This is a genomic window from Bradyrhizobium ivorense (genome assembly GCF_900696085.1).
GTDB lineage: Bacteria > Pseudomonadota > Alphaproteobacteria > Rhizobiales > Xanthobacteraceae > Bradyrhizobium > Bradyrhizobium ivorense.
In genome coordinates this window covers 170,833-225,943 of record NZ_CAADFC020000005.1, presented here as the reverse complement: position 1 = coordinate 225,943, position 55,111 = coordinate 170,833, and the positions used below count along the sequence as shown (strand labels likewise).

At 65.4% G+C, this 55,111-nt stretch carries 54 protein-coding genes, 1 other RNA gene and 1 riboswitch (1 of these 56 cut by a window edge); of the genes, 21 read left to right on the top strand and 34 right to left on the bottom strand.

Going from position 1 to position 55,111, the window contains the following annotated elements:
* Nucleotides 1-310, bottom strand: partial view of a TonB-dependent receptor gene (locus tag CI41S_RS09895; protein ID WP_244626458.1) — the beginning only. Its footprint begins 1,904 nt before the window's first position; the window shows 310 of its 2,214 coding nt (coding positions 1-310); its start codon is at nt 308-310; the stop codon falls past the left edge of the window.
* Between the two features lie 165 nt (nt 311-475).
* Nucleotides 476-674, bottom strand: a riboswitch (cobalamin riboswitch).
* Nucleotides 675-787: 113 nt separating this feature from the next.
* On the opposite strand from CI41S_RS09895, the gene CI41S_RS09890 reads away from it, so the two are divergent.
* The 3 genes from CI41S_RS09890 to CI41S_RS09880 all read left to right on the top strand — a co-directional run bounded on the left by CI41S_RS09890 (nt 788) and on the right by CI41S_RS09880 (nt 3,617).
* Nucleotides 788-1,831 (top strand): FecCD family ABC transporter permease, encoded by a 1,044-nt coding sequence (locus CI41S_RS09890; RefSeq protein ID WP_139858807.1) that lies wholly within the window; start codon nt 788-790, stop codon nt 1,829-1,831.
* The gene (locus CI41S_RS09885) at nt 1,828-2,601 is read left to right on the top strand and encodes an ABC transporter ATP-binding protein (protein WP_139858771.1); all 774 of its coding nucleotides are present in this window, start codon (nt 1,828-1,830) and stop codon (nt 2,599-2,601) included. Before CI41S_RS09890 ends, CI41S_RS09885 begins: the two co-directional genes overlap by 4 nt.
* 224 nt (nt 2,602-2,825) lie before the next feature.
* Nucleotides 2,826-3,617, top strand: coding sequence for an ABC transporter substrate-binding protein (locus tag CI41S_RS09880; protein WP_139858806.1), 792 nt, complete (start codon nt 2,826-2,828; stop codon nt 3,615-3,617).
* Between the two features lie 102 nt (nt 3,618-3,719).
* Here the strand turns inward: CI41S_RS09880 and CI41S_RS09875 are convergent, their stop codons facing one another.
* The 7 genes from CI41S_RS09875 to soxX all read right to left on the bottom strand — a co-directional run bounded on the left by CI41S_RS09875 (nt 3,720) and on the right by soxX (nt 9,456).
* Entirely contained in the window at nt 3,720-4,760 is a 1,041-nt protein-coding gene (locus tag CI41S_RS09875; RefSeq protein WP_139858770.1) for an MBL fold metallo-hydrolase, read from the bottom strand.
* A gap of 437 nt (nt 4,761-5,197) precedes the next feature.
* Nucleotides 5,198-6,946 carry a thiosulfohydrolase SoxB gene (gene soxB, locus CI41S_RS09870; protein ID WP_139858769.1) on the bottom strand — a complete coding sequence of 583 codons (1,749 nt, stop codon included), beginning with the start codon at nt 6,944-6,946 and terminating at the stop codon, nt 5,198-5,200.
* Nucleotides 6,947-7,133: 187 nt separating this feature from the next.
* Nucleotides 7,134-7,442 carry a hypothetical protein gene (locus tag CI41S_RS09865; protein WP_430650011.1) on the bottom strand — a complete coding sequence of 103 codons (309 nt, stop codon included), beginning with the start codon at nt 7,440-7,442 and terminating at the stop codon, nt 7,134-7,136.
* An 8-nt stretch (nt 7,443-7,450) separates the two neighbouring features.
* Entirely contained in the window at nt 7,451-8,308 is an 858-nt protein-coding gene (gene soxA / locus CI41S_RS09860; RefSeq protein WP_139858767.1) for a sulfur oxidation c-type cytochrome SoxA, read from the bottom strand.
* On the bottom strand, nt 8,305-8,616 hold the full coding sequence (soxZ, locus tag CI41S_RS09855; RefSeq protein ID WP_139858766.1) for a thiosulfate oxidation carrier complex protein SoxZ: 312 nt from the start codon (nt 8,614-8,616) through the stop codon (nt 8,305-8,307). Before soxZ ends, soxA begins: the two co-directional genes overlap by 4 nt.
* 22 nt (nt 8,617-8,638) lie before the next feature.
* A complete protein-coding gene (soxY, locus tag CI41S_RS09850) occupies nt 8,639-9,133 on the bottom strand; it encodes a thiosulfate oxidation carrier protein SoxY (RefSeq protein WP_139858765.1) in 495 nt (164 codons plus the stop codon).
* Nucleotides 9,134-9,165: 32 nt separating this feature from the next.
* The gene (gene soxX, locus CI41S_RS09845; RefSeq protein ID WP_139480147.1) at nt 9,166-9,456 is read right to left on the bottom strand and encodes a sulfur oxidation c-type cytochrome SoxX; all 291 of its coding nucleotides are present in this window, start codon (nt 9,454-9,456) and stop codon (nt 9,166-9,168) included.
* 404 nt (nt 9,457-9,860) lie between these two features.
* On the opposite strand from soxX, the gene CI41S_RS09840 reads away from it, so the two are divergent.
* Nucleotides 9,861-10,550 carry a DUF938 domain-containing protein gene (locus tag CI41S_RS09840; protein ID WP_139858764.1) on the top strand — a complete coding sequence of 230 codons (690 nt, stop codon included), beginning with the start codon at nt 9,861-9,863 and terminating at the stop codon, nt 10,548-10,550.
* On the opposite strand, the gene CI41S_RS09835 is transcribed toward CI41S_RS09840, so the two are convergent.
* Nucleotides 10,541-11,413: a protein-L-isoaspartate O-methyltransferase family protein gene (locus CI41S_RS09835; protein WP_139858763.1), complete on the bottom strand. Its 873-nt coding sequence runs from the start codon at nt 11,411-11,413 to the stop codon at nt 10,541-10,543. The genes CI41S_RS09840 and CI41S_RS09835 overlap by 10 nt on opposite strands.
* A gap of 81 nt (nt 11,414-11,494) precedes the next feature.
* On the opposite strand from CI41S_RS09835, the gene CI41S_RS09830 reads away from it, so the two are divergent.
* The 3 genes from CI41S_RS09830 (at nt 11,495) to CI41S_RS09820 (ending at nt 14,917) form a co-directional block, all read left to right on the top strand.
* Nucleotides 11,495-11,986, top strand: a complete 492-nt coding sequence (locus tag CI41S_RS09830) for a type II toxin-antitoxin system HicB family antitoxin (RefSeq protein WP_139858762.1) — start codon at nt 11,495-11,497, stop codon at nt 11,984-11,986.
* A 336-nt stretch (nt 11,987-12,322) separates the two neighbouring features.
* Complete coding sequence (locus CI41S_RS09825; protein ID WP_139858761.1) at nt 12,323-13,567, top strand: MFS transporter; 1,245 nt, start codon at nt 12,323-12,325, stop codon at nt 13,565-13,567.
* Between the two features lie 132 nt (nt 13,568-13,699).
* Nucleotides 13,700-14,917, top strand: a complete 1,218-nt coding sequence (locus CI41S_RS09820; RefSeq protein ID WP_139858760.1) for an MFS transporter — start codon at nt 13,700-13,702, stop codon at nt 14,915-14,917.
* Between the two features lie 98 nt (nt 14,918-15,015).
* Here the strand turns inward: CI41S_RS09820 and CI41S_RS09815 are convergent, their stop codons facing one another.
* Both CI41S_RS09815 and CI41S_RS09810 read right to left on the bottom strand, forming a co-directional pair.
* Nucleotides 15,016-15,510 (bottom strand): VOC family protein, encoded by a 495-nt coding sequence (locus tag CI41S_RS09815; protein WP_139858759.1) that lies wholly within the window; start codon nt 15,508-15,510, stop codon nt 15,016-15,018.
* 276 nt (nt 15,511-15,786) lie between these two features.
* Nucleotides 15,787-16,332: a carboxymuconolactone decarboxylase family protein gene (locus CI41S_RS09810; protein ID WP_139858758.1), complete on the bottom strand. Its 546-nt coding sequence runs from the start codon at nt 16,330-16,332 to the stop codon at nt 15,787-15,789.
* Between the two features lie 164 nt (nt 16,333-16,496).
* Between CI41S_RS09810 and CI41S_RS09805 the strand changes: the two genes are divergently transcribed.
* Together CI41S_RS09805 and CI41S_RS09795 are read left to right on the top strand one after the other, a co-directional pair.
* A complete protein-coding gene (locus CI41S_RS09805; protein ID WP_139858757.1) occupies nt 16,497-17,681 on the top strand; it encodes an acyl-CoA dehydrogenase family protein in 1,185 nt (394 codons plus the stop codon).
* 145 nt (nt 17,682-17,826) lie between these two features.
* Nucleotides 17,827-18,966, top strand: coding sequence for an acyl-CoA dehydrogenase family protein (locus CI41S_RS09795; RefSeq protein ID WP_139858756.1), 1,140 nt, complete (start codon nt 17,827-17,829; stop codon nt 18,964-18,966).
* Between the two features lie 351 nt (nt 18,967-19,317).
* Here CI41S_RS09795 and CI41S_RS09790 read toward each other — a convergent pair whose 3' ends face one another.
* From CI41S_RS09790 to CI41S_RS09745, 10 genes are all read right to left on the bottom strand, one after another.
* Nucleotides 19,318-20,355, bottom strand: a complete 1,038-nt coding sequence (locus CI41S_RS09790) for an amino acid ABC transporter substrate-binding protein (protein WP_139858755.1) — start codon at nt 20,353-20,355, stop codon at nt 19,318-19,320.
* 61 nt (nt 20,356-20,416) lie between these two features.
* Entirely contained in the window at nt 20,417-21,010 is a 594-nt protein-coding gene (locus tag CI41S_RS09785; protein ID WP_139858754.1) for a L,D-transpeptidase, read from the bottom strand.
* A gap of 273 nt (nt 21,011-21,283) precedes the next feature.
* Nucleotides 21,284-21,412: a DUF2474 domain-containing protein gene (locus CI41S_RS09780; protein WP_139858753.1), complete on the bottom strand. Its 129-nt coding sequence runs from the start codon at nt 21,410-21,412 to the stop codon at nt 21,284-21,286.
* Nucleotides 21,412-22,422, bottom strand: coding sequence for a cytochrome d ubiquinol oxidase subunit II (gene cydB, locus CI41S_RS09775; RefSeq protein ID WP_139858752.1), 1,011 nt, complete (start codon nt 22,420-22,422; stop codon nt 21,412-21,414). Before cydB ends, CI41S_RS09780 begins: the two co-directional genes overlap by 1 nt.
* On the bottom strand, nt 22,419-23,825 hold the full coding sequence (locus CI41S_RS09770) for a cytochrome ubiquinol oxidase subunit I (protein ID WP_139858751.1): 1,407 nt from the start codon (nt 23,823-23,825) through the stop codon (nt 22,419-22,421). The genes cydB and CI41S_RS09770 overlap by 4 nt, the downstream gene beginning before the upstream one ends.
* Nucleotides 23,826-24,017: 192 nt before the next feature.
* A complete protein-coding gene (locus CI41S_RS09765; RefSeq protein WP_139480221.1) occupies nt 24,018-24,596 on the bottom strand; it encodes a thioredoxin family protein in 579 nt (192 codons plus the stop codon).
* 16 nt (nt 24,597-24,612) lie between these two features.
* Nucleotides 24,613-25,308: a cytochrome c biogenesis CcdA family protein gene (locus tag CI41S_RS09760; RefSeq protein ID WP_139858750.1), complete on the bottom strand. Its 696-nt coding sequence runs from the start codon at nt 25,306-25,308 to the stop codon at nt 24,613-24,615.
* 201 nt (nt 25,309-25,509) lie between these two features.
* A complete protein-coding gene (locus tag CI41S_RS09755) occupies nt 25,510-26,352 on the bottom strand; it encodes an alpha/beta fold hydrolase (protein ID WP_172626634.1) in 843 nt (280 codons plus the stop codon).
* The gene (locus CI41S_RS09750) at nt 26,342-26,740 is read right to left on the bottom strand and encodes a carboxymuconolactone decarboxylase family protein (protein ID WP_139480218.1); all 399 of its coding nucleotides are present in this window, start codon (nt 26,738-26,740) and stop codon (nt 26,342-26,344) included. Before CI41S_RS09750 ends, CI41S_RS09755 begins: the two co-directional genes overlap by 11 nt.
* A gap of 23 nt (nt 26,741-26,763) precedes the next feature.
* Nucleotides 26,764-27,906, bottom strand: a complete 1,143-nt coding sequence (locus CI41S_RS09745) for an FAD-dependent monooxygenase (protein WP_139858749.1) — start codon at nt 27,904-27,906, stop codon at nt 26,764-26,766.
* Between the two features lie 508 nt (nt 27,907-28,414).
* Here CI41S_RS09745 and dctA point away from each other — a divergent pair.
* On the top strand, nt 28,415-29,731 hold the full coding sequence (gene dctA, locus CI41S_RS09740; protein ID WP_139858748.1) for a C4-dicarboxylate transporter DctA: 1,317 nt from the start codon (nt 28,415-28,417) through the stop codon (nt 29,729-29,731).
* A gap of 24 nt (nt 29,732-29,755) precedes the next feature.
* Nucleotides 29,756-30,685 carry a LysR substrate-binding domain-containing protein gene (locus CI41S_RS09735; protein ID WP_139858747.1) on the top strand — a complete coding sequence of 310 codons (930 nt, stop codon included), beginning with the start codon at nt 29,756-29,758 and terminating at the stop codon, nt 30,683-30,685.
* 119 nt (nt 30,686-30,804) lie between these two features.
* On the opposite strand, the gene CI41S_RS09730 is transcribed toward CI41S_RS09735, so the two are convergent.
* The 3 genes from CI41S_RS09730 to CI41S_RS09720 form a co-directional block, all read right to left on the bottom strand.
* Nucleotides 30,805-30,999, bottom strand: a complete 195-nt coding sequence (locus CI41S_RS09730; protein ID WP_139487112.1) for a hypothetical protein — start codon at nt 30,997-30,999, stop codon at nt 30,805-30,807.
* Between the two features lie 173 nt (nt 31,000-31,172).
* Nucleotides 31,173-31,784 carry a sigma-70 family RNA polymerase sigma factor gene (locus CI41S_RS09725; RefSeq protein ID WP_139487113.1) on the bottom strand — a complete coding sequence of 204 codons (612 nt, stop codon included), beginning with the start codon at nt 31,782-31,784 and terminating at the stop codon, nt 31,173-31,175.
* Between the two features lie 244 nt (nt 31,785-32,028).
* Nucleotides 32,029-33,090: an acyltransferase family protein gene (locus CI41S_RS09720; RefSeq protein ID WP_139858746.1), complete on the bottom strand. Its 1,062-nt coding sequence runs from the start codon at nt 33,088-33,090 to the stop codon at nt 32,029-32,031.
* A 188-nt stretch (nt 33,091-33,278) separates the two neighbouring features.
* On the opposite strand from CI41S_RS09720, the gene CI41S_RS09715 reads away from it, so the two are divergent.
* The 3 genes from CI41S_RS09715 to CI41S_RS09705 all read left to right on the top strand — a co-directional run bounded on the left by CI41S_RS09715 (nt 33,279) and on the right by CI41S_RS09705 (nt 38,006).
* Nucleotides 33,279-34,598 carry a UDP-glucose dehydrogenase family protein gene (locus CI41S_RS09715; protein ID WP_139858745.1) on the top strand — a complete coding sequence of 440 codons (1,320 nt, stop codon included), beginning with the start codon at nt 33,279-33,281 and terminating at the stop codon, nt 34,596-34,598.
* Nucleotides 34,599-34,660: 62 nt separating this feature from the next.
* Nucleotides 34,661-37,129 (top strand): ATP-dependent helicase HrpB, encoded by a 2,469-nt coding sequence (gene hrpB, locus CI41S_RS09710; protein ID WP_172627975.1) that lies wholly within the window; start codon nt 34,661-34,663, stop codon nt 37,127-37,129.
* Between the two features lie 358 nt (nt 37,130-37,487).
* Entirely contained in the window at nt 37,488-38,006 is a 519-nt protein-coding gene (locus tag CI41S_RS09705; RefSeq protein ID WP_139858743.1) for a retropepsin-like aspartic protease family protein, read from the top strand.
* Between the two features lie 90 nt (nt 38,007-38,096).
* On the opposite strand, the gene CI41S_RS09700 is transcribed toward CI41S_RS09705, so the two are convergent.
* A complete protein-coding gene (locus CI41S_RS09700; protein WP_139858742.1) occupies nt 38,097-38,363 on the bottom strand; it encodes a hypothetical protein in 267 nt (88 codons plus the stop codon).
* 479 nt (nt 38,364-38,842) lie between these two features.
* Nucleotides 38,843-39,190, bottom strand: coding sequence for a hypothetical protein (locus CI41S_RS09695; protein ID WP_139858741.1), 348 nt, complete (start codon nt 39,188-39,190; stop codon nt 38,843-38,845).
* A 915-nt stretch (nt 39,191-40,105) separates the two neighbouring features.
* Between CI41S_RS09695 and CI41S_RS09685 the strand changes: the two genes are divergently transcribed.
* Nucleotides 40,106-41,605, top strand: a complete 1,500-nt coding sequence (locus CI41S_RS09685) for a phosphomannomutase/phosphoglucomutase (RefSeq protein ID WP_139858739.1) — start codon at nt 40,106-40,108, stop codon at nt 41,603-41,605.
* Nucleotides 41,606-41,837: 232 nt separating this feature from the next.
* On the opposite strand, the gene CI41S_RS09680 is transcribed toward CI41S_RS09685, so the two are convergent.
* Entirely contained in the window at nt 41,838-42,815 is a 978-nt protein-coding gene (locus tag CI41S_RS09680) for a GDP-L-fucose synthase family protein (protein WP_347339245.1), read from the bottom strand.
* Between the two features lie 123 nt (nt 42,816-42,938).
* Here CI41S_RS09680 and CI41S_RS09675 point away from each other — a divergent pair, with 123 nt between their 5' ends.
* Together CI41S_RS09675 and CI41S_RS09670 are read left to right on the top strand one after the other, a co-directional pair.
* Nucleotides 42,939-44,129, top strand: coding sequence for an aminotransferase class I/II-fold pyridoxal phosphate-dependent enzyme (locus CI41S_RS09675; protein WP_139858738.1), 1,191 nt, complete (start codon nt 42,939-42,941; stop codon nt 44,127-44,129).
* Nucleotides 44,126-45,574 carry a hypothetical protein gene (locus CI41S_RS09670; RefSeq protein WP_139858737.1) on the top strand — a complete coding sequence of 483 codons (1,449 nt, stop codon included), beginning with the start codon at nt 44,126-44,128 and terminating at the stop codon, nt 45,572-45,574. Before CI41S_RS09675 ends, CI41S_RS09670 begins: the two co-directional genes overlap by 4 nt.
* A gap of 92 nt (nt 45,575-45,666) precedes the next feature.
* Here CI41S_RS09670 and CI41S_RS09665 read toward each other — a convergent pair whose 3' ends face one another.
* From CI41S_RS09665 to CI41S_RS09635, 7 genes are all read right to left on the bottom strand, one after another.
* Entirely contained in the window at nt 45,667-46,764 is a 1,098-nt protein-coding gene (locus CI41S_RS09665; RefSeq protein ID WP_139858736.1) for a phytanoyl-CoA dioxygenase family protein, read from the bottom strand.
* A gap of 113 nt (nt 46,765-46,877) precedes the next feature.
* On the bottom strand, nt 46,878-48,344 hold the full coding sequence (locus CI41S_RS09660; protein WP_139858735.1) for a methyl-accepting chemotaxis protein: 1,467 nt from the start codon (nt 48,342-48,344) through the stop codon (nt 46,878-46,880).
* On the bottom strand, nt 48,325-48,696 hold the full coding sequence (locus tag CI41S_RS09655; protein WP_139858734.1) for a hypothetical protein: 372 nt from the start codon (nt 48,694-48,696) through the stop codon (nt 48,325-48,327). The genes CI41S_RS09660 and CI41S_RS09655 overlap by 20 nt, the downstream gene beginning before the upstream one ends.
* Before the next feature lie 92 nt (nt 48,697-48,788).
* Complete coding sequence (locus CI41S_RS09650; RefSeq protein WP_139858733.1) at nt 48,789-49,289, bottom strand: Lrp/AsnC family transcriptional regulator; 501 nt, start codon at nt 49,287-49,289, stop codon at nt 48,789-48,791.
* A 76-nt stretch (nt 49,290-49,365) separates the two neighbouring features.
* On the bottom strand, nt 49,366-50,313 hold the full coding sequence (locus CI41S_RS09645; RefSeq protein WP_139487127.1) for a sugar kinase: 948 nt from the start codon (nt 50,311-50,313) through the stop codon (nt 49,366-49,368).
* Nucleotides 50,314-50,392: 79 nt separating this feature from the next.
* The gene (gene nudC, locus CI41S_RS09640; RefSeq protein ID WP_139858732.1) at nt 50,393-51,343 is read right to left on the bottom strand and encodes an NAD(+) diphosphatase; all 951 of its coding nucleotides are present in this window, start codon (nt 51,341-51,343) and stop codon (nt 50,393-50,395) included.
* Nucleotides 51,344-51,348: 5 nt separating this feature from the next.
* Nucleotides 51,349-51,768: an HIT domain-containing protein gene (locus CI41S_RS09635; protein WP_139487218.1), complete on the bottom strand. Its 420-nt coding sequence runs from the start codon at nt 51,766-51,768 to the stop codon at nt 51,349-51,351.
* 110 nt (nt 51,769-51,878) lie between these two features.
* On the opposite strand from CI41S_RS09635, the gene ffs reads away from it, so the two are divergent.
* The 4 genes from ffs (at nt 51,879) to recR (ending at nt 54,965) form a co-directional block, all read left to right on the top strand.
* An RNA gene (gene ffs, locus CI41S_RS09630) (signal recognition particle sRNA small type) lies at nt 51,879-51,975 on the top strand.
* A gap of 112 nt (nt 51,976-52,087) precedes the next feature.
* Nucleotides 52,088-53,920 carry a DNA polymerase III subunit gamma/tau gene (locus CI41S_RS09625; protein WP_172627974.1) on the top strand — a complete coding sequence of 611 codons (1,833 nt, stop codon included), beginning with the start codon at nt 52,088-52,090 and terminating at the stop codon, nt 53,918-53,920.
* 21 nt (nt 53,921-53,941) lie between these two features.
* A complete protein-coding gene (locus CI41S_RS09620) occupies nt 53,942-54,262 on the top strand; it encodes a YbaB/EbfC family nucleoid-associated protein (protein ID WP_139858731.1) in 321 nt (106 codons plus the stop codon).
* Nucleotides 54,263-54,359: 97 nt separating this feature from the next.
* On the top strand, nt 54,360-54,965 hold the full coding sequence (gene recR, locus CI41S_RS09615) for a recombination mediator RecR (protein ID WP_139858730.1): 606 nt from the start codon (nt 54,360-54,362) through the stop codon (nt 54,963-54,965).
* Nucleotides 54,966-55,111 lie beyond the last annotated feature (146 nt).

The following is a 55,111-nucleotide window of genomic DNA, read 5'->3' as shown; positions in this document are numbered from 1 at the left end:
CGATGTCGTTTGCGGTGATCACGGTTGAGGAGGCGCCGACGATGCCGGAGAACTGGCGGCCGCCGCTGCCACCGCCGGTCCCCGATGCCGTGCCCGTTGCTGCCGTGTTCGATCCCGTTCCGCTGCCGGTGTCGCCGGTCTGCGTATTGCCCGGCGCGCGGCGGCGCGGCGCAGGCGTCTCATCGGTGGCCGGCTTGGCGCGGGTGACGTTCTGCTCGCCCGGCTTGGTGACCTCGATCGGAGGGAGCTCTCCGGCGACAGCGACCTGCTGCGCCCGCGCCGCGGTGGCGAACAGCGCCGGCGCAAGCATCGTCGTCGCGAGCAGAAGCGCGCGACGCGGCCGGATTGAGGGGAAGGACAACATAGGCGAGGCCTCGGAATGACGGCAGTGGCACGTCACCGCGACCCAGTCTCACCATCGTGCTAACAGCCTCAGGTGAAGCTAATGCCTGTACTCCCCGACCGACATCGTCGCGTGTGACCACGGTTGACGGCAGGTCTCCTGGCTCGCGGGTCGTTACCCTTCGTCGCCTTCCCAGGACCGAGATTCCCAGTGGCCTGTGACGAAGGATTCACCGCCTACAGTTGCGGGGGCAGCCGCGGCCTGGAGGAAGTTTCCTCGTACCGCATTCCCTTTTGATCCCACTAAAGGAACCGTCCCGGTCATCTAGGGTTCGGCAGGGCGCTAGAGTCAATCCCGGCGGAAACCGGGCCGGCGCCCGGCGGCCACGGTTTTTGCCGAGTGTCGCTTGTCTGCCACGGCGATCGCTGTAAGAGCATGGATACGATGAGCGTGCAGGATTTTGCTTTTGCAGCCGAGGTTGCGGCGCGGCGCCGGTGGGGCGCGACCGCGGCGTTGGCCGCGCTCGTGGTGCTGTTGACGCTGCTCTCGCTCGGCACCGGGCCGGTGCGGCTGTCGCCGCTTGCGGTGACCGAGGTGCTGTTCGGCGGCGGCAGCGACGTCGCGCAGGTGATCGTGCGCGAGATTCGTCTGCCGCGCACTATCCTGGCGGTTGCGATCGGCAGCATTTTGGGGCTATCGGGCGCGGCGCTGCAGGGGCTGCTACGCAATCCGCTGGCCTCGCCGTCGCTGTTCGGCGCGCCGCAATCGGCGGCGTTCGGCGCGGTGCTGGTGATCGCGTTCGGGCTTGCCGACGTGCGCTCCTATGCGCTGCCGGTGGTGGCGATCATCGCCGCGTTCGGCTCGGTGTTCGCGCTGCTTGCGATCGCCGGTCGCAATGCCGGGCTGTTGATCCTGATCCTCGCCGGGCTCGCAATCTCGAGCTTCGCGGGCGCCGCAACCGCGCTGGTAATGAACCTCTCCAGCAATCCCTTCGTGGTGCTCGAGATTGCGTTCTGGCTGCTCGGCTCGCTGGAGGACCGCAGCTTCGTCCATGTCGCGCTGGCGCTGCCCTTCATCGCCGCCGGTGCCGCCATCCTGCTCAGCCAGGCCAGCGCCTTCCGCGCGCTGACGCTGGGCGAGGAGGCGGCGCAGAGTCTTGGCGTCGATGTCGGGCGGCTGCGGCTCTTGGTGATCACGGGCGTCGCGCTCGGTGTCGGCGGCGCGGTCGCGGTCACCGGGACGATCGGCTTCATCGGCCTGGTGGCGCCGCATCTGATGCGTCCGGTGATCGGTCACGATCCGGCGCGGCTTCTGGTGCCGAGCGCGCTCGCCGGCGCGGCGCTGCTGCTCGTTGCCGACATCGCGGTGCGCATCATCCCGTCGACCTCGGACATCAAGGTCGGCGTCTTGACCTCGATCATCGGCGTGCCGTTCTTCCTCTATCTGATCATGCGCGAACGTCGCGCGCTCGGCGGAGGCGTGGCATGACGCTGCTCGCCGCGACCCATCTCGATGCCTCGCTCGGCAGCCGCAAGGTGCTGCACGATATCTCGCTGTCGCTCGCGGCCGGCCATCTGGTCGCGCTGGTCGGCCCGAACGGCGCCGGCAAGACCACGCTGCTGCGTGTGCTCGCCGGATTGATCCCGTCCAGCGGCGACATCCAGATCGGCGGCGATGCATTGTCGACACTGTCGCTGCGCGAGCGGGCAAAACGCTTCGCCTATCTGCCGCAGGGCCACATGGTGCACTGGCCGCTGCCGGCGCGCGATATCGTCGCCCTCGGCCGCTATCCGCATGGCGCAACCGATCCGGCGCGGCTGTCGCAGACGGACATCGAGGCGGTGCTGCGGGCGATGCAGGCGGTCGACGTCACCGAATTCGCCGACCGCCGCGTCACCGAGCTCTCCGGCGGCGAGCGCAGCCGCGTCGCGCTGGCGCGCGTGCTCGCGGTCGAGGCGCCGGTGATTTTGGCCGATGAGCCGACCGCCTCGCTCGATCCGCGCCACCAGATCGATGTGATGCAAAAACTGCGCAACGTCGCCGATACCGGCGTACTGGTCGTCGTTGTGACCCATGATCTCGGACTTGCCGCGCGCTTCGCCGATCACGTGCTGGTGCTATCGGAGGGCCGGCTGGCCGCACAGGGCGCGCCTGGAGAAGCGCTGTCGGAGAATGTGCTGGCGGAAGTGTTCCGGGTCCGCGCCTATCGCGCCGAGTATCAGCGCGAGGCCGTCATCGTGCCGTGGGCGGACGTGTGATGCGGCGGCGGCGGCTCCACGAAGTCGCGTCACCTCTCCCGCTTGCGGGGGAGGTCGCTGTGCTCGAAGAGCGCAGCGGGTGGGGGCTCTTTCCACAATATGACTTGCGGCGATACCCCCACCCCAACCCTCCCCCGCAAGCGGGAGAGGGGGCGCAGCGCCGTCGGAGCCGCCATTTCGCTTCACGTTGCATTGTGTTCGCGCTCTCAATCCTGCTGTCGGCGATGTTGCCCAGCATCGCGTCGGCTGCCGGCCCGCGCATCGTCTCGATGAACGTCTGCAGCGACCAGCTCGTGCTGTCGCTGGCCGATTCGGACCAGATCCTCGGCCTCAGCCGCTTCGCGCGCGATGCCTGGCAGTCCTGGGCGGCCGACAAGGCGCAGCGCTACCCGACGCTGTCGGGCGGGGCCGAGGACGTGCTGGTGCTCAAGCCGGACATTGTTGTCGTCAGCCTGTTCGACAAGCGCGCGACGCGCGATCTGTTGAAGGCGCAGGGGCTGAATCTCGTCGAGTTCACGGTGCCGCGCACGCTGGAGGAGGTGCGAGAGCAGATCCACGCCATGGGCGACGTGCTGCAGCATCTGGATCGCGCGCAAGCCGAGATCGCGCGGCTCGATGCCGCGATCGCCCGCGCGCGGGCGGCGGCGAGCGATCGTCACTATCGCGTGCTGCCGCTGGAGCGGCGCGGTTTTGTGGCGGGCGATGACAGCCTGATCAACTCGCTGTTGCGAGAAGTCGGTCTCACCAATGCCGCCGGCGAGCTCGGTTTCCATGCCGGCGGCTTTGCCTCGCTGGAGGCGATCATCAAACTGCGGCCGGATTTCATCCTGGTGGCGGAAGCCGGCGATCGTGCCGAGGATGACGGCCGCGCCTTCCTGCTGCATCCCGCGCTGCAACGCTTCTACCCGCCGGACAAGCGCATCGTGCTGCCCGAGCGGCTCACCGTCTGTGGCGGCGTGATGCTGGCCGATGCGCTGGATCGGCTGACGGAGGAGCTGCAGCGCGTGACGCGCTGATGGTGTAGCTGGGTAGCCCGGATGCAGCGCAGCGAAATCCGGGATCAGTCTCCGCGGAGGGATTGGCCCCGGATTGCGCTGCGCTTCATCCGGGCTACGGGATCACCCCATCACCACCGGCCCGCCGGCCTTCTTCCAGGCGTCGATGCCGCCCTCGATGTGCGCGGTATTCGCCAGTCCCGCCTTCTTCGCGGCGGCCACCGCCATCGCCGAGCGCTCGCCGAAGGCGCAGAAGAACACGACGCGGCGGCCGGTCGCAGCCGCGACTTCGCGCAGCATGCCGCCGGGCTGGAGCGTGGCGCAGATTCCGGGGTAGGGCGCGTGCAGCGCACCCGCCAGCGTGCCGTGCTTGGCGCGTTCGGCGACCTCGCGCAGATCGACCAGCAGGATGTCCGGCCGGCCGAGGCTCATGATCGCATCGCGCGCCGACAGCGCGAGACCTTCCTTGGCGAGCTCGTCCTGGTGCAGGCCGACATGCATGTTGGCGGGCAGCACGACGTCCATCAGCTTCGGGTTCGGCAGATTGAGGTTGTTCATCAGCTCGACATAGGCGTCGATCGATTTCACCTGCAGCCGTGGATTGTAGCGCTTCTCCTCGCCGATGGTGGAGACGGTGTCGCCCTTGTAGTCATGCGCGGGGAACACCATCGTCTCGTCGGGCAGCTTCAGCAGGCGGTTGAAGATCGAATCGTACTGCGCCCGCGCGCTGCCGTTCTGGAAATCGGTGCGGCCGGTGCCGCGGATCAACAGCGTGTCGCCGGTGAAGACGCGGTCGCCCATCAAATAGCTGTATGAATCGTCGGTGTGGCCCGGCGTGTACATCGCATCGAGGCAGAGGCCCTCGATCATCACCCGGTCGCCGTCGGAGACGCGCATCGAGACCACGTCGGCCTTGCTCTGCTCGCCCATGATGGTGATGCACTGGGTGCGGTCGCGCAGTTCGGCGAGGCCCGTGACGTGGTCGGCGTGCAGATGGGTGTCGACGGCCTTGACCAGGCGCAGATCGAGTTCCTGCAGCAGCTTGCAGTAGCGCTCGACCTTCTCCAGCACGGGATCGAGGATCAGCGCCTCACCGCCGGCGCGGCTCGCGAGTAGATAGCTGTAGGTGCCGGACACGCTGTCGAACAGTTGGCGAAAGATCATGACGGCTTACCTGTTCTCTGGGTTGAGACGCCGGGAGGATATTATTCCATAGATAGGGGCGATTCAAAGCAAATCCATCCCCCGTACAAACACCATCCCGTCACCTTGAGAAGGTGTGAAGCTTTGTCCTCACCCACCGCTGTCATCGCCCGGCTTGACCGGGCGATCCAGTACGCTGCGGCCTCTCGATTCATTCACCACTGCCTCTGGAATACCGGATTCACCCGCCTGCGCGGGTGATGACAGGTGTGGGTGAGGACAAAGCTTCACACCCTCTCAGGATGACGTCCAAGTGTCGGGTGAGAGGCCTAGATGGCCCCGAACGTTACGACCAGATGTAGCTGATGGCACGATGGTGACGTCACCCCGTCATTGCGAGGAGCGAAGCGACGCGGCAATCCATTCGGTCCGCGCGGCAACACTCATCCGCCGCCGCGTCATCCAAGCTTTGTGATGCCCGGATTGTCGTCGACGCCCTTCAGCGTCACGCCGGGCGCGTCGCGGTTCGGCGGCCGGCCGGCGCGCAGATGCTTTGCCACCACGTCCCAAACCGGCGCGCCGCTCTGCTGATTGACCGAGGCCCAGCCCGCGACTTTGTAGCTCTTGCCGGCCTCGAGATGTTTTCCGTTGGCGAGCTTCAGCTCGGAGATGCGCTTGCCGACGGTCTCGGCCGGCGTGCAGGTGTAGGCGAGGCCGCCGACGCGGACCATGTCGCCGCCCTGCTGATAATAGGGATCGACGTTGAACAGATTGTCGCAGACGTCCTCCAGCACATCCTTGATCTGGTGGCCGGTCATGGTGGCGACGTAAGTCTCCGGATAAGTGATTGCGGTTTCCGACAGCACGTCTTCCATGGTCAACGGCTGGCCCGCGAGCGTGGTGAGGCCCCAGCGAAAACCAGGCGACAGCGTGATCTCGGCCTCGAGCTCATTGAGCAGCGCGTCGCAGATCAGCTGGTCCACGGTGCCGGAGAAATTGCCGCGGCGGTAGAGCAGGCGGTCGGCGGCGGCGAGCTTGTCGTCCCAGTCGTCGACATAGGGCTGGCGCATCTTGTCGATCAGCGCCTGCATCGCCGGGTCGGGCTTCAGCAACTCGGCGAACACCGGCAGCAGGCGATAGCGGACGTTGGCGACCTTGCCCTTGGCGAGGTCGAGATCGAGCACACCGATGAACTTGCCGTTGGAGCCGGCATTGGTGACCAGCGTGACGCCGCCGGCATTGGTCACCGTGATCGGCAGCGGGATCGCGTCATGGGTGTGGCCGCCGAGGATGACGTCGATGCCGGTGACGCGGCCGGCGAGCTTGAGGTCGACATCCATGCCGTTGTGCGACAGCAGGATCACCGCCTCGACCTTGTCGTTGTTGCGGTGGCCGTCGACCAGCTTTTGCAGCTCCTCGTCGCGGATGCCGAACTTCCAGTCCGGCGTGAAGCGCTTTGGGTGCGCGATCGGCACATAGGGGAAGGCTTGGCCGATGATCGCGACCCGGTGGCCGCCGATCTCCTTGATGATTGATGGCTTGAACACCCGCCCTGACGCCGGGTCGAACGCCTTGGCGTCGTTGAACGCGGCCTCCTCGGTCAGGAACACGTTCTGCGCCAGAAACTCGCCCTTGAAGCGGGCGAGATTGTCGCGCAGCACCTGCTCGCCATAGGTGAATTCCCAATGCCCGGTCATCGCCTCGATGCCGAGCAGGTTGGCGGCCTCCACCATGTCGGCGCCCTTCATGGCGTTGGCGAACCCGGTGCCCTGCCAGAGGTCGCCGCCGTCGAGCAGCAGCGTGCGCCGCTCGCCGACATCGGCGCGCAGCTTCTCGACCAGCGTCTTCAGATGGGCAAAGCCGCCGAGCCGGCCGAAGCGGGCGGCGGCCTTCTCGAACTCGACGCAGCTGAAGGCATAGGCGTCGGCGCTGTCGGGGCGGATGCCGAAGCGGTCGAGGAACGCCTTGCCGACTAGATGCGGTGGCTGGCCAGCCATCGACCCGACGCCGATGTTGACGCTGGGTTCGCGGAAGAACACCGGCTTCAACTGGGCATGCGTGTCCGTGATGTGCAGGATCCGCGCATTGCCGAAGCGTTCCAGATCGTAGACGCTGGCGGTGTCGACGCCGCGGGCAAGCCGCGGCAGGCCGGCCGTCAAGGTCGCGGCGGCCGATGCTTTCAGGAAATCCCGGCGGCGGATAATCATCACTCTCTCCGCGCGGCCTCTTCCACCTCTCCCCGCCGGGGAGAGGTCGGCGCGCAGCGCCGGGGGAGGGGCCGCAGCTCCGACGAGAGACCGTCATCCCTCACCCGCGCCTCCGGCGCGACCTCTCCCAATGGGAGAGGTGGGGCACCGCCGGTGCGGGGTGTACTCGTTGTCATCTCACCATACGCTAACGAACTTCCATGTCCTTCCAGCGTTCCTTTTCGCTGGTGGCCTGGAAGATCGATGCCTTTGCCAGGGCTTCGGCCTCCTTGGCCTGCGCCACCGCGGTGTCGAAATCACCAGCATCACCGGCCTTTTTTGCGGCAGCGAGCGTCGCGGCGGTCGTGGTCCACTGGTTGCGCAGGGCGCCGGCCTCCTTGTTGGCGGCTTCGGCTGCGGCATAGGCCGCCTTGTAGTCGGCCTCGGAGGCGGCGAGCGCAGCGGTCGCGCCCGCGAGCAGCAGGGCCGAGGCAGCGAAGATCGTGGTCGCTCTCATGGCGGGTCTCATGGCCTGGCTCCCGGCCCCGAGATCGGCAACCCGTTGCTGACATAGGACAGATAGTATTCGAGGTTGCGATACTCGTCGTCCTGCGGATTGAGCGGCACGCCGCGGATCTGGCTGTTGCAGGTGGTGAAGCGGCGGCTGGTGGTGCCCATGCCCGACCATTCCGACCGGTAGATCGGCATCGCATTCAGAATCCCCAGCGCCGGCGCCAGCACCTCGGCGCGGATCCGCTCGCCCGGGCTCTGGATGTGGCAGGTGGCGCAGGAGAAATTGAGTTGGCCGCGGCGGGTGTAGAAATACTCCTTGCCCTTCTGGTAGGCCTCGAGCGCCCGCGGGTCGTTCGGGATCTTGATGTCCATCAGCTTGCCGCGCGAGGTAAAAGCCATGTAGGCGGTGAGCGCCGCCATGTCGTCCCTGACATAGGAGAAGGGCGCCTCGCCATTGGCCTCGCGGCAGCGGTTGAGCGCAAGCTCCAGCGTGATGACCTTGCCTTCCGTCTCGTCGAAATAGGGATAGTTCTGGCGGATGCCGATGCCCTGGTTCGGAAAGCAGTCGGCGTAGGTCTTGCCGTTCTTGAACGGCTTTGAAAACATCTCCTTGCCGGCCTCGAGCGAGAACTCGTAGGGCGGAAACTGCTCCTTCTCTTCCCACTGCCGGTGCAGGTCCTCATTCATCGAATAGGGCCCGTTGACGAAATCCTCGAGCTTCAGCTTGGGGAATTTGTCGGTGAAGAATTTTTGGAAGGCGGCCTTGTCGGCTGCGGGATCGACGGTGTCGGCCGCGCGCGCCGCCGGCGCGAGCGCCAGAACGCCGAGCGCAAGCGCGACGGCAGTGCGGATTGCAAGACGCAGCATCATTGAATCTTTGCCGTGGTGCTGTCGGTCGCGCCCTTGTTGTCGACCCAGCTGACCTTCAACTCGTCACCCTTCTTGCCGCCCTTGAAGGCGAACTTCACATAGGGGTCCTTGGAGACGCCGCCACCCCAGTCGGCGAGGAACACAGCCTTGCCGTCATATTCGAAGGTGAGCTGCTGGATGAAATGCGGCGGAATGATCTCGCCCTTGGCGTCCTTGACGAAGCCGGAATCCATCGGATGCTGGATCAGCGCCTGCACCTCGGTGGTGTCGCCGTTTGACGTGGCGCGCACGCGAATGCTCGATGCCATCTGATTTGTCCCTTGGTTGGGCTCAGCCGCCGCAGCCGCCGACGGTGACCTTGATTTCCTTGACCGCGCTGTAGAGCTTGCCGCCGGCTTCGACCAGCACGGTGACGTTGCTGGTCTTGGCCATCTTGATCCGGTTGGCGACGCTCGGCAGCGTGCCGGCCGGGATCTTGTATGAGGCTACCAGCGAGATCGGGTTTTCGCTGACCAGGAACGAGATCGAACTGACGTCGGCAAGCGTCGTGGTGGCGGAGATTGGCACCACGGCGCCGTTCTCGGCGATTTCGGGTGCGTCCAACTTGATCTTGTCCGAGGGCTCTGCGGTCTTGCCGTAGAGCGCCTTGATCGCTTCGGCCTCGGTCTTCTGCTTGAACGCCTCTTCCGGATATTTGTCGTTGGCGGCGGCAAGCGCCTGCGGCACCTCGAACGGAACGACGCCGAGGCCGATCAGCGCGGCGACGCCGGCGCCCTTCAGCACCAGGCGGCGCGTTTTGAAAAATTCGTTGCTTGTGATCTCCATCGCAAAATCTCCCAAAAGCGAACGCTGCGGCATCACAACGTCTGCAGAAAATCCACCACCGCGCTGATTTCCTTCTCGGTCAGGATCCGGTTGCGTCCGAACGGCGGCATCACGGTCTGCGGGTTGCGCTTGGTCTCGTCAGATACGATCGCGATCAGCTCGTCGCGGCTGTATTTTGCCTTCAGCCCGCTCAGTTCGGGACCGATCGTGCCGGGCAGATCGCCGCCCTTGATGACGTGACAGGTCAGGCAATTGCCCTTGCTGCGCTCGAAGGCAAGCTTCTGGCCTTCGGCGACGGATTGGGCCTGCGCAGGGCCCGCCATTGCCGCGCCTGCCAGCAGTGCCAGAACCAAAGCTGGCTTGGAAAAGGTGACGATCAAGGACGCTTCCCGGGCTTCAATCTCGATGTTCCCATCGCAATATAAAGAGTGGAAAGCACAAAGGCCATCGGCTGGCAATGTGGAGAATCGGCGAGGCGGAGCGGGCGGTTAATAGTGCCGGGGGCACACGTGCTGTATGTCCCGTCATCCTGAGGTGCGAGCCTTGCGGCGCAGCTGCGCCGCAAGGGCGAGCCTCGAAGGATGAATCGGCCCGGCTGGTGGCCGTGCATCCTTCGAGGCTCGCAAGGGCTCGCGCCTCAGGATGACGGGTTAGATAGTGTGGCCATCGGTTCCGCCTTTGCGGGTTGCGGACACACAGTCTACAAACAGGCTGACAGGAGAATGCGGTGGCAGAATTCGTCGTGGAGTTCGGCAAGGACGGCAGCCCGGTGGAGGCCGACGGGCGGCTCGACGCGGCGGCGTTCCACCGCAACCACGCGCCGATCTGGGCGGTGCTGAAGAACTTCCTGGCCGGGCAATCCGGCGACGTGCTCGAGGCCGGCAGCGGCACCGGCCAGCACGTCGTGTCGTTCGCCGGTCATACGCCTGACATCGTCTGGTGGCCGAGCGATCTGAATGACGCGCATCTGCGCAGCATCGAGGCCTGGCGCGTGCATGCCGGCCTCGGCAACATCCGGCCGCCGCAGCGCATCGATCTGTCCGATCCGGCCTGGTCGGTCGCGCCGTCGGACGGCAAAGGTCCGGACAAACTGCGCGCGATCTTCTGCGCCAATGTGATCCACATCGCGCCCTGGCTCGTCGCCGAAGGCCTGTTCGCCGGTGCTAACAGGCATCTGCGCGCCGACGGACGCCTGTTCCTCTACGGCCCGTTCAAGCGCGACGGCAAGCATACCGCGCTCAGCAACGCGGTGTTCGACACCTCGCTGCGCGAACGCGACGCCGAATGGGGCGTGCGCGACATCGCCGATCTCGAGAAGCTGGCTGACAGCGTCGGCCTGCGATTGGCCGAGACGTTCGAGCTGCCGGCCAACAACATGATCCTGATGTTCGTGCGCAAGGATGCGATTCAATCGTAAGCCAGGCACCAGCCATCACCGCGCAGCCAGCAGCGCTCGTCGGGAATATCGGCATCACGATAGAGCCGCGTCACCTTCTGCCAGCCGCCGCGGGCGAAGGCTTCGGCCAGCGCCCGTTCGGAAGCCTCGTTGCGGCCGCCGTCGCAGGGAATGATCGCGACCGGTGAGATCCATGCCGCCTGATAGCCCGCGCCCTCGCGCCGGATCCGGAACACGGCGCCGGACCGCGCTATCTGGTCCAGCGCGCCGCCCCTGAATCCTTCGTCCGATGTCAGCGGCAGGATCAGCCGGCCGCCATCGGCAAGTCTGTCGAGCCAGCGTGCGGCCGGCTGGGTGCAGCCGGCGTTGACATAGATGACGTCGGCCGTGTCGAACGCCAGCTGCGTGCCGTCGCCCGGGATGATCTCGACATTCGCATAGGACGCGAGATTGTCGCGGGCGCGCGCGGCGAGCTCGCCATCATATTCGATGCCGGTGACGCGGCCGGACGGTCCGGCAAGATGCGCCAGCAGCGCCGTGTAGTAGCCGGTGCCGGTGCCGATATGCACCACGTGCTCGCCGGCGGCGGGCGACGCCTGGTGCATGAGATAGGCGTGCAGCGAGGGCTGCCCGTTGTTGAGCCGGCGTTCGGGGACCAGCGCGACCAGATCGTCGGTGTAGAGATAGACCGGGTCGGCATCGGGCGTCGGCACATAGTCGCGGCTCCACCAGCGCAGCATCAGCCATGGCCCGGGGCCGACGAAATCCTCGCGCGGCACGGCGGCGAAGGCGGCCGCAACGCTGGGATTGACGACATTGGCGGCGGCCATGATCTGCTTGGCATAGGCGGCGCGGATGATGCGGAGCTCGGCTTGCGGGTCCATGGCGGTGCTGTCCCTCGCGCGATGTGTCATTTGACACACGGCAGGTGTGTGAAATAGCATACTCCGATGACGGAGGCCAGAATGAAGAGGCGGCTTTATCCGGCCGTGCTGGAGCGCGGTCCGCGCGGCACATTCGGCGCATGGTTTCCGGACTTTCCGGGCTGTGTCGCCGCTGGCAAGTCGCAGGAGGACGCGATCGGGCGCGCCGAAGAGGCGTTGGCGCAGACCGTCGACGGCTGGGCCGAGCAGGGCCGGCCGCTGCCGGAGCCGACGCCGATCGAGCAGATCGTGCCGCCGAAGGGCTCGGACGTTGCCGCCTACTTCATCGTCGGTGTCGACCCGCCGGATCCGTCCGAGCGGGTGAATGTCTATCTGCCGAAGAGCCTGATTGCGCGGATCGATAAGCACGCGGCATCGATCGGCATGAGCCGCTCCAGCTTCTTCGGCTTTGCTGCGTCGATCGCGCTCGAGTGGCGGCTTCCAACAATGCGCCTCACGCCGCCACGCTCCAAGGTGCACAAGACCGGCGCGCTGCGTGCGGAGAAGAAGCCGGGCAAGAAGGGCGTGCGGTAGCGCGCCTGCCTCTAACCCGCGCCCAAGCTCCATCTCCGTTACCGTCACCCTGAGGTGGCCGCTTCTTCAGCGGCCCTCGAAGGGTCGACGGCCCGGCTGGTGGCCGATTCATCCTTCGAGGCTCGCAAGAGCTCGCACCTCCAGCGACAAAGGCGAAGCCTTTGTGCGGGGATGACGGGACTGAAGGAAGCGCAAGCTTCACATGAGAGCCCCGCAATGCACCGTGCACTCCTCGCATGGCCTGCGCCCGTTTGCGTCGGTTGATCGGCACATCCGGCGTCTCCATAGTGCCCGCGACACGGGGCTCCCGCAGGGGCTTCAGGCGCGGGACTGCCGATGATCGACGTGACAGCTTTGGATGAGACCGCCGACGACGCGCGGGCGCGCAGCAATGTGTGGCGGCTCGCGGCGGCGCAGGCGCTGACCGGCGCCAATTCGGCGGTGATCTTCGCCACCGGCTCGATCGTCGGCGCGACGCTGGCGCCGGACGTCTCGCTCGCGACCGTGCCGCTCTCGATGTATGTGCTCGGGATGGCCGCCGGCACGCTGCCGACCGGCGCGATCTCGCGTGCCTATGGCCGGCGCACCGCCTTCATTATCGGCACCTTCTGCGGCACGCTGACCGGCGCGCTCGGCGCCTGGGCGATCCTGCATTCGGCGTTCTGGCTGTTTTGCGGCGCGACCTTCCTCGGCGGGCTCTACGGCTCGGTGGCGCAATCCTATCGCTTCGCGGCGGCCGACGGCGCCAGCGTCGCGTTCCGGCCCAAGGCGGTGTCGTGGGTGATGGCCGGCGGCGTGTTCGCCGGCGTGCTCGGGCCGCAGCTCGTGCAATGGACCATGGATTTCTGGCCGCCTTATCTGTTCGCATTCTCCTTCGTGGTGCAGGCAATCGTCGCGCTGGTGGCGATGGCGGTGCTGTCGGGCGTCGATGCGCCAAAGCCGGCGGCGGCGGATCTGCATGGCGGCCGTCCGCTGCTCGAGATCGCCAGGCAGCCGCGCTTCATCGCCGCGGCGCTGTGCGGCGTGATCGCCTATCCGATGATGAATTTGGTGATGACCTCGGCGCCGCTCGCCATGAAGATGTGCGGGCTGTCGGTCAGCGATTCCAATTTCGGCATTCTGTGGCACATCGTCGCGATGTACGGCCCGAGCTTCTTCACGGGTTCGCTGATCGCGCGGTTCGGCGCCCCCGCAATCGTCGCGCTCGGGCTCGCGCTCGAAGCGGTGGCCGCGATGATCGGTCTGTCCGGGATCACCGCGCCGCACTTCTGGGCGACACTGATCGTGCTCGGCGTCGGCTGGAATTTTGCCTTTGTCGGCGCCTCCGCGCTGGTGCTGGAAACCCACCGGCCGCAGGAGCGCAACAAGGTGCAGGCGTTCAACGATTTCCTGGTGTTCGGCATGATGGCGATCGGCTCGTTCTCCTCCGGCCAGCTGCTCGCGCATTACGGCTGGAGCGCGGTCAATCTCGTCGTGTTCCCGCCGGTGCTGCTTGGCCTCGCCGTGTTATCATTCGCCTCGTTCGCGAAGCTCCGGGCGAAATTGCGCGCAATGGACGAGATTCCCGATCCGAGCATCTAATTCTTGCTGCCATCTGCTGACAGTTCGATCCAGATCGAAATGATCGGCTTGCAAGGCTTCTTACATCAAGGCTTCCTGCATCGTGACAACGGATCAATCCGGCCGTGACGATGTGAGAAGCAAGAGCAAGAAATGGACGCATCCTCATACTCCCCGCAAGATGAAGCCTCGCTGCGCTATGAGGGCTGGCGCATCGTCGTCGTCTGCTTCCTGCTGGCGACGTTCGGCTGGGGGCTCGGCTTCTACGGGCAGAGCGTCTACGTCGCCGAGCTGCAGCGGCTGCGCGGCTGGCCGGCGTCGCTGATCTCGTCGGGTACGACGTTCTTCTATCTGTTCGGCGCGGCGCTGGTTGCCTTCGTCGCCGAGGCGATCAAGGCGTTCGGCGCGCGCAGCTGCCTGATCGCCGGCACCTTCGCGATGGCGATCGCGGCGGTTGCGATCGGCGAGGTGCGCGAGCCCTGGCAGCTCTATCTCGCCAATGCGCTGCTGGCATTCGGCTGGGCCGGCACCAGCCTCGGCATCATCACCAACACGCTCGGCCTGTGGTTCGACAAGAAGCGCGGCATGGCGATCAGCCTGGCGCTGAACGGCGCGAGCTTTGGCGGCATCGTCGGCGTGCCGCTCTTGGTGACCGGCATCGGCTATTTCGGCTTCTCCGGCGCGATGATCGCCGCCGCGGTGCTGCTGATCGTGGTGATGGTGCCGGTGATCCTGCTGTTCGTCGGCCGGCCGCCGGCGCATCTGCATGCGGTGACGGCGGCCGCCGCCGACGCGCCGTCGGCAACTCAGGTGCGCGCGCGGGCGCTGCGCGACATCAGCTTCCTCTCGGTCTCGGTCGCCTTTGCGCTGGTGCTGTTCGCCCAGGTCGGCTTCATCGTTCATCTGATCGCCTATCTCGACCAGGTGATCGGCCGCGAACGCGCCACGGTGGCGATGGCGCTGCTGACCGCGATGGCAGTGGTCGGCCGCGTCTCGTTCTCTTTCGTGATCGACCGGCTCAACCAGCGCCTGGCCTCGGCGCTGTCCTTCACCAGCCAGGCGATCGCACTCGCCGTCATCATCAACGTGCACAATGATATCGCGCAGATCGCGGCCTGCGCGCTGTTCGGCTTTTCGGTCGGCAATCTGATCACGCTGCCGGCGCTGATCGTGCAGCGCGAGTTCGATCCGCGCGCTTTCGGCGTGCTGGTCAGCCTGATCACGGCGATCAACCAGATCACCTATGCGTTCGGTCCCGGCGTGGTCGGGCTGCTGCGCGATCTCTCCGGCAGCTATGCGCTGCCGTTCTACGGCTGCATCGGCCTCGAACTGATCGCCGCGGTGACGATCATGGTTCGCAGACGGGCGTAACTCGTAGCCGGATGGAGCGCAGCGTAATCCGGGAGCAGTCTCGCCCGATGGAGAGACCCCGGATTTCGCTGCGCTGCATCCGGCTACGGACTACAATGTCAGGTCACCCGCTGCTTCAGCAGATCGTCAAGATCGAGCCGCCGCGTGAACATCGCGATCTTGCCGTCGGCGTCGCGCGGCCATTCGGCCTCGGGGCGGTCCCAGTACAGCTCAACGCCGTTCTCGTCGGGATCGCGCAGGTACAGCGCCTGGCTGACGCCGTGGTCGCTGGCGCCGTCGAGCGGGATGCCGGCGGACAGCACCCGGTGCAGCGCATCGGCCAGCGCCGGGCGGGTCGGATAGAGGATGGCGGTGTGGAACAGGCCGGTGGTGCCCGGCGGCGGCGGATGGCCGCCCTTGCTCTCCCAGGTGTTGAGCCCGATGTGGTGGTGATAGCCGCCGGCCGAGATGAACGCCGCGCCGGAGCTCATCCGCTGCTGCAGCTCGAAGCCGAGCACGCCGCAATAGAAGCCGAGCGCACGTTCGAGATCGGCGACCTTGAGATGGACATGCCCGATCCGCGTGCCCGCGATGATGGGAGGATTTTGCGGCATGGCCTGGCTCCGTTGTTTCTCTAAACCGCAATCTAAGCCTTGGCCTGGAGATCGGACACTGATCAGTTCCGAAACCCATCGTTTCCGGAAGCGGCGCTCCGCCTCGCCCCGCTTGCGGGGAGAGGCCGGATCGCATTGTAGATGCGATCCGGGTGAGGGGGATTCACCGCGAGTACAACTTTCAGTTTGTTTGCGGAGCGAGCCCCTCACCCGAACCCTCTAAGAGCGAGCTTCGCTCGTCTCGGCCCCGCGAAGAGCGGGGAGAGGGAGAGGATATCAGCCGAGCTCCGACAATTCGCCGCCGGGCAGCTGGAACTCGAACGTGTTCAGCGTCATCGACACCATCGTGTAGTAGCCGCAGAGGCCGATCACCTCGACGAGGCCGCGCAGGCTCAGCACCTCGACCGCCTCGTCATAGAGTCCCTTGGGCAGGCCGTGGCCTTCATGCAGCGCCTTGGCGACGTCGTAGATCATCTTCGCCTTGGGATCGTCGAAAACAGGCGTGCGGCGGACGCGGATGTCCTCGATCAGCTTCGGATCCGTGCCGCCCTTCAGCGCGAGCCGCTTGTGGGCGTACCATTCGTAATGCGCGGTCCAGTGCCGCGCGGTGACGAGGATCGCGATCTCCGACAGCTTTGGGGGAAAAATGGTGTCGAAGCGCAGCACCTCGCCGAGCCGCGTGGCATGCCGCGCCATCTCCGGGCTGTTGAGCCAGGCCATCATCGGCGCCGGCGGCGCGCCGCGCTTGCCGGCGATCGACTCGTCGTAGACCTCTTTTTGCGCTGGGTTCATTTCGCCAGGCGGAAGGAGCTTGATCCGCATGTCCGTTTCCTCTTGTTTTTCAATTGCCGCCCACTTCGCCGATACACCCGATCGCGCGAGGTGACCAGCGGCGCCACGGCATGGCGCGTCCGCAAGACATATTGAATTCCACGACGCGGTGGCTAAGGTCGTTTGCAATTCGTCATATTTGACCGGAAACGCACATGGCTGACCTCGAGACATTCCGCAGCGAGACCCGCGCCTGGCTGGGGCAGAACTGCCCGGCGGAGATGCGCAAGCCGATGACCTCCGACGGCGACACGTTCTGGGGCGGCCGCAACGCCAAGTTCTCCTCGGAGGCGCAGCGCGTCTGGTTCGAGCGGATGCGCGACAAGGGCTGGACCGTGCCGCACTGGCCGAAGGAATATGGCGGCGGCGGCCTCGACGGCGAGGAGGCCAAGATCGTGCGCCAGGAGATGGCGGCGATCGGCGCGCGGGCGCCGCTGACCTCGTTCGGCATCTCCATGCTCGGGCCGGCGCTGCTGAAATACGGCACCGAGGAGCAGAAGAAGGAGCACCTCCCGAAGATCACCGCCGGCCTGATCCGCTGGTGCCAGGGCTATTCCGAGCCGAACGCCGGCTCCGACCTCGCCTCGCTGCAGACCCGCGCCGAGAGCGACGGCAACGACTACATCATCAACGGCCAGAAGATCTGGACCTCCTATGCCAACTACGCCGACTGGATCTTCTGCCTGGTGCGCACCGATCCGGCGGCCAAGAAGCACGACGGCATCAGTTTTATTCTGTTCGACATGACGTCGAAGGGCGTCACCACCAAGCCGATCCTGCTGATCTCGGGCTACTCGCCGTTCTGCGAAACCTTCTTCGACAATGTGCGGGTGCCGAAGTCGCATGTCGTCGGCACCGTCAATCGCGGCTGGGACGTCGCAAAATATCTGCTGCAGCATGAGCGTGCGATGATCTCTGGCATGGGCGAGCGCGGCGTCGGCCGTCCGCTCGGCCAGATCGCGGCCGATTCGATCGGCGCCGATGCGCAGGGCAAGCTCGACGACGCGCAGCTGCGCAGCCAGATCGCAAGCTTCGAGGTCGACGAGGCGGCGCTCGCCGCGGCGGCGGAGCGCGCGGTCGATCTCGCCAAGGCGGGGCAGTCGCACCCGGCGTTCTCGTCGGCGATGAAATATTACGGGACCGAGCTCAACAAGCGCCGCTACGAGATCCTGATGTCGGCCGGCGGCATCGACGCGCTGGAATGGGAAAGCGAGCGCTCCAAGGGTGGCGCCCGGCCGCGCGCCTGGCTGCGCACCAAGGCCAACTCGATCGAGGGCGGCACCAGTGAGGTGATGCTTGGTATCGTGGCCAAGCGCATCCTGGATTTGCCGGGAGCCTAACCGTCGTTCCGGGGCAATGCGCAGCATTGAACCCGGAACCTCGAGATTCTCAGGTGCGCAATTGCGCACCGTAGTTCGCGTCTGCGACGCGTCACGGAATGACGTACTCAGAGATACTTGCATAGAACGTTAGATCGGATTCCCAATGGCCCTCGTCCTCACCGAAGAACAATCCATGCTGCGCGACAGTGCGCGCGGCCTCATCAGCGACAAGGCGCCGGTGGCGCATCTGCGCGGTCTGCGCGACGGCAAGGATGCCACCGGCTTCTCGCGCGAGCTCTGGACAACCTTCGCCGAGATGGGATTTTCCGGCCTCTTGGTGCCGGAGCAATTCGGCGGCAGCGGGCTCGGCTGCGTCGAGGCCGGCATCGTGATGGAGGAGATCGGCCGCACCTTGATGCCGTCGCCGTTCCTCGCGACCTCGGTGCTCGCGGTCTCGGCGCTGGCGCGCGGCGGCACCGTGGCGCAGAAGGCGCAGCATCTGCCGAAGATCTCCGACGGCTCGCTGCTTGCGGCACTCGCGATCGACGAGGGCGCCAAGCATCGCCCGCTGCAGACCAAGCTGCAGGCCGCGCGCTCCGGCAACGGCTTTAAGCTGTCGGGCGACAAGGCGTTCGTGGTCGACGGCCACACCGCCGATCTGCTGATCGTCGCCGCGCGCAGCGCGGGCAGCGTCGGCGACAAGGACGGGCTGACGCTGTTCCTGGTCGATCCGAAGGCAAAGGGGCTTGCGGTCGAGCGCACCGCGATGGTCGATTCCCACAACGCGGCGCGCATCGTGTTCGACAATGTCGAGGTCAACGCCGACAGCGTGCTCGGCGAGGTCGATCAGGGTTTTGCGCTGCTTGAGGGCGTGCTCAATATCGGCCGCGGCGCGGTCGCGTCGGAGATGGTGGGCCTCAGCGAAGAGGTGTTCGGCCGCACCGTGACCTACCTGAAGGAGCGCAAGCAGTTCGGCAAGGCGATCGGCGAATTCCAGGCGCTGCAACACCGCGCCGCCCAGCTCTACATCGATATCGAGATCACCCGCGCCGCAGTCCTGAAGGCGCTGCAGGCGCTCGATGCCGGCGTCGACAAGGCGGGCACCGCCGTCGCGGTGGCCAAGGCGCGCGCCGGCACCACGGCCACGCTGGCCGTGCAGGAAGGCGTGCAGATGCACGGCGGCATGGGCATGACCGACCAGTTCGACATCGGCTTCTTCATGAAGCGCGCCCGCGTCTGCCAGGAACTGTTCGGCGACAGCAATTTCCACGCCGACCAACTCGCCCGCGGCAAGGGCTACTGAGCACGCGCCGTCGCCACGCAACGCACTGTCATCGCCGGGGGGCGCCGCCGCACACTCGCCGTCATCGCCCGGCTCGACGCCACACAACGCACTGTCATCGCCCGGCTTGACCGGGCGATCCAGTACTCCAGAGACGGTGGTGCTTGAACCGAGAAGCCGCGGCGTACTGGATCGCCCGGTCAAGCCGGGCGATGACAGCGGAGGATGCTGATATAGCCCCCGCGTCATTGCGAGCGAAGCGAAGCAATCCATCTCACCGCATATGCGGAAAGGTGGATTGCTTCGTCGCGGAGCCTGTCATCGGGCGCGCGTTCGCGCGACCCGTTGGCTCCTCGCAATGACGGTGAGAGATCACCGGATCGGCGGCGCGTACTGGACGCCGCCGGCGTTCCAGAGCTGGTTCATGCCGCGCGGGATCTTCAGCTTGGATCCGCTGCCGACGTTGCGGTCGTAGATCTCGCCGTAATTGCCGACATGGCGGATGATGCGCGCAGCCCAGTCCTTGGTCAGGCCGAGGTCCTCGCCATAGCTGCCCTCGGTGCCGACCAGCCGCATCACCTCGGGCTTCTTCGACTTCAGCGCCTCGTCGATGTTCTTCGAGGTGATGCCGAGTTCTTCGGCGTTGATCATGGCGTAGAGCGTCCACTTCACGATCATCATCCAGTCGTCGTCGCGCTGCCGCACCACCGGCGCCAGCGGCTCCTTGGAGATGATGTCGGCCAGGATGACGTGGTCGCCCGGCTTGGCGAGGTTGAGGCGGAGCGCATAGAGCTGCGAGGCGTCCGAGGTCAGCGTGTCGCACTGGCCGGAATTGTAGGCCTTCACGACGTCGTCGAGCTTCTCGAACTTCATCTCCGTGTACTTCATATTGTTGGCACGGAAATAGTCGGCGAGGTTGAGCCGCGTCGTGGTATTGGCCTGCACGCAAACCTTGCTGTCATTCAAGTCCAGCGCGGAATCGATGTTGCGCGCGCGCGGGATCATGAAGCCCTGGCCGTCATAATAGGCGACCGCCGGGAAGTAGAGGTCGTAATTGGTCTCGCGCGACATGCTCCAGGTGGAGTTGCGCGAGAGGATGTCGACCTTGCGGCTCTGCAGCTCCTTGAAGCGCTCGCTGGCGTCGAGCGGAACGAACTTCGCCTTGGTCGGATCGTTGAAGATCGCGGAAGCCACCGCGCGGCAGAAATCGACGTCGAAGCCGGTCCAGTTGCCCTTGTCGTCGGGGTTCGAGAAGCCGGGCAGGCCTTTGTTGACGCCGCACAGCACCTCGCCGCGGCGAACGGTGCGCTTCAGCGTGCGGGTGTCGTAATATTCATAGACGATGGCGGCCGCCGCAACCAGCACGGCGATCGCGAGCCCGATGATCAGGCCGCCTCGAAATGTACGCATGGGTTATCTCTCGCGATGATCGGGACAATGGACGGAGGTCGAGGCGGGCTAGCGGGTGCGGTTACAGTTCAGGCTTCTGGCGGATGATCACCTTGGTGCCGACCGGGACGCGGTTGTAGAGGTCGGCGACGTCGTTGTTGACCAGGCGGAAGCAGCCCGACGACACGGCGGTGCCGATGGTGTCGGGCCGGTTGGTGCCGTGGATGCGGTAGACAGTGGTGCCCAAATACATCGCGCGGGCGCCGAGCGGGTTGCCGGGGCCGCCGGCCATGAAGCGCGGCAGATAGGGCTGGCGCGCGATCATCTCGGGCGGCGGCACCCAGTCCGGCCACTCGGCCTTGCGGGTGATGGTCACCAGGCCCTGCCACTGAAAGCCTTCGCGGCCGACACCGATGCCGTAGCGCAGCGCGCGGCCGTTGCCCTGCACGAGATAGAGGTGGCGCTCGGCGGTGGCGACAATGATGGTGCCCGGCGCCTCATTGGAGCGGTAGTACACCACCTGCTTCTGCCATTCCGGATCGAGCTCGTAGCTGTCGTCGGCGACCAGACCGGGCTCGTCGGCGTCCGGGCGGCCCTGGGCAAAGCCCTGCGATGTCGACAGCACGAGAGTGCCCGCGGCGATCAACATCCAGACCAGGTGACGAAGTCTCGTCATGCAAAGCTCTCCTTGTTGGCGCGCGGCCAAGCAGTTGCTCCACCCAAATGCGCATGATCCGCCAAAGTGTACGCGGTTTGGCGATCAGATCATGCGCCACTTTCTAATCGAGCGCGATCGGACGCAAAACCGGTATCCACTTTTGCTGATCGCGCTCAGAGCATCAAATCTCAGGGACGGCTTGATGGCAAGTTTAGGGCGAGCACAGCCGGTATACCGCTGTAATGCTTCCGTTTTTTGTCGAGGGCGCGGGTGCGCACGGCGCCGGCCGACTCATTTCGGCGCGATCCAGAGTCGCAGCGCAAACGAGATCAGGGCCACGGTGCCGACGCCGCCGAGCCACAGCGTCACGAACCACAGCAGGCGCTGGCCGAGCGGCCGCAGCTTGGGCTCGGAGCGCATCAATGGTACCCGTGTCCGGGCCGCACCTTGCCGCGAAACACCCAATAGGCCCAGGCGGTGTAGCCGAGGATCAGCGGAATCAGGATCGAGACCCCGACCAGCATGAACACCTGGCTGTTGTGCGGCGCCGCCGCCTCCCAGATCGTGATGCTCTGTGGCACGATGTACGGATACATGCTGATGCCGAGCCCGGCATAGGACAGCGCAAACAGCACCAGCACCAGGAAGAACGGCTGCAGGTCGAATCTGTTGGCGAGCGCGCGCAGCAGCAGCGCGGTGACCGCGGCGACCGCGATCGGCACCGGCGCGGTCAGGATGATGTTCGGCCAGCTGAACCAGCGCTGGGTGTATTGCACGGCAAGGAACGGCGTCGCGATGCTGACGGCGCCGATCGCGCCGAGCATCGCGATCAGCAGCACCCAGCTCAGCTGGTAGGCGCGGTCGCGCAGTTCGCCCTCGGTCTTCATCACCAGCCAGGTCGCCCCGAGCAGGGCGTAGCCGATCACCAGCGCGATGCCGGTCAGGATGCTGAACGGCGTCAGCCAGTCCCACCAGCCGCCGGCATAGTGGCGTCCGTCGACATGGATGCCCTGCAGGATAGCGCCGAGCGCGATGCCCTGCGCCAGCGTCGCAACCAGCGAGCCGCCGGCAAAGGCGAGGTCCCATTTGTTGCGCGCCTTCTGGGTGCGCCAGCGGAATTCGAAGGCGACGCCGCGGAACACGAGGCCGAGCAGCATCGCCATCATCGGGGTGTAGAGCGCCGGCATCAGCACCGCATAGGCCAGCGGAAACGCCGCCATCATGCCGCCGCCGCCGAGCACCAGCCAGGTTTCGTTGCCGTCCCACACCGGCGCCACCGTGTTCATGATGACGTCGCGGTCGGCCTTCTGCGGAAATAGCGGAAACAGGATGCCGAGGCCGAGGTCGAAGCCGTCCATCACGACATAGACGAACACGGCAAAGGCGATGATGAACGCCCAGATCATGGCGAGGTCGATACCGATGCTCATCGCGCACCCTCCGGAGCTGCGCCTGCGGCCGGCGTAATGCCGGCGGCGCGCGCCGGCAAATCGGACGTCGGGCCCCGCTCACCCTGATGCGGCGGCTGCGCCATCAGCCGCAGCAGGTAGATCACGCCCGCGGTGAACACGGCGAAATAGACGATGATGAAGGCGATCAGCGAGGAGCCGACCGCAGGCGCGGCCAGCGGCGAGGCGGAATCGACCGTCCGCAACAGCCCATACACGGTGAAGGGCTGGCGCCCGGTCTCGGTGGTGATCCAGCCGGCGAGCACCGCCATGAAGCCGGCCGGCCCCATCGTCACCGCGCACATGTGCAGCAGCCGCGACTCATACAGTTTTCCGCGCACGCGCATCAGCAAGCTGAACAGGCCGAGGCCCAATATCAGAAAGCCGAGCCCGACCATGACGCGGAACGCCCAGAAGGTGATCGGCACCGGCGGCCAGTTTTCACGCGGCACCGAGTCGAGGCCGCCGAGCGGCGCGTCAAGCGAATGCTTCAGGATCAGCGACGAGAGTTTCGGGATCTCGATCGCGTATTTCACCTTGGCGTCTTTTTCGTCGGGCCAGCCGAACAGGATCAGCGGCGCACCGTCCTTGTGGCTCTGAAAGTGGCCTTCCATCGCCATCACCTTGACCGGCTGATGCTCCAGCGTGTTGAGGCCGTGCTGGTCGCCGGCGAGGATCTGGATCGGCGCCACCAGGGTCGCCATCCACATCGCCATCGAGAACATCACGCGGGGACCTGCGAGATGCGGGTCGCGCAGCAGATGCCAGGCGCCGACCGCGCCGACCACCAGCGACGTCGTGAGATACGCCGCCAGCACCATGTGCACGAGGCGGAACGGGAACGACGGATTGAAGATCAATTTCAGCCAGTCTGCGGCGACGAACTGGCCGTGCTCGTTGACGGCATGGCCGGTCGGCGTCTGCATCCAGGAATTGGCCGACAGGATCCAGAACGCCGAGATCAGCGTGCCGATCGCGACCATCAACGTCGCGAAGAAGTGCAGCCTTGGGCCGACGCGCTCGAGCCCGAACAGCATCACCCCGAGGAAGCCCGCCTCGAGGAAGAATGCGGTCAGCACCTCATAGGCCATCAACGGGCCGATCACCGGGCCGGTCTTGTCGGCGAAAGCCGACCAGTTGGTGCCGAACTGGTAGGACATCACGATGCCCGACACCACGCCCATGCCGAACGCGACCGCGAAGATCTTCAGCCAGTAATTGAACAGGTTGATGAAGACCTCGCGCTTTGTGATCAGCCACAGCGCTTCCAGCACCGCGAGATAGCTCGCAAGCCCGATCGAGAATGCGGGAAACACGATGTGGAACGACATCGTGAAAGCAAATTGCGCTCGGGCGAGTACGACCGCATCCCAGCCTTCGAACATCACGCACCATCCATCACTGCTCTGGCGTGGACCCTACCACGCCAGATGTGATGGCAATACGGGGCGGATTGTCTAGGGCTGCCGTCCTTTGCCCGCGGCTGCTGTTCTGATCAAGTCAGAAGCAACCCTAGTGCCTTGTTTTGACGCGTCTTCTCCGCGCGAGCCGATGTTCGCCTCGCGCCGGGAATGAGCCTAGCTGTTGGCGCTGAGCAGCCTGGCGACGGTGCGGTCGATCTCGTCGTACTGGCCTTCGCCGGCATGCTGGAAGACGATCTTGCCGTTCTGGTCGATGATGTACTGCGCCGGCCAATACTGGTTGCGATAGGCGTTCCAGGTCTGCGAGTTGTTGTCCTGCGCCACCGGATAGAGGATGCCGTGCCGCTTCAGCGCCGCCTGCACGTTGGAGGCGGAATGCTCGAACGGGAATTCCGGGGTGTGGACGCCGACCACGACCAGGCCGCGATCGCGGTACTTTGAATAAAGCTTGGTCACATGCGGCAGCGTGTTGACGCAGTTGACGCAGCCATAGGTCCAGAAGTCCACCAGCACGACCTTGCCGCGGAGATCGGCGAGCTTCAGCGGCGGCGAATTGAACCAGTTGTTGATGCCGACGAACTCGGGCGCGGTCTGGGCCTGCTCGGCCACCATGGTCGCCGCGACAGGCACCGGCTGTGCCGGCGCATCGGACTCCGCGCAGAGGCCGGGAATGACGGCGCCGCCGACGCCAAGGGCGGCAACGAGGGCGGATACAGCAACCAGGCGCAGGGGCATCGATATCTCCTCTTGGTCACAGGCCGATCTGGCCATTGGGATAGAACTGGGTGAGCCACGCCACGATCAGCGTGTCGTATTGCAGGTAGGACAGCGCCGCGAAGGCGATGATCACGACGCCAAAGCCTTGCTGCAGGCGCGGTGCGATCTGCGCGATGCTGCGCACGCGGGTGGTGACGGCCTGGCCGCCATAGGCGATCGCCAGCATCGGGATCGCTGCGCCGACCGCGTAGGTGACGAGCTGCAGGCTGGCCCAGGCGGTATCCTTCGAGGTCGCGACGATGGCCAGGATCGAGCCGAGCACCGGACCCGCGCAGGGCGTCCACACCAGGCCGAGCGTTGAGCCGAGCACGAAGCCGCCGAACAGGCTTTGCGACGGCACGGCGTTGCCGACGCCGCCGGCGGCGCCGGAGAGCCGGACCGACAGCCATTCGAACGGCGCCGGCCAGATCATCAAAAGGCCGAAGCCGGCGAGCAGCACGGCCGCGCCGGTCCGCAGCACGTTCGGATCGAAATCGAAGGCGCGCGTGATCGCGCTCAGCAGCAATGCCACGATGGAGAATGACATCACGAAGCCGAGCGCGATCATCGCGGGCCGCGCCTTGCGGGTCTGTCCTATCGATACCCCGAGCAGAATCGGCAGCATCGGCAGGGTGCAAGGAGCGGCGACGGTGGCGACGCCGGCAAGCAGGGCAAGGGCAAGGCTCAGCATCGTCCATCCATCAGAGGTCCCGCCGCGCCAAACGGCCGCGTCGGGATGCATGATGTTCTTCGCGGGGATGGATGGGGCGTTACCGCAAGCGGATCGCGCGCGGCGTCACGTCTGTGTGAAACGAGCCGCGGCCGACTTCACGCGAACCGGAGCTGTCGGGGCAGCGGCCCGTCCGGCCGCGTCCCTGGACCGGGGTGCAGATCAGGCCACCTCGCGCAGGTGCCGTTCGATCTCGGCGTCGACCTCCGCCGGTCGGTGCAGCTGCGGCAAATGGCCGGCGTCCGGAATGACCGTCAGGCGGCAGCCAAGTACCGCCGCGAGCTCCGTCGTCGGCGCCACCAGCAGCTGGTCGAGCGCGCCCACGATCATCGTCACCGGCAGCGTCAGCCGTTTCACGCCATCGAGATAGGCGAGGCCCTGGATCGCGCGGGCACAGCCGATGAAGCCTTCGGGATCGGTCTCGCCGATACAGCCGAGCAGTGCGGTGGCGATCTCCGGATGCGCCTCGAGGAAGGCGCGTCCGCACCAGCGGTCGGCGGTGGGCGCCGCCAGCGGCACAATCCCCCGCTCGCGCACCAGTGCGATGCGGTCGTCCCATGCGGCGGCGAAGGGCGGCGGCGCATCGGCCCGCGCGGCGATCACGCAAAGGCTGAGGATCCGGTCAGGATGGCGCACGCCGAGGCCGAACGCCGTCATGCCGCCCTGGGAGACGCCGATCACGTGAGCTCGCGCGATGCCGAGATGATCGAGCGCCGCGACCGCATCCGCCACCAGATCGTCCATTGTGTAGGGGCCACGCGGCGCCTCGGATTGTCCGTGGCCGCGGCTGTCGAGTGCGAGCACGCGAAAACCGCGGGCGGCGAGCGCGATCGCCTGGCGATGCCAGATCGCGCTGCTGGTCAGGATCGAATGGCAGAGCAGCACCGGCGCGCCGCCTTCCGGTCCGCCGATGCGCAGGCTGAGCCGCCCGTCCTTGCCCGGCACGTCGTGCCGGACAAAGCCCTGCCATGCCGCGGTTACGATCGGGGCCGGTTCAGTCGACAAGGCCCATCTCCGCGAACACGTCCTTGGCGATCCGAAAACTGTCGAGCCCGGCGGGCATGCCGCAATAGACCGCGACCTGCAGGAACACCTCGCGCAGCTCGGCCTTGCTCAGCCCATTGTTGAGCGCGCCGCGGATATGGACCTTGAGCTCGTGCGGCCGGTTGAGCGCCGCGATCATGCCGAGGTTGAGCAGGCTGCGGCTGCGCTTGTCGAGGTCCGGACGATTCCAGATCTCGTCCCAGCAATATTCCGTCGCGAGCTTCTGGATCGGCCAGTTGAAGCTGTCGGCGGCCTTCAGCGATCGCTCGACATAGGCCTCGCCGAGCACGGTGCGGCGGGTCTGCAGGCCGCGCTCGAATTTCTCGCCGCGGGAGTTTGCGTCGGTCATTTTCTTCTCCTGTTGAATTGCGTTCACGCCAGCGCAGGCTCAGCCAGCGGCGTGGTCCAGGCGTCGTAGCCGTAGACCCAGTCCGGATCGGTCGGGTTCTTGAGCCAGGTGTTGGTCCGCGAGCTCGCCTGCACGCGCGAGGTCCGCGGCTTGCGCGTGGCCTCGAAGCGTTTGAAGGCGTCGGAGACGCCGTCGCGATCGACGCCGGTCAGGCAGCGCGACAGCACCGCCGCATCCTCGATCGCCATCGCCGCGCCCTGCGCCATGTAGGGCGTCATCGGATGGCAGGCGTCGCCGAGCAGCGTGATGTTGCCCTCGCCCCAGCGCGGCAGCGGATCGCGGTCGACCAGCGCCCATTTGTGCACCGAGGGGCAGGCTTCGAGCACCTTGCGGACCTGCGGGTGGAAGCCTTCGAACGCCTTGCGCAATTCGCTGATGTCGCCGGTCGCCGACCAGGATTCCACGGTGAAGCCCGGCTCCGGCTGGCTAGTGACGAAATAGACTTCGCTACGGTCAGGCTTGACGTAATAGATCACGATGTGGCGATCCGGCCCCCACCATTTGGTGCAGTCGTCGATCGGATAGCCGTTGAGCAACGACGCCGGAAACACCGTGCGGTAGGCGATGCGGCCGGTGAAGTTCGGCTCGTCGCGGCCGAACAGCCGCTCCTTGACGAAGGAATGCACGCCGTCGGCGGCGACCACCGCGTCCACAGTCGCGGTGTGGCCGTTGGCGAATATCAGCGCCACCGAACGGTCGGCGCGCTGTTCGATCGAAATCAGCTTGTGATCGAGCCGGATGTGATTTTGCGGCACGGCGCTGGCGAGCGCCGCATGCAGATCGCCGCGATGCCCCAGCAGATACGGCGCGCCATAGCGCTCCTCGGCGGCGGGCCCGAACACCATGTCGAAGCGCACCTCGCCGCTGTCGTACTCCTTGTTGTTCCAGGAGCGCGGGTAGAACGCCTCGCGGCGCAGTACCGGCTCGAGATCCCACGCCCGCATCACCTTCATGGCGTTGCAGCCGATCTGGATCCCGGCGCCGAGCCGGGTGAAGCGCTGGGCCTGTTCGTACACCGTCACATCGATTCCTGCGCGGCTCAGCGCCGCGGCGGAGGCCAGTCCGCCCATGCCGGCGCCGATCACCGCCACCGAAAGTCTGCTCATTGTCGTTCCTCGTCGTTTGTGCCGCCTCACCGCCGGCTCCTGCACCTTTGTCGGTCAAAGCCCGCAGCGGCCGCAAACGAGTAATGCTGACGGAGCGTGACGTAGGCTCACGCCGCCGGCCGGAGCGGGCGGATCCCGCGTGCGGGCGCTGGGCTAGCGCTAGATGAACCTAGGTTGAATCGGTTTGACCGCGGGCTCGGTCCACCTCTCCCCGACGGGGAGAGGTCGATTTGCGCAAGCAAATCGGGTGAGGGGCCGCAGCTCCAACGAGAGACCGTCACCCCTCACCCGGCGCTGCGCGCCGACCTCTCCCAAGGGAGAGGTGAACCTCCGATGTCGCGCCAGCTCAATCTGCCCTTGCCGGCCTGTGAGCTGAGGTCACGCTGCCTGAGCATAACTCGTTTGCGCCTGGCGCGATCGCCCGCCAACGTTCCGGCGCTGCCGCATCGGCGTCTGCCGATGATGTCTAACGCGCGGCCAACATCAAGACATCCGAGGATCGACGCCCATGTCCACCATTACCAATGACGGCGCCACCCGTCTCGACGCGGTCGCAGCGCCATGGCACGCGCGGCTTTACGTCCAGGTGCTGATCGGCATCGCGCTGGGGGCGCTGGTCGGCTACCTCTGGCCGGATGTCGGCGCGGCGCTGAAGCCGCTCGGCGACGCGCTGATCAAGATGATCAAGATGGCGATCGCGCCGATCGTCTTCCTCACCGTGGTGCATGGCATTGCCAGCCTCGGTGACATGCGCAAGGCCGGCCGCATCGGCCTCAAAACCGTGATCTACTTCGAGGTCGCGACCACGGCGGCGCTGATCCTCGGGCTTGTCGTGATCAATCTGACGCGTCCCGGCGTCGGCATGCACGTCTCGCCGGCTTCGCTCGATTCACGTCTCGTCGCCTCCTACGTGACCCAGTCGCACGACCAGTCCGTGGTCGGCTTCCTGATGAACGTGATTCCGTCGACGGTGGGCGGCGCGTTCACCAGCGGCGACACGCTGCAGGTGCTGTTCTTCGCGGTGCTGTTCGGCATCGCCCTGCAACGCTTCGGCGAGAACGGCAAGCCGGTGCTGCAGGCGATCGAGAGGCTGTCGAAGATCCTGTTCATCCTGATCGGCATGATCATGCGGATCGCGCCGATCGGCGCATTCGGTGCCATGGCCTTCACCATCGGCAAGTACGGCGCCGGCTCGATCCTCGTGCTGTCGCACTTCATGCTGGTGTTCTATCTCACCTGCCTGCTGTTCATCATCGTCGGGCTCGGCATCGTATCGCGCCTCGCCGGCTTCAGCATCTTCAAGCTGATCCGCTATCTCAGGGAAGAACTGCTGCTGGTGCTCGGCCTGTCCGGCTCGGAATCGGTGATGCCGCGCTTCATCGACAAGATGAAGGCCGCCGGCTGCGCGGAATCGACCGTCGGCCTGGTGATCCCGACCGGCTACACCTTCAATCTCGACGGCACCTGCATCTATCTGACCATGGCCGCCGTGTTTCTCGCCCAGGCCACCGACACGCCGATGTCGCTGGTGCAGCAGATCGGTCTCGTCGTGGTCTGCCTGCTGACGTCGAAGGGCGCCGCCGCCATCCCCGGCAGCGGCTTCATCGTGCTTGCCGCGACATTGGGCTCGATCGGCCATGTTCCGGTGGCGAGCATCGCGCTGCTGCTCGGCATCGACCGCTTCATGTCGGAAGCGCGTGCGTTGACCAATTTCATCGGCACGGCGGTCGCGACCGTGGTGGTGTCGCGCTGGGAAGGCGACCTCGACCGCGCGCAGTTCGTTCGCGCCCTCGACAATCCGGACGCCGCCACGCTATCCTCGTGATCCCTCCGGAGACGCGACACGACCATGAGAAAGTTGCCACCGCTCAACGCGGTGCGGACATTCGAGGCGGCGGCGCGGCATGTGAGCTTCACCAAGGCCGCTGAAGAGCTGCTCGTCACCCACGGCGCGGTCAGCCGCCAGGTCGCGCTTCTGGAGGATTGGTTCGGCGTCAAGCTGTTCCGCCGCGCGCCCTCGCAGCTGACGCTGACCGCCGCCGGGCAGATCTACTATCGCGAGGTCACGGCGATTCTCGATCGCCTGGCGCTGGCCTCGATGGACATGAAGCAATACGGCTCGCCGTCGGTGCTGCGCGTCAGTGCGCCGCCGACCTTCGCGATGCGCTGGCTGATCCGCCGCATCTCCTCGTTCCAGCGCATGCGTCCCGATGTCGAACTGCGGCTGCTGACCTCGATCGGGCCGCTGAATGTCAACGACCGCTCGTTCGACGTTGCGATCCGCGGCAATGTCGGCGAGCCGGTCGGCTGGATGTCGCAGCACTTCATGACCGAGCTGATCGCGCCGGTGTGCCATGTCGACCTGCTGACGCGCGGGCAGCTCGCAAGCCCGGCGGACCTGCGGCATCACACGCTGATCACCTACCTGACGGAGCCCTACGATTGGCCGCGCTGGCTCGCCCAAGCCGGCGGCGAGATGAGTGCCGAGCAGGAGACGCTGCGGTTCGAGCAGATGTTCTTCGCGCTGCAGGCGACGCTGGAGCGCATCGGCATCGGGCTGTTTCCGCTGTTCCTGGTGATCGACGAACTGATGGCGGGTCAGCTTTGCCTGCCGTTCGGCGACCTCGGCCTGCGCAAGCGCGAATACCGCTCGTTCTATCTCGCAGACAATGAGAGCGCGCTGGCGATCGCCGATTTCACGGCGTGGCTGGCCGACGCCGGGCGCGAGACCGAGCAGTTCATGCTGGATTGGGCCGCCACCAAGGGCTGGAGCTTCTGAGGCTAGGCCGGGATCGCTTCGGCTTTGGAGTCCAAACAGAGAACGACCCGGCTGGGGGGCATCCCGGCCGGGTCGTTGGAGGGTACTTGGGAGGTTGGAACTAGGCAGGTGGAAACTGGTTAGTGGCCGCTTGATCCTGATGAGATCACACAGACCTCGGTTGACGGCTTGACGCTGCAATCCACCACCTGTTCACGGACCGGCACGATGCCGTCGCGCTGGGCGCGGGGGGCGATGTGCTGGCTCGACAGCGTGGCCAGGGTTGCAACCGCGCCGATCGGGACGATGAGGAAGCGAAGGGAAGGCTTCAGCATGTCTCTCTCCTGTTCGGCGGTTGGCGTTGCGTCGTTGGTGTTGGTTCTAGAGGTCGCGTTTTTCCGGGTGATGTCGTCGATTGTTTCAATTGTTTCGTCGCCGGACCTATTTGGCTTCGCGGACAAATGCCTGGATTGCCTTTATTCGTCTAATCTATTGAATTTGTTTGTATTTATGCCGCGACGCTATCCACGCCGGCGCCCTTCAGGAGGTCGGCGAGCTGCTTGCGGGCATAGAACATGCGGGTCTTCACCGTGCTCTGCGGGATACCGATGATCAGCCCGGCCTCCTCGACCGACTTCTCATGGTAGTAGACCAGGTTGATGATCTCGCGGTGGGCCGGCGACAGTTTGGCGACGCAGGCGCGCAGGATCTCGCTGGTGGTGGCGCGGTCGAGCGAAGCCTCCGGCGTGTCGGCGCCATCGGCGATCTCCAGCACGTCTTCCTGGTCGATATCCTCGTGCTTGCGCTGGCGCAGGGCGGTCAGCGCCTTGAAACGGGCGATCGACAGCAGCCAGGTCGAGACCTGTGAGCGGCCCTCGAACTGGGTCGCGGTCCGCCACACGTCCAGGAACACCTGGCTCACCAGGTCCTCGGCCATCGTGGTGTCGCGCACCATGCGCAGCACGAAACGGTAGACCCGGACGTTATGGCGGGCATAGAGCGTGTGCATCGCCGTGCGGTCACTCTTGCCGATACTCTCGAGCAGCATTTCATCCGAGGTCGCGCGGGCAGCGACAATGTGCTTCTTGGCTGCGTCGGTGATGGCGATGACGTTCGGCATGACAGGCTCCCAGTTCGCCGTTGGGCGGCGGTTCGTTGGGAGAATTGTTAGTTACGGCTGGTTTCTGGATGTCTGCGCGAAAAGTGGAAAATGGTTTCGTGAGCGGGATATTTGTTTCGTCGGTCGCCTTGCGACGAAACATTCGGGGGCAAAAGGCCAATTATTTCAATACGTGGAAAATCCGATCGACCGGAATCGGCCCGGTCGGAACGAATCCGCCTCGAACGTCTTGGAGGGTTTGACCTTACTCCGCCGCCTGCAGTGAGGGCGCCGCTTTCTTCGGGGCAATCCAGAACGCAGCGGGCCGCTCGAACAGGAAATTGGCCCGTGCCGCCAGCGCCAGCCGCCAGATCACGAGCGAGCCGGCGACCCCGACCGCGGTCACGATCAGTGCGACCAGGCCGATATCGTGGATCACGCCGAATCGCAGCAGCAGCGTCCGGGACGCGGCCATCGGCAGGAAAAAGGCTAGGTAGATCACAATCGAATGCTCGCCGCAGAAACGGAGGAAGGTCAGCCATTGCGCCCGCGCCAATAGCGTGCCGGTCACGATGATCGCGCAGGCGCCGGCAAGCCCGAGCGCCAGCGAGACGATCGGCCATTCGCTGACGTCGAGCCCGACCAGGCCGCCATTGACCAGCGCCCAGGCCGCCAGCCCGGCGAGTGCGAGACCAGGCCGCGCGCGGGCGCAGTCCGACAGCGCGAACACGTAAGCGGCGACGATGTAGCCGGTGAAGAAATAGACGAAGCGGGAGCAGAATTCGTCGATCACGGTCCAGCCGGTCACAATATGCGACATTTCGAGCACCGCGCCGATCAGCCAGATGATGAGCGGATGAACGTTGCGTGTCAGTTTCGTGACGACGAAGAAGATCGGCAGCAGATAGATGAACCACAGCGTGCCGAACGGCTCGATGAAGGATTCGAGATACATCAGCCCGACCTTGTCCCAGCCCGCCTCAGCGGCGAGCGACGGCGCCTTGAAGCCGAACTGGATCGTCACCCACAGCACGTAGAAATAGGCGAAGTGCATCACCTTGCGGTCGAGATAGGTGCGCCAGTCGCGGCCGATCACGACCGAGAGGAAAAGCCCTGAAATCAGGAAGAAATCCGGCATCCGAAACGGCTTTGCGAACATCACGACATAATGCATGAAGCCGGTCTGCTCGGCGGCCTTCTCGACCCCCAGCACCGAATGCATCATCACCACCATGATGATGCAAATGCCCTTGGCGTAGTCGACCCAGTCGACGCGCCCGGCCCCCAGGGAACCAGATGTCGCAGCGGATGTGCCGTTCATGGTCATGTTCGTCTCGTTTCGGCGGGATCGGGCGCATCATCGGCCCGACCGGTTTCTTTCTCCTTTATTCATACAAATGACATGCCGCCCAATCCGGGTTTTTCCGCTGCTTTCGGCGTTTCCCTTGGGCCGGCAAATGTTCTAAGAGGCGACGCAATCCACGGAATCATTAACCATAGGAAGCGGGTCGTCTTATGCGCATTGCCATGATTGGCACGGGTTATGTGGGGCTGGTGTCGGGCGCCTGTTTTGCGGATTTCGGTCACCATGTGACCTGCGTCGACAAGGATGCCGGCAAGATTGCCGCGTTGCATCGGGGCGAGATCCCGATCTTCGAGCCTGGCCTCGATGCGCTGGTCGCCAACAATGTGAAGGCGAAGCGGCTCGAATTCACCACCGAGCTGGCGCCGGCCGTGGCCGACGCCGATGCGGTGTTCATCGCGGTCGGCACGCCGTCGCGGCGCGGCGACGGCCATGCCGACCTCACCTATGTCTACGGCGCCGCGCGCGAGATTGCTGCCGCGCTCAAGGGCTTCACCGTCGTGGTCACCAAGTCGACCGTGCCGGTCGGCACCGGCGACGAGGTCGAGCGGTTGATCCACGAGGCCAATCCGCAAGCCGACGTCGTCGTCGCCTCCAATCCGGAATTTTTGCGCGAGGGCGCTGCGATCCGCGACTTCAAATTCCCCGACCGCATCGTGGTCGGCACCTCGGACGAGCGCGGCCGCAAGGTGCTCGGCGACATCTACCGGCCGCTGTCGCTCAACCAGGCGCCGCTGATGTACACGGCGCGGCGCACCGCGGAGCTGATCAAATACGCCGCCAACGCCTTCCTCGCCACCAAGATCACGTTCATCAACGAGATCGCCGATTTGTCGGAAAAGGTGGGCGCCGATGTGCAGGAGGTCGCGCGCGGCATCGGTCTCGACAACCGCATCGGCTCGAAATTTTTGCATGCCGGCCCCGGCTTCGGCGGCTCCTGCTTCCCGAAGGACACCCGCGCTTTGGTCAAGATCGCGCAGGACCACGACGTGCAACTGCGCATCGTCGAGGCGGTGCTCGGCGTCAACGACAACCGCAAGCGCGCGATGGCGCGCAAGGTCGCGAGCCTCTCCGGCGGCAACCTGCGCGGCAAGACCGTCGCGGTGCTCGGCCTCACCTTCAAGCCGGATACCGACGACATGCGCGAGGCGCCGTCGATTCCGATCGTCACCGGCCTGCTCGACATGGGCGCCAGGGTCCGCGCGCATGATCCGGTCGGCATGGAGCAGGCCCGCAAGGAACTGCCCGAGATCGAGTATTGCGACGATCCCTATGATTGCGTGCGCGGCGCCGACGCCATGGTCGTCGTCACCGAATGGGTGCAGTACCGCACCCTCGACCTCGAGCGGCTGAAGGCCGAACTGAAGCAGCCGGTCGTGATCGACCTGCGCAACATCTACCGTCCCGAGGACATGGCCGCCCACGGCTTTGCCTATGACAGCGTCGGCCGCGCGCCGCTGCCGCGGGCGTGATATCTGTTTCTCCCTCGCTCGCGCGACGGGCGAGGGAGACTGCAGAGCACACCGGATCCATATTGCCTCGCCAGTTCGATAGTCCGCTCCCGATCGATGCCGTGCTCGATGATCTTGATCGCACGCTCGACCGCCACAACGCCGCCGTCCTGGTGGCGCCGCCCGGCGCCGGCAAGACCACGCGCGTGCCGCTGGCGCTGCTCGATGCGCCATGGGCCAGGGATAAGAAGATCATCGTGCTGGAGCCGCGCCGCATTGCCGCGCGCGCCAGCGCCGAGCGGATGGCCAAGACGCTCGGCGAGCGCGCCGGGGAGACCGTTGGTTATCGCGTGCGGTTCGGCTCAAAAGTGTCGCGCGCGACCCGGATCGAGGTGGTCACCGAGGGCATCTTCTCGCGGCAGATCCTCGACGATCCCGAGCTGAACGGCGTCGCCGCGGTGCTGTTCGACGAATTCCACGAGCGCTCGCTCGACGCCGATCTCGGGCTGGCGCTGGCGCGCGACGCCCAGACCGGGCTGCGCGAGGATCTGCGCATCCTGGTGATGTCGGCAACGCTCGACGGCGCGCGCGTCGCAAGACTGCTCGGCGATGCGCCGGTGGTTCAGAGCGAGGGCCGCGCCTTCCCGGTCGAGACCCGCTATGTCGGCCGCAAGATGGACACGCAGGTGGAGCGGCAGATGGCCGACACCATCGCGACTGCGCTGCGTGCCGACGCCGGCTCGGTGCTGGCCTTCCTGCCGGGCGCCGCCGAGATCCGCCGCACGCAAACCTTCCTCAGCGAACGTGTGCAGGACCCCTCGGTCGAGATCGTGCCGCTGTTCGGCGCGCTCGATGCGACCGTGCAGGACCGCGCCATCGCGCCGGCGCCGAAGGGCACCCGCAAGGTGGTGCTGGCCACTTCGATTGCCGAGACCTCGCTGACCATCGAGGGCGTCCGCATCGTGGTGGATAGCGGCCTCGCGCGGGTGCCGCGCTACGAGCCCGACATCGCGCTGACCCGGCTGGAGACCGTGCGGGCCTCGCGCGCGGCGGTCGACCAGCGCCGCGGCCGCGCCGGCCGCATCGAGCCCGGCGTCTGCTACCGGCTCTGGGACGAGCCGCAGACCGCCTCGCTTGCCGCCTACACCGCGCCCGAAATCCTCTCGGCCGATTTGTCCTCGCTGCTGCTCGACCTCGCGCAATGGGGCGTCAGCGATCCCGCAAGCCTTGCCTTCCTCGATCCGCCGCCGACGCCGGCACTGAAGGAGGCGAAGTCGCTGCTATCAGAGCTCGGCGCACTCGACGGCGACGGCCGCATCACCGCGGAGGGCAAAAGCCTGCGCGCGCTGGCGCTGCCGCCGCGGCTGGCGCGCATGATCGTCGATTCAGCCCGTTTCGGCGCGGCGGATGCGGCCGCCGACATCGCGGCCGTCCTCACCGAGCGCGGGCTCGGCGGCGACAGCGTCGATCTCGATCACCGGCTCGATCAGTTCCGCCGCGACCGCTCGCAGCGCGCGTCGAGCGCGCGCAGCATGGCCGAGCGCTGGGCGAGACAGGTGGAGACGTCCCGAGGCGAGCAGGCAGAGCTCTCCACCGGCGTGATGCTGGCCTTCGCGTTCCCGGATCGTGTCGCGAAGAACCGCGGCAATGGCAGCTTCGTGCTCGCCAACGGCCGCGGCGCTGCCGTCGAGCAGACCTCTGCGCTGGCGCGCGCGCCCTACATCGCGGTGGCCGAGCTGACCGGCACGGCGGCGAGCGGCCGCATCCTGCTGGCCGCGCCGATCACCCAGGAGGAGATCGAGCAGCGTTTTGCCGAGCAGATCGAGAGCGTGGAGGAGGTGACGTTCGACCGCGGCGCGATGGCGCTGCGCGCGCGCCGCAAGCGGTCGCTGCATGCGATCACGCTGTCGGAGGCGCCGATGTCGCTGTCGCCGTCGGCCGAGACCGCGCGGATCTTCGCCGACGGCCTGATCGCGGCGGGGCTCGACCGGCTGCCGTGGTCGAAGCATTCCAAGCAATGGCGCGACCGCGTCATGTTCCTGCGCAAGGCCGAGGGCGAGAGCTGGCCCGATTTGTCCGACACGGCGCTGGCGGAGCGCGCCGACGACTGGCTGGTGCCCGCGCTCTACGACAAGACCGCGCTGAAGGATTTTTCCGCCGGCGACCTGTCGGACGCGCTGATGGCGCTGTTGCCGTGGGAGCTGCGGGCGCGGCTCGATCGCGAGGCGCCGACGCATTTCGAGGCACCGACCGGCACCCAGCTTGCGATCGATTACGAGGCGGAGCAGGGGCCGACCATCGCGGTGCGGCTGCAGGAGCTGTTCGGGCTCAACACCCATCCCTCGATCGCCAAGGGCGCGGTGCCGCTGGTGCTGGAACTGCTGTCGCCGGCGCAGCGTCCGGTGCAGGTGACGCGCGATTTGCCGGGCTTCTGGCGCGGCAGCTATGCCGCCGTCCGTTCCGACCTGCGCGGCCGCTATCCGCGCCATCCCTGGCCGGAAGATCCCGCCAGCGCGACGCCGACGAGGCGGGTGAAACCGCGCGGCACCTAACACGTGACGAATTTCGCGCACCACCGTCATTGCGAGCGAAGCGAAGCAATCCATCCCTCCACACCCGCGGAGCCATGGATTGCTTCGCTTTGCTCGCAATGATGGGAATCATTTCGCAGTCCGAGGCGTCGCGCTGGCGAGCGTCCGTCAACAGTGGTTAGATTTGCGCGTGGCCGGTCGCGGAGACCGCCTGAAACGATCGAGCGGGGCGTGTCCGGCCCCGCTGCCGGCGTTTCGCGGCCCAGATTAACCCTTCGCTCATCCTTTTCGCCAAAATGGCGGGCTCGTGCCCCCGGCGTCGCTCGCGGCAGGGCTGGTGGCGTGGTCAAATCGTGCGTTCGGTTATCCGAGTGGTGTCATGCGTAACCTGATGATCTTCGCGGCCCTCCTGATCGGGCTCGGCACCTTCATGGGCCAGATGGCCAGCAGGATGGCCCCCGCCGCCGCGACCACCGCGCCCGCCCCGAAAACCCTGGCGCCGGCCGTCACCGTGGCGCAGTCCAGCGCCCGCACGCTCAGCATTCCGCCGGACCCGCGCGGCCATTTCGCGACCGACGGCCGCATCGACGGCCAGCGCCTCAACTTCATGGTCGACACCGGCGCGTCGGTGGTTGCCCTGAACGAAAGCTCGGCCGCGCGCTTCGGCCTGCGCCCGACGCCGAACAACTACACCGCGCGCGTCACCACCGCCAACGGCACCGTCAAGGCCGCGCCGGCCCGCATCGCCATGATCCAGCTCGGCGACCTCACCGTGCGCGACGTCGACGCGCTGGTGCTGCCGGACGAGGCGCTGTCCGAGAACCTGCTCGGCCTGTCGTTCCTGTCGAAGCTGAAGCGCTTTGAATACGCCAAGGGCAGGCTGGTGCTGGAGCAGTAGGGATCTTTGCGACGGCGCGGCATTGCGCCAGATGTTCGCGGGCAACATCAGACCTGAGGCGCAGAGTGTCGACCCGGTCTCCTGGCGTGCTCACTGTAAGTCCCTTTCGTACTCCCTAATTTCGTGATCCTGATCGTCGACATTCGGATAGCGCTCTACCTGATAGCAGAAAACCCTATCACGCAACTTGAATATCGTGCGTTTTACACGCTCGTCGTTGTCCGGCGATTTTCCAATAAGAGATATGCCCAGACCGGCATCGTCGCCCGATAGCGCCAGCCCCTCCACCGCAAAAGAAAAACCGGATAGACACGCTTTCGGCAGGTCAGTCCATTGCCCATTGTGTTCGATGCGCATCGAGCGTTCCAAGTTTGCTCCAAACCCTTCCTTTTCCGGGTTCCGGTCGCAGACGCCTTGAGGGAGCGAAGTTCGATCCTCGCAAGATCTTGACCTTTGTAATTTTTGAAATTCAGAATCGCAACATCCGCCGCACACCAGGGACTAGAGTTCGCCTTACATAACGTTGAACTGGCAAATAGAAGACATAGAGCTGCAGCGAGCGCGATCGTTTTCATCGACATCCTCAGTATTTGTATCGATTCCAATCCGGCATCGGCGACCCCGTTGGCTTGCCGTTATGCCAATACTTTCTGTACCCATACCAAGACCCAACCCATGCGCTGTAACCGCCCAGTGCTCCGTCTTGGTACCCGCGCGCTATCCGATCATAGTAATATAGTCCTCCGCGCTTGAAGATTTCGACGCCTAACTCCGGGATTATGCCCCCTCTTGCTTTTGGTCTCTTCCGGGTAGTGTTGGGCGCCAAGGTCCCTCATTTACTTGAGGGCAGCATCCCATGCGCGCTCCGCGCTCTCGAAACCGATCCCCGCATTGCGGCTCGGAAAGTCGCCACCTTCGTCGCCGCCAAAACGCTTGATGCCAACGATGCCGCCAGAACTGCCGGGGTCGTTGGTAGTCGCCGGCCCGTTGACGCCGGGTTGACCGGCCCCTGTCGCAGGTTGTTGCGGCTGGGTTTGCGCTGGTTGAGTCGGTGTCGGCGGCGGTTGAAGCTGCGCCTGTTGAGTTACGCCATCCGCGGCGAACGGATCGTAGTCAACGGGAACGAGCGAGTAGTCATCGAAATCCGGCTGATGGTCCACCGGCACCAGAGAGTAATCGGGCATTGATCATCACCTACAGATATTGCGGACAGCTTCGGGCGAGCCCGTGCGTGACCGCACCTCGCGGAGAGGGCTGGGTTGGCTTTAAGTGTTTGAAGGCAAGTGCTTGAAGGATGGCTTGCGCGATGGCGCGGAAGTGTCGCTTCCGGTTCGGCTTACCCATCGTCCTCGCCGGGCCGTCGACCCTTCGAGAGCCGCTGAAGAAGCGGCCACCTCCAGCGACAACGGCGAAGCCGTTGCGCGGGGGTGACGAGGATGGTTTGCTCAGCTTGCTCGGTGTCATCACCCGGCTTGCCGCCTCCGCTAAAGCTTCGGCGTGCCCAAGGTCGCAAGCCTCGTCGAAGCCTTGGCGTAGACGGGACCGGGTGATCCAGTATTCCAGAGACGCCGGTGATAGAGCGAGAGGCCGCGGCGTACTGGATCGCCCGGTCCATGTGCGCAATTGCGCACAGGCCGGGCGATGACAACGGTAGATGAGGGCAAAGCTTCACATTCTCTCAGGGTGACGGTGAGGGAATAAGCCCCCGTAGCCCGGATGCAGCGCAGCGAAATCCGGGGCAGCATCCGCGGCAAGATTCCCGGATTGCGCGGAGTCTGTCATCGGGCGCGCGTTCGCGCGACCCGTTGGCTCCATCCGGGCTACGAGTTCGCTACGGACTTGCCCAATTTCGGAATATTGGAAGGGTAACGGTGAGTTGCCCGACGTGTCAAGTGGCTTGGTCGAGCACTGCTTGGTCGAGCACTATTCGACGCGCAGATTGCAGAGCGCCGAGAGCGGCTCAAATACGACAGTATTTTGCCGACGCCAAATCTGCCGTAATTATCAGCCACAAGCCGTCAATCCTGCCTTCCGCTGCGGCGATGCATTCGCTAAAGCCAGCGGCACTGTTCCTCCGCATTCCCACGAGGCCATTCCTGATGTTTCCGAAGCCGAAATCCGCGCTGGTTCCGAATACTTACGCCTTCGAATCCGAGCCGCTGGTGAAGCCGACCGGGTTTCGCGAATACGACGCGCGCTGGCTGTTCAACAAGGAAATCAACCTGATGGGGGTGCAGGCGCTGGGCATGGGGCTCGGCGCCTTGATCGCGGAGCTCGGCGTCAAGCAGGAAATCGTCACCGGCCACGATTTCCGCGGCTATTCCGCCTCGATCAAATACGCGCTGATCTCCGGCCTGATGGCGGCCGGCTGCAAGGTGCACGACATCGGCCTTGCCGTCACCCCGATGTCATACTTTGCCCAGTTCGATCTCGACGTGCCCTGCGTTGCGATGGTCACCGCCTCGCACAACGACAATGGCTGGACCGGCGTGAAGATGGGCGCCAACCGTCCGCTGACCTTCGGCCCCGACGAGATGACGCGGCTGAAAGAGATCGTGCTCAACGCCGAGTTCAACAACAAGGCCGGCGGCTCCTATCAATTCCATGAAAACTATCCGGCGCGCTACATCGCCGATCTCACCAACCGGCCGAAGCTGAAGCGCAAGCTCAAGGTCGTCGCCGCCTGCGGCAACGGCACCGCGGGCGCGTTCGCGCCGCAGGTGCTGGAGGCGATCGGCTGCGAGGTGATCCCGCTCGACACCGAACTCGATCACACCTTCCCGAAATACAATCCGAATCCGGAAGACATGGAGATGCTGCACGCGATCCGCGATGCGGTGCTGGCGCACAAGGCCGATGTCGGCCTCGGCTTCGACGGCGACGGCGACCGCTGCGGCGTCGTCGACAACACCGGCGAGGAGATTTTTGCCGACAAGGTCGGCGTGATGCTGGCGCGCGACATGTCGGCGATCCACAAGGACGCGCAGTTCGTCGTCGACGTGAAATCGACCGGCCTGTTCGTCACCGATCCGGTGCTGCAAAAGCAGGGCGCCAAGACCGCTTACTGGAAGACCGGCCATTCCTACATGAAGCGCCGCACCAATGAGATGGGCGCGCTCGCCGGCTTCGAGAAGTCCGGCCATTTCTTCTTCAACAAACCGTTCGGCCGCGGCTATGACGACGGCCTGGTGTCGGCGATCGCGATCTGCGAGATGCTCGACCGCGCGCCCGGCAAGTCGATGGCCGATCTGAAGGACGCGCTGCCGAAGACCTGGTCGTCGCCGACCATGTCGCCGCATTGCGCCGACGAGGCGAAATACGGCGTGATCGACGCGGTGGTGAAGCACTTCGAGACGCTGCAGCAAAGCGGCGAGCGGGTCGCGGGGCAAAAGATCCGCGATCTTGTCACCGTCAACGGCGTGCGCGTCACGGTCGAGGACGGCAGCTGGGGCTTGGCGCGGGCGTCCTCGAACAAGCCCGAGCTCGTCGTCGTGGTGGAAAGCCCGGTCAGCGAGCAGCGCATGCGCGACATGTTCGAGGCCGTCGATTCCGTGCTGCGCACCCATCCCGAGGTCGGCGAATACAATCAGAAGATCTGAGCGTAGCGCCCTAACTAAAGCAGAATGCAGTTAGGTTGAATCGGTCTGACCGCGAGTTCGATCCACCTCTCCCCGACGGGGAGAGGTCGATTTGCGGAGCAAATCGGGTTAGGGGCCGCAGCTCCAACGAGAGACCGTAACCCCTCACCCGCGCCTTCGGCGCGACCTCTCCCAAGGGAGAGGTGGACCTCCGCTGCCGCTCTAGCCCAAACTCATCGTGCTTAAGCTGTGCTCACGCAGCACTCGACGAATGTATCCTGCCCTGCAGAAACGAGCGGTAGGTTCGCTGCAGGCCGTCGGTCAGCGTGACGCTCGGCTTCCAGCCGAGCTGGAACAGATAGCTGGAGTCGAGCAGCTTCTGCGGCGGCCCGTCCGCCTTCGACGTGTCGAAACGCATCCGGCACCGCGCTCCGACCACGTCCGCGATGGTTTCCGTCAGCTCGCGGATCGAGACGTCGCTGCCGACGCCGATATTGACGTGCCGTTCGCCTGAGTAGTGCTTCAGCAGAAACACCAGGGCGTCGGCCAGATCCTCGACAAAGATGAATTCGCGTCGCGGCTTGCCCGTTCCCCAAACCTCGACCTCCTCCCGTCCTTCCGACTTTGCGGTGTGCATCTTCGAGATCAGGGCCGGGATGACGTGGCTCGAGCGGAGATCGTAGGTGTCGTTCGGACCGTAGGAATTAGTCGGCATCGCCGAAATGAAGTCGCAGCCATACTGCCGCCGGTAGGCACGGCACAGCATGATGCCGGCGACCTTCGCCGTCGCGTACCACTGGTTGGTCGGTTCGAACGGCGCGGTCAGCAATGCATCTTCGACGATCGGCTGCGGCGGCGACCTCGGATAAATGCACGACGAGCCGAGATACAGCAGCTTGCCGACGCCGGCGCGATGCGCTGCGTCGACAATGTTTGTCGCGATCATCATGTTGTCGTAGATGAATTCGGCAGGTCGGGTGTCGTTCGCCAAAATACCGCCGACGGTGGCCCCGGCAACGATCACGGCATCGGGCTTTTCGTGGCTCACCCAGCGCGTGACGTCGGCCTGATTGCGCAGATCGAGATCGGCACGCGCAACCTTCAGGACCTCGCAATTCTCCCGTGCCAGCGCGCGGACAACTGCGCTGCCGACCATCCCCGTGTGGCCCGCGACCCAAACCCGCTTTCCCGTCAGGGCGTAAATTTCCCGTCCTGCAGCAGCCCCCGTCACGCTGCCCCCTACCTTTGATTAATGTTATTTCGCATGTCGATACTAGGCAGACCGGCTTGAGGACGACTATAACGTGCGGGTCAATGTGATAATTGCCTTCGATTGCAGGATACTGACAGGGAAATGGATACGCGACCAGCCGGAACCGGCATGCCGGTCATTCCCCTTTACGCACCGTCGGTCGGGGACCTCGAAGCGACAAATCTGGCCGAGTGCATCCGGCAGAATCTCCTGATTCATGGCCCGTTCGTTGCGGAATTCGAGCGCGGGATCGCAGAGTTCGTCGGCACGGCACACGCGGTCGGCACCCACAGCGGCACTTCAGCGCTGCATCTTGCGCTGCTGCTGGCCGGGGTTAAGGCCGACGACGAAGTGTTGATCACGCCGCTGACGTTCATCGCCCCGGCCAATGCGATCCGCTATGTCGGCGCCTATCCGGTCTTCATCGACGTCGAGCGCGACACCTGGCAAATGGACGCCGCGCTGGCGGTGGATTTCCTGAAGCAGCAGTGCACGTCTCGCGACGGGCGTCTGTACAACAAGTCGTCGGGGCGCAGGATCGGTGCGATCGTCGCCGTGCATTTTCTCGGGATCCCGGTCGATCTCGATCCGCTGCTCGAAGTGGCGCGGGCGCACAATATTACCGTCATCGAGGATGCGGCGCAGGCGCTGGGGACGCGGTATCGCGGCCGGCGGGTCGGCAGCTTCGGCACGATCGGCTGCTTCAGCTTCCACGGCAACAAGCTGATCACCGCCGGCGGCGGCGGCATGATCGTCACCAACGACGCCGATCTCGCCCGCCGTGCGCGCTACCTTGCCAACCAGGCCAAGGACGACGCGGTCGAAACCTCGCACAAGGAGGTCGGCTACAACTATCGCATGACCAATCTTCACGGCGCCGTCGGATTGGCACAGCTGAGCAAGATCGATCGGCACATCGAGGCAAAGCGCCGCATCGCCGCGACCTATGCGCGGGAGCTCTCGAAGATTCCCGGCCTGACGCTGGTTCAGGAGAAGCCCGATACCTTCTACACCTATTGGCTGTCGAGCGTCGTGGTCGACGCCGCCAGGTTTGGCATGACGTCGCGCGAGTTGCTGATCTTCCTGCGCCGGCACGCCGTCGAATCGCTGCCGCTGTACGAGCCGCTGCATCTCAGCCTCGCGCACAAGGGCGCCCAGGCCGTCGGCGGCCAGGTCGCGGAGACGGTCAGGGCCAACGTGCTGTCGCTGCCGAGCTCGGTCGGCTTGACCGAGCAGGACCAGGCGCGCGTGATCAGTGCAATCGAGGCGGCATTCAACTCGTCCAGGCAATGAATATTGCTTTTCTATCCAACTGGGAGCGCACCGACACCTGGATCGCGGTCGGTGCCGAGCTGGCGAGACGCGGGACCAACGTCTTTTTCGTTGTGACCCGCGATGAATACGTCGCCAAGGCGATGGCGGCAGGGGTCGATCGCAGCCGCATTCTCTGGCTCAACCGCAGCGCCGCCGAGCAGGCGCAGTTCTCCCGGCAGGACGTCGAACTGCTCGAGCACTACGAATACGCCACCGGCGAGCGGGTCAGGAACTTCATCCTGATGGATCGCTTCATGCGCTCGGAGCGGCAGGACTGGGCGATGCAATACAGCCGCTACGTCTTCCGCGAGCTGCTGCAATTTCTCGAAGACAACAAGATCGACGTCGTTTCCGGACAGCCCGACAACATTCCGGACCTCATCGGCCTGATGATCCTGCGGTTCCGCGGCCGCGGCAAATATGCCGCGCCGTTCGAATTCCGCCTGCCGGAGAAGCGGTTCGTGCTGTGGGATTCGGCGATCGAGCAGACCCCGCACATCACCGGCGCGCGAACGCCCGACGATGTGACGCCGGAAGAGCTCGAGGCAGCGCGGCGATTGCGCAAGCGCGTTCGCGAAGGCGGCAAGCAGCGGGTGCTCTCAAAGGACCAGCAGCCCAGGATCGGCGCGTCCTATTTGCAGCGGCTGGCGCGCGGCTTCTTCTACCGGGCGCTCGTGGTCTCCCGCCACGACGTCTACATGTACAATCTCCGGAGCATCTTCTTCGATCTCAAATACCACATGATCGCGATCAACTACCGCCTGACGCGGCTGCTGTGGCGGTGGATCTTCGAGCGCGGCAGGGACGGCGAGCGGTTCGTGCTGTTCACGCTGAACTATGCGCCCGAGCATACGATCGACGTCGAGGCGCCGCACTTCGTCTCGCCGCTGGAGACGGTCAGGAACATGGTGCGTTCGATGCCGAGCGACATCGTGCTGTACGTCAAGGAACACCCCAACGCGCTCGGCATTCGCGGTCCCGCCGAGCTGTTTCGCATCAAACGGCTCCCCGGCGTCCGCCTGATCGACCCCTTTGTCGACAGCCACGATCTGATCAAGCGCGCCGAGGCAGTCGTGACGCTGTCAGGGACCGCGTCGCTTGAAGCTGCGATCTACGGCAAGCGGACCATCCTGCTGTCGGACATCTTCATCAAGAATTTTTCCACCTGCGAGCGGGCGTCCGCGCCCTGGGAGATCGGTGATCTCTTGCTCCGCAAGCCGGAGCGCGAATATTCGGAAGAGCGCGATTTGCGCTATCTGGCCTGGCTCTATTCGAACTCGCATCCGGGCACGGTGATCGAGCCGCTGACCGATCCGAGCTCGCTCGGGCCCGAGAATGTCGGGCTGGTGGCCGATGCCTATAGCCGCCTGTTCGCAACCATCCCGCGCGAAAGCACCTCGAGCGCCGAGATGGTGGCCGGCTGAGACCGGCCGTGGCGCGCAGCACTAAAGCGGGATGAAGTCGGGTTGAATTGGTCTCGCGGCAGACTGGCTCCGCCTCTCCTGCTTGCGGCGCCTCAGTCCGGCTGCTCGGTCAGCATCATGCCGACCGCGAGCCGGCGGCCAGCCCGGACCATTCCGCCGCGATGGATGCCGCCGGGATCGAACAGCACGCCGGCGCCGTTCGCCGAGGTCACGCGCAACGCATTGTCGAGCAGCGGCCTGACATAGCGGCTGTCATTGGGGATGTCGGCGCCGAACGCGCCCTTGCGCTGCAGTGCGCGCGGCAGCGCGAAGAACAGCTTGCGGTAGCCGGGCTTGGTCCATGACAGCTCGGCATAGTCGTTGGCGCGCCGGATCATGCCGTCCCAGAAACCCCGTCCCGCGCGGTGGCTGCCTTTGACATAGGAGAACGGCCCGTTCTCCTCGCCGACCTCGTTGACGTAGATGATCATCTTGAGAAGGTTGTAGGTGGCGTCGACGTGAAAATAATCGCAGATCGAATCCTCGACGCCGACATCGACAAAATGGTTGGCCCAGAAATTGTCGCTCGGATCATTGATCTGGGGCACGATGTGCGAGACCACGACCTGCCGCTTCAGATAGGCGCTGGCGGCCTCGACGATTCCGGTGGCGCGCATGGTCTCGTTGAACCACGCATAGATCTCCGGATCCTTGTCGGGATCGATCCATAGCCGGGTTTCGTCGAACTTGCGCTGATCGGGCGATTTGCCGGCGAGCCGCTGCTCGAGCTCGCCGAAATATGGTTGCAGTCTGTCGGCCATATCAGCGAGTTGATCCGCGGACAGCTGAACCGCAAAGATTCCATCCTGCTCGATGGTGTTCAGGATCGCCTTTGCCGTCGTGGTTTTCGGCGCATAGGCGCTGCCTGCGGCCATGCGGCGCAGGCGTTGCGACACGATCAGGCGGAGATAGGTCGGCGAATGCCGCAGCATCCACTGCAGCTTGCGCTGCTTGTCCTTCGGCCGCGGCAGATGCTCGTAATCCGCCAGACGCCGGCCGGCGATCAGCATCATGCCGAAGGCGAACCGCTTCAGCGCCGCGATGCGGGTGCCGAGTCCAGGCTTCGCCAGGGCCTGACCGTAAGCTTTGTGGTTCCGGTAGTCGACGATCGGCAAATGATCGAGCGGGTATTGTCCCAGTCCAGGGCTCATGAACGCTGCCTTGTACAAAGTTCGAAATATGCGCTGCTTACAATATTTTGATGCAGCCGAATTGACAATGCGGGGCGGCCGTCCGCTGCGATCGGACGAGATGTGGAGCGGGATCACGCCGCCCGCAGCGAACTTAGGAAGCCGTCGAGCTCGCTCTTCAGCCATTCCGATTGCGACGACAGGCCGTTCGCCGCATCAAGCAGCTGCGCGGTCGCCCTGCCGGCCTGCTCCGAGGCCTGGTTGACGCTGACGATGCCCTTGCTGACCTCCCTGGTGCGGTCCGCCGCCTGCTGCAGGTTGCCGGAGATTTCCCTGGTCGCCGCGCCCTGCTGATTGACGGCTGCGGCGATCTCGCCGGAGATCTGGTCGATTTCGGCGATGGTGCCGCCGATCGTCCCGATGGCGCTGACGGCCTGGCCGGTTGCAGACTGGATGTCCTGGATCTGCGCCGAAATTTCCTCGGTCGCCTTGGCGGTCTGATTGGCGAGCGCCTTGACCTCGCTCGCGACCACCGCAAATCCCCGGCCATGCTCGCCGGCGCGTGCCGCCTCGATGGTCGCGTTCAGCGCCAAGAGGTTGGTCTGGCTGGCGATGCTCTGGATCAGCGTCACCACTTCGCCGATCTTCTGGGTGCCGGCGGCAAGGCCCTCGACCACGCTGTTGGTGCGGCGGGCTTCTTCCGCGGCCTTGCCGGCGATCCGGGTCGAGCGCGTCACCTGCTCGGTGATGCTGTTGATCGAAGCGGTGAGCTCTTCGGTTGCGGAGGCGACGGTTTCCACATTGGCCGATGCCAGCGTCGATGCGGAGGCGACCGCAGTGGCTTGGCGGATGGTTTCCGCGTTGCTGCCGTCCATCGAGGTCGACAGCGCCTGCATGGCGCTCGCCGCGGTCGCGACAGCCTCGACGACATCGCCGATCTTGCGCTCGAAGCCGGCCGCGAGCTCGCGCCGCGCGGCATCCCGCTTCTGCTTGGCCTGTTCGGCCGCGAGGCGATCGGCATTGGCGCGCGCCTCGGCGGCGCCGGCGGCCTCGGCTTCCGCCGTTTTGCTGGCGGCCGTCTCGAACAGCTGGCTCAGCGTGTGGGCGAGCCAGATCAGGATGCCGGCCTCGATCAGCAGGATGACGGCGTGCAACACCACGCGCCCGAAATCGGCGCCGCCGGGATAGATCGCGGCCGGCAGCACGAAGTTCAGCGTCAGATGATGCAGCGCGACCGCCACGGTGCCGGCGACGATCGGCCGATAATCGCAGTAAGCAACGAGGCAGGCCAGCGCCGCGAAGAAGTACATGTGCATGTCGACCTGCCAGGCGTGGCCGGCAAACTGGTAGACCAGCATCGAGACGCCGCCCATCAGGGCGACGGCGACGATCATGCGGGTTGCGGGGCCATTCCCCGACATCCGCCACGAGGCCGTCGCTGCGAGCGCCATCGCTACCATGAAGGCGGTCGGCATCAGCCAGTCGGTGTGCAGCACCACGCCGACGATGAGCGCGATCGGAACATGCAGCCAGAGCACCGCGAGCAGGATCTTGCTTGCGGTCTCACGCAAGGCGGCCATCTCATTGCCTTCGCCGGTCATCCCCAACCCCCAGATCGTCATCGCTTGCAAGACAGGCGGCGATCGCCCGCGGATCGAGGGTCAGCCAGGCACCGGCCGCATGCAGACGCTGCAGCCCGTCATCGCGGTCGGGCCGCACCACCAGCAGGGTCGGCACGGCCGTCATCCGCACGATCGCGGCATTGGCAGATGCCACGGCCAGAAGTGCACGCTGAGCTCCCCACCACGGCGGAAACGCCACCGCGACCACTTCAGTGCCGGCACGCACCTGCAGCGACAGCGCGGCGACCGCGACCCAGCTCGCGATCAGCAACGCCGCCGCGCCGAGCCACGCAGGCCGTTGCGTCGTCAGGACGATTCCCCCTCGCTCCATGGCGGGAAGATATCGCTGACGTCGCTAACTTCAGGTAAATGCTGCGCCGGGGCACGACCTCAGGGCGCGTGCCGGCAGCGTGCGTGTGCGCTTTACGCCGGCGGCACCGGCAGCGCGGTCACCGACTTGATCTTCTCCATCGCAAAGCGCGAGGTGACGTTCTTGAGCGGCACCGCCGAGATCAGCTTCTTGTAGAAGACGTCATAGGCCTGCATGTCGGCGACCACGACGCGCAGCATGTAGTCGACGTCGCCGGCCATCCGGTAAAACTCCATCACCTCCGGCATGGCGCTGACGGCGTCGGCGAATTTGCGCAGCCAGGCCTCCGAATGATCGGCGCTCTCGACCGAGACGAACACCGAGATGCCGAGCCCGATCTTGTTCTGGTCGACCAGGGCGACGCGGCGCAGGATCACGCCGTCGGCCTCCAGCCGCTGGATGCGCTTCCAGCACGGCGTCGAGGACAGCCCGACCCGGTCGCCGATCTCGGCGACGGAGAGCGAGGCGTCCTCCTGCAGCACGGTCAGGATCTTGCGATCGATGGCGTCAAGGCGGCGGCTGTCGGAAACATGAACGGTGGCAAGGTCAGTCATAGAAGAAAGTTCCATATGAAGGATTGATATCCCTCATATATAGAAAAATCTTCTAACGCAAGCGGTTCGTGGCCGGTCAGGCCGGCCCGGCCTCGGCGTGCTGGCTCAAAAACGCTTCAACTTCAGCACGTTGCGGTGCGGCATAGGCGCCCCCGTGACGGGTGCATTTCAGCGCTGCGGCGGCCGAGGCGAAGCGCAGCGCCTGGCGCAGCTCCTGCCCCTCGGTGACCGCCAGCGCAAACGCGCCGTGGAAGACGTCGCCGGCCCCCAGCGTGTCGACGGTGTGGACCGGGAACGCCGCCGTCTCCTCCAGCTCGCCCTGCTCGTTGAGCCAGATCGTGCCCCTGGGCCCGCGCGTGCCGGCCAGGAACGAGGGGGTGAGTTTTGCAAGCTTGTGCAGCGCCTGGCCGTCATCGGTGACGTCGGCGGTCTCCTGCAGCGGCTCGCTGGAAAACACCAGATGCGAAGAGGCGGTGAGCAGCCCCTCCCGCATCGACATCGCGCGGTCGACGTCGACCACGACAGGAATGCCGCGCCGCACCGCCTCGGCGCACAGCTCGGTGCAGAACGGCGCGCAGCGGCTCTCTGTCAGGATCGCCGCGCAATCCTCCAGCAAGAGCTCGGTCGGCGGCAGCTTGACCTTCCACAGGTCGGGATCGCGGAAGGTGACGATCGACCGCTCGCCGGTCTCGTCGATCATGATGGCCGAGATCGGCGTCACCAGGTCCGGCATGTGGATTAGATGGTTGGTGTCGATGCCCTCTTCCGCCATCTTGTCGAAGATGTAGCGGCTCGAGGTTTCCCGCGAATCGCCCATCGGTCCGCAGATCGAGGCGCGGCCGCCCAGCCGGGCGATGCCGATCGCCGCATTGAGGGCGTTGCCGCCGCAGATCTCGGCGAAGTGGGTGGCGTGCTCCTTGGAGCCGCGCGCCGGAACATTGACGCGGAAGGTCAGGTCGCGCACCGGCAGGCCGATGCAGAGAATGCGGGGCGGGACTTTCGGGGCGCCGTCTTGGAAATTCATGCGGGGATCCGTCGCGCTGGTTCCGTCAACTGCCAGAACAATGTCGGGATTTAATCGGCAGAACCATGTCCGGTTCCCGCTATTTGTCTGACGCGCTGCCGTCGTGGACCCAGCGCCCGAGCAGATGGTGGGCGATCGCGAACGGATGCGGGCCGGCGAGGCCGTCCGGATGCTGGCGCTTCAGCATCAGCGTCGCCTCGGCGCGGTCGAACCAGCGGGCATCCTCCAGCTCGGCGCGGTCGACCACGATGTCCTCGTTGGTGGCGCGCGCGGTGCAGCCGATCATCAGCGATGACGGGTAGGGCCAGGGCTGCGTCATGTAGTAGCTGACATCGGTGCAGCGGATGCCCGCTTCCTCGAAAATCTCGCGCCGCACCGCGTCCTCGATGGTCTCCGCCGCCTCGACGAAGCCGGCGAGGCAGGAATACATCCCGGGCATGAACTGCTTCTGGCGGCCGAGCAGCACCCGGTCGCCATGGGTGACCAGCATGATCACGACCGGATCGGTGCGGGGAAAATGCTCGGCCTTGCAGCTCGGGCATTCGCGCTTCCAGCCGCCGTCCTTCATCGCGGTGCGCACGCCGCAATTGGCGCAGAAGCCGTGGCGCTGGTGCCAGCTCACCATCGATTTCGCCATCGCGATCGCCGAGAGCTGCTCGGATGGCACCACGCCCTGCATCGCCATGCCGCGGAGTTCGGTGACAGCGACGTCGCTGCGGCCGACCAGCTTCTCGGCAGCCTGCGGCGCGATGCCCATGCCGAACACCGGCGCGCCGTCGCGCAGCCCTAGGAAGATCGTGCCGGGATTGGCGCCGTAGCTGCGGGCCTCGTCGAGCGAGAGCAGCGCGCGGGCGCCGCCATCCTCCTGCTTCACCACCAGCGAGTCGCGATAGATCACATAGGCTCTAGCCTCGCGATGGCCTTCCAGCGCGAACAGTTTTTCGTCGTTGCTGCGCAGATGCGCGGCGCGGTCCAGCACATTGGTGACGAAGGCCGGTTGCCCGAGCGGAAATGATTTCGATGCAGACATGAATCTCAACCCAACCAGATCTTGCGGCGAAGCGCGTTGATGAAATTCTGCACTTCCTCGGCGTCATGCGCCAGCGGCGGCATTACGCCCCAGACGGGACGCGGCCATGCAGCGTCGCTGGTGCGCCGGGCAATGACATGGACGTGAAGCTGCGGCACCAGATTGCCGAGCGCCGCGACATTGAGCTTGTCGCATTTGGTGATCTCTTTCAGGGCGCGCGAGACCCGGGAGATCTCGGTCATCAGCTGCGCCTGCTCGACCTCGTCGAGGTCGATGATCTCGACCGCGCCGTCGCGTCGCGGCACCAGCAGCAGCCAGGGATAATGCGCATCCTTGATGACCAGCACCTTGCACAGCGGCAGGTCGCCGATGTCGATGGTGTCTTTCTTGAGCTGCGAATGCAGTGACCAGTTGGCGGCGGGCATGAGGGGCAAATAATGCCTTTCTCTGTTCCCAGACAAGTCCCACAAACCCCGGTCACAAACCCTGGTCTCGCCGCTTGCTTTCCGGCGCTTTTGGCCCCAAATAGGGACCGGGAGATTGGCGGTGGACGAGCCACTCGCCAACCGGGTCAGGTCCGGAAGGAAGCAGCCCTAACGAGGTCCGGATCGGGTCGCTCGTCAGTCTCCTACCTGTTTTTCCGAGCGAATCGCGCTGGAATGGCGGTCTCCGCGCCCGGCGCTCGATTTTGGCTCCTATCCGCACGCCGGCTGCCGAGAGATTGATCAAGTTGCGGATCGACGCATGAACGACGCTGGCGACCCTCCCCATCCGTCCGGTGCAGGCCAGGGCGGCTTCGACCTGGGCGCGGCGGACGCCGCAAAACCCTACCGGGTTCTCGCCCGCAAATACCGCCCCTCCAGCTTCGAGGACCTGATCGGCCAGGAGGCCATGGTGCGCACCGTCTCGAACGCGTTCGAGACCGGGCGGATTCCGCAAGCCTGGATCCTCACCGGGGTGCGCGGGGTCGGCAAGACCACCACCGCCCGCATCCTCGCCCGCGCGCTGAACTACGAAAAGCCGGACGGCTCGGTGAAGGGCCCGACCATCCACATGCCCGACCTCGGCGTGCACTGCCAGGCGATCATGGAAAGCCGGCACATGGACGTGCTGGAGATGGACGCCGCCTCCCACACCGGCGTCGACGATGTCCGCCAGATCAACGACAGCGTACGCTATGCGCCGGCCAGCGCGCGGTACAAGGTCTACATCATCGACGAAGTCCACATGCTGTCGACGGCGGCGTTCAACGCCTTCCTGAAGACGCTGGAGGAGCCGCCGGAGCACGCCAAGTTCGTGTTCGCCACCACCGAAATCCGCAAGGTGCCGATCACGGTGCTGTCGCGCTGCCAGCGCTTCGACCTGCGCCGGGTCGAGGCCGACGTGCTGATGAAGCACCTCGGCAATATCGCGGCCAAGGAAGGCGTCGAGGTCGAGCCGGAGGCGCTCGGCATCATCGCGCGCGCCGCGGAAGGCTCGGTGCGCGATTCGCTGTCGCTGTTCGACCAGGCCATCGCCCATGCCGCCGGTCAGGTGAAGGCCGATGCGGTCAGGCAGATGCTCGGGCTTGCCGACCGCACCCGCGTCATCGACCTCTTCGATTCGCTCGCGCGCGGCGACCTCGCCGCGGCCTTCGCCGAGTTCCGCGCGCAATACGATGTCGGCGCCGATCCGGTCGTGGTGCTGTCCGACCTTGCCGAGTTCGTCAATTTCGTCACCCGCGTGAAGTTCGTGCCTGCGACCGCCGACAATGTCGCGTTCGGCGAGACCGAGCGCGTCCGCGCGCGCGAGTATGCGGCCAAGCTTTCGACGCGCGTGCTGTCGCGGATGTGGCAGATGCTGCTCAAGGGCATCGCCGAGGTGCAGACCGCGACGCGGCCGGCGGCCGCCGCCGAGATGGTGCTGGTGCGGATCGCCTATGTCGCCGACCTGCCGACGCCGGATGAAGCCATCAGGATGATGATGGAGCAGAACGGCGGCGGTGCCGCGCCCGCAACGTCGGGCGCTTCGGCCGCGTCGCGCGGCGCGCCGACCGCGTCGATGCCGGCGATGGCCTCGGTGCCGGTGCGGGCGCCGCAGGGCGGGCCGCGGGCCGATCTGGCTGCGCGGCCGCAGATGGCGGTTTCGGCACCCGATGCCGCGCCGACGCTGCGAATCACGAGCTTTCCGCAACTGATCGCGCTCGCCGGCGAGAAGCGCGACATCATGATGAAGAGTGCGCTGGAGGCCGATGTGCGGCTGGTGCGCATCGAGGACGGCCAGCTCGAGATCGCGCTCGAGCCGAAGGCCCAGCGCGCGCTGGTCACTGATCTCTCCCGCAAGCTCGAACTATGGACCGGGCGGCGCTGGACCGTGATCATCTCCAACGAGGCCGGCCAGCCGACGGTGCGCTCGCAGAACGAATTGGCGCGCAGCGAGCACCAGCGCGCCGCGGAGGCCGATCCGCGGGTGCAGGAGGTGCTGGCACGGTTTCCCGGCACCAAGGTGATCGAGGTCCGCCGGCTTGCCGCCGAAGTGCCGGTCGAGGATGCGACCGGCGAAGACCCGATTGAAACTTCCGACAGCGACGACGATTGATCTGGCTACAGGAACGAACGCATGGCTGATTTTCTCGGCATGATGAAGCAGGCAGCGCAGCTGCAATCGAAGATGCAGGCGATGCAGGAGGAACTCGGCAACGTCGAGGTCGAGGGCATTTCCGGCGGCGGTCTGGTCGCGGTTCGGATGACCGCGAAGATGGAAGTGAAGGGCGTCAGGATCGATCCCTCGCTGATGAAGCCGGAAGAGCGCGAGGTGCTCGAGGATTTGCTCGTCACCGCGCATGGCGACGCCCGCCGCAAGGCCGAGACCGCGATGCAGGAGAAGATGATGGCGCTCACCGGTGGCCTTGGCCTGCCGCCGGGATTTGGCCCGACTTAACGTGCGGTGGGATTAAGATGAATCATCGCTCTATTGCTCTTGGTCTGAGCATGATCTTTTCGGAAAACCGCTTCGCACTTTTCCGGATCATACTCTAATGGCCGCAAGCGTTGCCGGCCCCGAGATTGAACGGCTGATCCAGCTCTTGGCGCGGTTGCCCGGTCTTGGCCCGCGTTCGGCGCGGCGCGCGGCGCTGCATCTGATCAAGAAGCGCGAGGCACTGATGACGCCGCTGACCTCGGCGCTGCAGGTCGCCATCGAAAAAATCCAGGTCTGCAAGACCTGCGGCAACATCGATACGCAAAATCCCTGCACGGTGTGCACCGATCCGCGCCGCGATCCCTCGATCATCGTGGTGGTCGCCGACGTCGCCGATCTCTGGGCGCTGGAGCGCGCCAACGCGACCAATGGGCGCTATCACGTGCTGGGCGCGACGCTGTCGCCACTCGACGGCGTCGGCCCGCAGGACCTCACCATCGATCAGCTGGTGGCGCGCGCGCATGCCGCCGAGGTTAGCGAGATCATCCTGGCGCTCAACGCCACCGTCGACGGCCAGACCACGGCGCATTACATCACCGACCTGCTCTCGGAGGCCAATGTGCGGGTGACGCGGCTGGCGCATGGCGTGCCGGTCGGCGGCGAGCTTGATTACCTCGATGAAGGTACGCTATCGGCTGCGATGCGGCAGCGAACGCTGTTCTAGCGAACCGATTCCGACGAGGGATGCTGCGGCCTCCGCCAGGCGAGCCAGCGCGATCGCGAAAGGTCGCGCTGAAACAATGTGATAGGGTTGGATGACGATTCGGGGACGGTGATTCACGCTTCCTGCGAATCAGACACGGATTCACT

Bases quoted from the DNA above. Each gene is read 5' to 3' on its own strand.
- CI41S_RS09880 (WP_139858806.1), top strand. From the start codon at position 2,826: ATGTTGCCCAGCATCGCGTCGGCTGCCGGCCCGCGCATCGTCTCGATG.
- soxA (WP_139858767.1), bottom strand. From the start codon at position 8,308: ATGATGCTGCGTCTTGCAATCCGCACTGCCGTCGCGCTTGCGCTCGGC.
- CI41S_RS09750 (WP_139480218.1), bottom strand. From the start codon at position 26,740: ATGACCGACGCAAACTCCCGCGGCGAGAAATTCGAGCGCGGCCTGCAG.
- nudC (WP_139858732.1), bottom strand. From the start codon at position 51,343: ATGTCTGCATCGAAATCATTTCCGCTCGGGCAACCGGCCTTCGTCACC.
- CI41S_RS09875 (WP_139858770.1), bottom strand. From the start codon at position 4,760: ATGATCTTTCGCCAACTGTTCGACAGCGTGTCCGGCACCTACAGCTAT.
- CI41S_RS09820 (WP_139858760.1), top strand. From the start codon at position 13,700: ATGGACGCATCCTCATACTCCCCGCAAGATGAAGCCTCGCTGCGCTAT.
- CI41S_RS09700 (WP_139858742.1), bottom strand. From the start codon at position 38,363: ATGCGCATCGAACACAATGGGCAATGGACTGACCTGCCGAAAGCGTGT.
- CI41S_RS09805 (WP_139858757.1), top strand. From the start codon at position 16,497: ATGGCTGACCTCGAGACATTCCGCAGCGAGACCCGCGCCTGGCTGGGG.
- CI41S_RS09780 (WP_139858753.1), bottom strand. From the start codon at position 21,412: ATGCGCTCCGAGCCCAAGCTGCGGCCGCTCGGCCAGCGCCTGCTGTGG.
- CI41S_RS09825 (WP_139858761.1), top strand. From the start codon at position 12,323: ATGATCGACGTGACAGCTTTGGATGAGACCGCCGACGACGCGCGGGCG.
- CI41S_RS09645 (WP_139487127.1), bottom strand. From the start codon at position 50,313: ATGAATTTCCAAGACGGCGCCCCGAAAGTCCCGCCCCGCATTCTCTGC.
- CI41S_RS09730 (WP_139487112.1), bottom strand. From the start codon at position 30,999: ATGCTGAAGCCTTCCCTTCGCTTCCTCATCGTCCCGATCGGCGCGGTT.
- CI41S_RS09625 (WP_172627974.1), top strand. From the start codon at position 52,088: ATGAACGACGCTGGCGACCCTCCCCATCCGTCCGGTGCAGGCCAGGGC.
- soxY (WP_139858765.1), bottom strand. From the start codon at position 9,133: ATGGAGATCACAAGCAACGAATTTTTCAAAACGCGCCGCCTGGTGCTG.
- CI41S_RS09810 (WP_139858758.1), bottom strand. From the start codon at position 16,332: ATGCGGATCAAGCTCCTTCCGCCTGGCGAAATGAACCCAGCGCAAAAA.
- CI41S_RS09735 (WP_139858747.1), top strand. From the start codon at position 29,756: ATGAGAAAGTTGCCACCGCTCAACGCGGTGCGGACATTCGAGGCGGCG.
- CI41S_RS09725 (WP_139487113.1), bottom strand. From the start codon at position 31,784: ATGCCGAACGTCATCGCCATCACCGACGCAGCCAAGAAGCACATTGTC.
- CI41S_RS09785 (WP_139858754.1), bottom strand. From the start codon at position 21,010: ATGACGAGACTTCGTCACCTGGTCTGGATGTTGATCGCCGCGGGCACT.
- CI41S_RS09795 (WP_139858756.1), top strand. From the start codon at position 17,827: ATGGCCCTCGTCCTCACCGAAGAACAATCCATGCTGCGCGACAGTGCG.
- CI41S_RS09770 (WP_139858751.1), bottom strand. From the start codon at position 23,825: ATGTTCGAAGGCTGGGATGCGGTCGTACTCGCCCGAGCGCAATTTGCT.
- CI41S_RS09745 (WP_139858749.1), bottom strand. From the start codon at position 27,906: ATGAGCAGACTTTCGGTGGCGGTGATCGGCGCCGGCATGGGCGGACTG.
- CI41S_RS09835 (WP_139858763.1), bottom strand. From the start codon at position 11,413: ATGGACCCGCAAGCCGAGCTCCGCATCATCCGCGCCGCCTATGCCAAG.
- CI41S_RS09695 (WP_139858741.1), bottom strand. From the start codon at position 39,190: ATGCCCGATTACTCTCTGGTGCCGGTGGACCATCAGCCGGATTTCGAT.
- CI41S_RS09765 (WP_139480221.1), bottom strand. From the start codon at position 24,596: ATGCCCCTGCGCCTGGTTGCTGTATCCGCCCTCGTTGCCGCCCTTGGC.
- cydB (WP_139858752.1), bottom strand. From the start codon at position 22,422: ATGAGCATCGGTATCGACCTCGCCATGATCTGGGCGTTCATCATCGCC.
- CI41S_RS09650 (WP_139858733.1), bottom strand. From the start codon at position 49,289: ATGACTGACCTTGCCACCGTTCATGTTTCCGACAGCCGCCGCCTTGAC.
- soxZ (WP_139858766.1), bottom strand. From the start codon at position 8,616: ATGGCATCGAGCATTCGCGTGCGCGCCACGTCAAACGGCGACACCACC.
- CI41S_RS09660 (WP_139858735.1), bottom strand. From the start codon at position 48,344: ATGACCGGCGAAGGCAATGAGATGGCCGCCTTGCGTGAGACCGCAAGC.
- soxB (WP_139858769.1), bottom strand. From the start codon at position 6,946: ATGATTATCCGCCGCCGGGATTTCCTGAAAGCATCGGCCGCCGCGACC.
- CI41S_RS09665 (WP_139858736.1), bottom strand. From the start codon at position 46,764: ATGAGCCCTGGACTGGGACAATACCCGCTCGATCATTTGCCGATCGTC.
- CI41S_RS09705 (WP_139858743.1), top strand. From the start codon at position 37,488: ATGCGTAACCTGATGATCTTCGCGGCCCTCCTGATCGGGCTCGGCACC.
- recR (WP_139858730.1), top strand. From the start codon at position 54,360: ATGGCCGCAAGCGTTGCCGGCCCCGAGATTGAACGGCTGATCCAGCTC.
- CI41S_RS09790 (WP_139858755.1), bottom strand. From the start codon at position 20,355: ATGCGTACATTTCGAGGCGGCCTGATCATCGGGCTCGCGATCGCCGTG.
- CI41S_RS09885 (WP_139858771.1), top strand. From the start codon at position 1,828: ATGACGCTGCTCGCCGCGACCCATCTCGATGCCTCGCTCGGCAGCCGC.
- dctA (WP_139858748.1), top strand. From the start codon at position 28,415: ATGTCCACCATTACCAATGACGGCGCCACCCGTCTCGACGCGGTCGCA.
- CI41S_RS09675 (WP_139858738.1), top strand. From the start codon at position 42,939: ATGGATACGCGACCAGCCGGAACCGGCATGCCGGTCATTCCCCTTTAC.
- CI41S_RS09685 (WP_139858739.1), top strand. From the start codon at position 40,106: ATGTTTCCGAAGCCGAAATCCGCGCTGGTTCCGAATACTTACGCCTTC.
- CI41S_RS09655 (WP_139858734.1), bottom strand. From the start codon at position 48,696: ATGGAGCGAGGGGGAATCGTCCTGACGACGCAACGGCCTGCGTGGCTC.
- CI41S_RS09890 (WP_139858807.1), top strand. From the start codon at position 788: ATGAGCGTGCAGGATTTTGCTTTTGCAGCCGAGGTTGCGGCGCGGCGC.
- soxX (WP_139480147.1), bottom strand. From the start codon at position 9,456: ATGGCGGGCCCTGCGCAGGCCCAATCCGTCGCCGAAGGCCAGAAGCTT.
- CI41S_RS09720 (WP_139858746.1), bottom strand. From the start codon at position 33,090: ATGACCATGAACGGCACATCCGCTGCGACATCTGGTTCCCTGGGGGCC.
- CI41S_RS09670 (WP_139858737.1), top strand. From the start codon at position 44,126: ATGAATATTGCTTTTCTATCCAACTGGGAGCGCACCGACACCTGGATC.
- CI41S_RS09715 (WP_139858745.1), top strand. From the start codon at position 33,279: ATGCGCATTGCCATGATTGGCACGGGTTATGTGGGGCTGGTGTCGGGC.
- CI41S_RS09620 (WP_139858731.1), top strand. From the start codon at position 53,942: ATGGCTGATTTTCTCGGCATGATGAAGCAGGCAGCGCAGCTGCAATCG.
- CI41S_RS09830 (WP_139858762.1), top strand. From the start codon at position 11,495: ATGAAGAGGCGGCTTTATCCGGCCGTGCTGGAGCGCGGTCCGCGCGGC.
- CI41S_RS09635 (WP_139487218.1), bottom strand. From the start codon at position 51,768: ATGCCCGCCGCCAACTGGTCACTGCATTCGCAGCTCAAGAAAGACACC.
- CI41S_RS09760 (WP_139858750.1), bottom strand. From the start codon at position 25,308: ATGCTGAGCCTTGCCCTTGCCCTGCTTGCCGGCGTCGCCACCGTCGCC.
- CI41S_RS09815 (WP_139858759.1), bottom strand. From the start codon at position 15,510: ATGCCGCAAAATCCTCCCATCATCGCGGGCACGCGGATCGGGCATGTC.
- CI41S_RS09865 (WP_430650011.1), bottom strand. From the start codon at position 7,442: ATGAGAGCGACCACGATCTTCGCTGCCTCGGCCCTGCTGCTCGCGGGC.